53 protein-coding genes and 3 tRNA genes (2 of these 56 cut by a window edge) are annotated in these 55,940 nt (G+C 59.9%); 16 read left to right on the top strand and 40 right to left on the bottom strand.

What is annotated here, in order from left to right:
• From LB453_RS04650 to pmbA, 8 genes are all read right to left on the bottom strand, one after another.
• Positions 1–1,093 carry the 5' portion of an amidohydrolase/deacetylase family metallohydrolase gene (locus tag LB453_RS04650; protein WP_103794519.1) on the bottom strand. The gene continues 41 nt to the left of window position 1, outside the view, so the window shows 1,093 of its 1,134 coding nt (coding positions 1–1,093); its start codon is at positions 1,091–1,093; its stop codon lies off the left edge, out of view.
• Between the two features lie 45 nt (positions 1,094–1,138).
• On the bottom strand, positions 1,139–1,780 hold the full coding sequence (locus LB453_RS04645) for a DUF4310 family protein (RefSeq protein ID WP_103794518.1): 642 nt from the start codon (positions 1,778–1,780) through the stop codon (positions 1,139–1,141).
• A 10-nt stretch (positions 1,781–1,790) separates the two neighbouring features.
• Positions 1,791–2,567: a DUF4311 domain-containing protein gene (locus LB453_RS04640; RefSeq protein ID WP_033754938.1), complete on the bottom strand. Its 777-nt coding sequence runs from the start codon at positions 2,565–2,567 to the stop codon at positions 1,791–1,793.
• A 28-nt stretch (positions 2,568–2,595) separates the two neighbouring features.
• Positions 2,596–2,895: a DUF4312 family protein gene (locus LB453_RS04635; RefSeq protein ID WP_103794856.1), complete on the bottom strand. Its 300-nt coding sequence runs from the start codon at positions 2,893–2,895 to the stop codon at positions 2,596–2,598.
• Positions 2,895–3,254 carry an SFCGS family glycine-rich protein gene (locus LB453_RS04630; protein WP_103794517.1) on the bottom strand — a complete coding sequence of 120 codons (360 nt, stop codon included), beginning with the start codon at positions 3,252–3,254 and terminating at the stop codon, positions 2,895–2,897. Before LB453_RS04630 ends, LB453_RS04635 begins: the two co-directional genes overlap by 1 nt.
• 21 nt (positions 3,255–3,275) lie before the next feature.
• The gene (locus LB453_RS04625; RefSeq protein ID WP_224481604.1) at positions 3,276–3,608 is read right to left on the bottom strand and encodes a glycine dehydrogenase; all 333 of its coding nucleotides are present in this window, start codon (positions 3,606–3,608) and stop codon (positions 3,276–3,278) included.
• Between the two features lie 293 nt (positions 3,609–3,901).
• Positions 3,902–4,288, bottom strand: a complete 387-nt coding sequence (cybC, locus tag LB453_RS04620; protein ID WP_103794515.1) for a cytochrome b562 — start codon at positions 4,286–4,288, stop codon at positions 3,902–3,904.
• Positions 4,289–4,357: 69 nt separating this feature from the next.
• The gene (pmbA, locus tag LB453_RS04615) at positions 4,358–5,698 is read right to left on the bottom strand and encodes a metalloprotease PmbA (RefSeq protein ID WP_103794514.1); all 1,341 of its coding nucleotides are present in this window, start codon (positions 5,696–5,698) and stop codon (positions 4,358–4,360) included.
• Between the two features lie 117 nt (positions 5,699–5,815).
• Between pmbA and yjgA the strand changes: the two genes are divergently transcribed.
• Entirely contained in the window at positions 5,816–6,358 is a 543-nt protein-coding gene (gene yjgA / locus LB453_RS04610; RefSeq protein WP_103794513.1) for a ribosome biogenesis factor YjgA, read from the top strand.
• A gap of 66 nt (positions 6,359–6,424) precedes the next feature.
• Here the strand turns inward: yjgA and mpl are convergent, their stop codons facing one another.
• The gene (mpl, locus tag LB453_RS04605; protein WP_103794855.1) at positions 6,425–7,777 is read right to left on the bottom strand and encodes a UDP-N-acetylmuramate:L-alanyl-gamma-D-glutamyl-meso-diaminopimelate ligase; all 1,353 of its coding nucleotides are present in this window, start codon (positions 7,775–7,777) and stop codon (positions 6,425–6,427) included.
• Between the two features lie 168 nt (positions 7,778–7,945).
• On the opposite strand from mpl, the gene fbp reads away from it, so the two are divergent.
• On the top strand, positions 7,946–8,950 hold the full coding sequence (gene fbp / locus LB453_RS04600; RefSeq protein WP_103794512.1) for a class 1 fructose-bisphosphatase: 1,005 nt from the start codon (positions 7,946–7,948) through the stop codon (positions 8,948–8,950).
• A 55-nt stretch (positions 8,951–9,005) separates the two neighbouring features.
• Here fbp and LB453_RS04595 read toward each other — a convergent pair whose 3' ends face one another.
• Positions 9,006–10,565 (bottom strand): methyl-accepting chemotaxis protein, encoded by a 1,560-nt coding sequence (locus LB453_RS04595; protein ID WP_103794854.1) that lies wholly within the window; start codon positions 10,563–10,565, stop codon positions 9,006–9,008.
• 155 nt (positions 10,566–10,720) lie between these two features.
• Here LB453_RS04595 and LB453_RS04590 point away from each other — a divergent pair, with 155 nt between their 5' ends.
• From LB453_RS04590 to ppa, 3 genes are all read left to right on the top strand, one after another.
• On the top strand, positions 10,721–11,134 hold the full coding sequence (locus tag LB453_RS04590; RefSeq protein WP_103794511.1) for a lysozyme inhibitor LprI family protein: 414 nt from the start codon (positions 10,721–10,723) through the stop codon (positions 11,132–11,134).
• Between the two features lie 60 nt (positions 11,135–11,194).
• Complete coding sequence (locus LB453_RS04585; RefSeq protein WP_103794510.1) at positions 11,195–11,644, top strand: DUF441 domain-containing protein; 450 nt, start codon at positions 11,195–11,197, stop codon at positions 11,642–11,644.
• 100 nt (positions 11,645–11,744) lie between these two features.
• Positions 11,745–12,275 (top strand): inorganic diphosphatase, encoded by a 531-nt coding sequence (gene ppa, locus LB453_RS04580; protein WP_103794509.1) that lies wholly within the window; start codon positions 11,745–11,747, stop codon positions 12,273–12,275.
• Positions 12,276–12,391: 116 nt separating this feature from the next.
• Here ppa and LB453_RS04575 read toward each other — a convergent pair whose 3' ends face one another.
• Genes LB453_RS04575 through LB453_RS04565 form a run of 3 tightly spaced genes read right to left on the bottom strand, consistent with a single transcriptional unit; the run spans position 12,392 to position 18,233 of the window.
• Positions 12,392–12,748: a gamma-glutamylcyclotransferase gene (locus tag LB453_RS04575; protein WP_033754905.1), complete on the bottom strand. Its 357-nt coding sequence runs from the start codon at positions 12,746–12,748 to the stop codon at positions 12,392–12,394.
• A gap of 2 nt (positions 12,749–12,750) precedes the next feature.
• Positions 12,751–16,521, bottom strand: a complete 3,771-nt coding sequence (locus LB453_RS04570; RefSeq protein WP_103794508.1) for a translocation/assembly module TamB domain-containing protein — start codon at positions 16,519–16,521, stop codon at positions 12,751–12,753.
• Positions 16,518–18,233 carry an autotransporter assembly complex protein TamA gene (locus LB453_RS04565; protein ID WP_199187299.1) on the bottom strand — a complete coding sequence of 572 codons (1,716 nt, stop codon included), beginning with the start codon at positions 18,231–18,233 and terminating at the stop codon, positions 16,518–16,520. The genes LB453_RS04570 and LB453_RS04565 overlap by 4 nt, the downstream gene beginning before the upstream one ends.
• Before the next feature lie 470 nt (positions 18,234–18,703).
• Here LB453_RS04565 and LB453_RS04560 point away from each other — a divergent pair, with 470 nt between their 5' ends.
• On the top strand, positions 18,704–20,032 hold the full coding sequence (locus LB453_RS04560; RefSeq protein ID WP_103794506.1) for a hemolysin family protein: 1,329 nt from the start codon (positions 18,704–18,706) through the stop codon (positions 20,030–20,032).
• Positions 20,033–20,064: 32 nt separating this feature from the next.
• On the opposite strand, the gene LB453_RS04555 is transcribed toward LB453_RS04560, so the two are convergent.
• Entirely contained in the window at positions 20,065–20,271 is a 207-nt protein-coding gene (locus LB453_RS04555) for a DUF1107 domain-containing protein (RefSeq protein WP_033754894.1), read from the bottom strand.
• Positions 20,272–20,586: 315 nt separating this feature from the next.
• Between LB453_RS04555 and LB453_RS04550 the strand changes: the two genes are divergently transcribed.
• Positions 20,587–21,141, top strand: coding sequence for a YtfJ family protein (locus LB453_RS04550; RefSeq protein WP_103794505.1), 555 nt, complete (start codon positions 20,587–20,589; stop codon positions 21,139–21,141).
• Between the two features lie 33 nt (positions 21,142–21,174).
• Here LB453_RS04550 and cysQ read toward each other — a convergent pair whose 3' ends face one another.
• Complete coding sequence (gene cysQ / locus LB453_RS04545; RefSeq protein ID WP_103794504.1) at positions 21,175–21,915, bottom strand: 3'(2'),5'-bisphosphate nucleotidase CysQ; 741 nt, start codon at positions 21,913–21,915, stop codon at positions 21,175–21,177.
• A gap of 272 nt (positions 21,916–22,187) precedes the next feature.
• Between cysQ and LB453_RS04540 the strand changes: the two genes are divergently transcribed.
• Positions 22,188–24,131 carry a bifunctional 2',3'-cyclic-nucleotide 2'-phosphodiesterase/3'-nucleotidase gene (locus LB453_RS04540; protein WP_103794503.1) on the top strand — a complete coding sequence of 648 codons (1,944 nt, stop codon included), beginning with the start codon at positions 22,188–22,190 and terminating at the stop codon, positions 24,129–24,131.
• A gap of 57 nt (positions 24,132–24,188) precedes the next feature.
• Here the strand turns inward: LB453_RS04540 and fklB are convergent, their stop codons facing one another.
• The gene (gene fklB, locus LB453_RS04535) at positions 24,189–24,809 is read right to left on the bottom strand and encodes an FKBP-type peptidyl-prolyl cis-trans isomerase (protein WP_103794502.1); all 621 of its coding nucleotides are present in this window, start codon (positions 24,807–24,809) and stop codon (positions 24,189–24,191) included.
• 343 nt (positions 24,810–25,152) lie between these two features.
• Between fklB and LB453_RS04530 the strand changes: the two genes are divergently transcribed.
• Complete coding sequence (locus LB453_RS04530) at positions 25,153–25,698, top strand: OapA family protein (RefSeq protein WP_103794501.1); 546 nt, start codon at positions 25,153–25,155, stop codon at positions 25,696–25,698.
• A gap of 94 nt (positions 25,699–25,792) precedes the next feature.
• On the opposite strand, the gene rplI is transcribed toward LB453_RS04530, so the two are convergent.
• Genes rplI through rpsF form a run of 4 tightly spaced genes read right to left on the bottom strand, consistent with a single transcriptional unit; the run spans position 25,793 to position 27,233 of the window.
• Positions 25,793–26,242 (bottom strand): 50S ribosomal protein L9, encoded by a 450-nt coding sequence (gene rplI, locus LB453_RS04525; RefSeq protein WP_033754882.1) that lies wholly within the window; start codon positions 26,240–26,242, stop codon positions 25,793–25,795.
• A gap of 39 nt (positions 26,243–26,281) precedes the next feature.
• A complete protein-coding gene (gene rpsR, locus LB453_RS04520) occupies positions 26,282–26,509 on the bottom strand; it encodes a 30S ribosomal protein S18 (RefSeq protein ID WP_000135199.1) in 228 nt (75 codons plus the stop codon).
• A gap of 4 nt (positions 26,510–26,513) precedes the next feature.
• Positions 26,514–26,831 carry a primosomal replication protein N gene (gene priB, locus LB453_RS04515; RefSeq protein ID WP_033754872.1) on the bottom strand — a complete coding sequence of 106 codons (318 nt, stop codon included), beginning with the start codon at positions 26,829–26,831 and terminating at the stop codon, positions 26,514–26,516.
• Between the two features lie 6 nt (positions 26,832–26,837).
• Positions 26,838–27,233 (bottom strand): 30S ribosomal protein S6, encoded by a 396-nt coding sequence (gene rpsF, locus LB453_RS04510; RefSeq protein ID WP_033792326.1) that lies wholly within the window; start codon positions 27,231–27,233, stop codon positions 26,838–26,840.
• Positions 27,234–27,606: 373 nt separating this feature from the next.
• Here rpsF and LB453_RS04505 point away from each other — a divergent pair, with 373 nt between their 5' ends.
• Positions 27,607–27,813, top strand: a complete 207-nt coding sequence (locus tag LB453_RS04505) for a hypothetical protein (protein WP_103794853.1) — start codon at positions 27,607–27,609, stop codon at positions 27,811–27,813.
• A gap of 46 nt (positions 27,814–27,859) precedes the next feature.
• Here the strand turns inward: LB453_RS04505 and yjfP are convergent, their stop codons facing one another.
• A complete protein-coding gene (gene yjfP / locus LB453_RS04500) occupies positions 27,860–28,609 on the bottom strand; it encodes an esterase (RefSeq protein ID WP_224481603.1) in 750 nt (249 codons plus the stop codon).
• Between the two features lie 155 nt (positions 28,610–28,764).
• On the opposite strand from yjfP, the gene LB453_RS04495 reads away from it, so the two are divergent.
• Complete coding sequence (locus LB453_RS04495) at positions 28,765–30,696, top strand: methyl-accepting chemotaxis protein (RefSeq protein WP_103794499.1); 1,932 nt, start codon at positions 28,765–28,767, stop codon at positions 30,694–30,696.
• Between the two features lie 56 nt (positions 30,697–30,752).
• Complete coding sequence (gene bsmA / locus LB453_RS04490) at positions 30,753–31,079, top strand: biofilm peroxide resistance protein BsmA (protein WP_103794498.1); 327 nt, start codon at positions 30,753–30,755, stop codon at positions 31,077–31,079.
• Here the strand turns inward: bsmA and LB453_RS04485 are convergent.
• The 15 genes from LB453_RS04485 to nnr all read right to left on the bottom strand — a co-directional run bounded on the left by LB453_RS04485 (position 31,053) and on the right by nnr (position 49,321).
• Entirely contained in the window at positions 31,053–32,681 is a 1,629-nt protein-coding gene (locus LB453_RS04485; protein WP_103794497.1) for an isovaleryl-CoA dehydrogenase, read from the bottom strand. The genes bsmA and LB453_RS04485 overlap by 27 nt on opposite strands.
• 85 nt (positions 32,682–32,766) lie before the next feature.
• Positions 32,767–33,501: a 23S rRNA (guanosine(2251)-2'-O)-methyltransferase RlmB gene (gene rlmB / locus LB453_RS04480; RefSeq protein ID WP_103794496.1), complete on the bottom strand. Its 735-nt coding sequence runs from the start codon at positions 33,499–33,501 to the stop codon at positions 32,767–32,769.
• Positions 33,502–33,584: 83 nt separating this feature from the next.
• Complete coding sequence (gene rnr / locus LB453_RS04475; protein ID WP_103794495.1) at positions 33,585–36,014, bottom strand: ribonuclease R; 2,430 nt, start codon at positions 36,012–36,014, stop codon at positions 33,585–33,587.
• A gap of 16 nt (positions 36,015–36,030) precedes the next feature.
• Entirely contained in the window at positions 36,031–36,474 is a 444-nt protein-coding gene (nsrR, locus tag LB453_RS04470; protein ID WP_103794494.1) for a nitric oxide-sensing transcriptional repressor NsrR, read from the bottom strand.
• 217 nt (positions 36,475–36,691) lie between these two features.
• Positions 36,692–37,990, bottom strand: a complete 1,299-nt coding sequence (locus LB453_RS04465) for an adenylosuccinate synthase (RefSeq protein WP_033755291.1) — start codon at positions 37,988–37,990, stop codon at positions 36,692–36,694.
• Positions 37,991–38,155: 165 nt separating this feature from the next.
• Complete coding sequence (locus LB453_RS04460; protein WP_103794493.1) at positions 38,156–38,356, bottom strand: DUF2065 domain-containing protein; 201 nt, start codon at positions 38,354–38,356, stop codon at positions 38,156–38,158.
• Positions 38,357–38,413: 57 nt separating this feature from the next.
• The gene (gene hflC / locus LB453_RS04455; protein ID WP_103794492.1) at positions 38,414–39,418 is read right to left on the bottom strand and encodes a protease modulator HflC; all 1,005 of its coding nucleotides are present in this window, start codon (positions 39,416–39,418) and stop codon (positions 38,414–38,416) included.
• 3 nt (positions 39,419–39,421) lie between these two features.
• Complete coding sequence (gene hflK, locus LB453_RS04450; protein ID WP_103794491.1) at positions 39,422–40,657, bottom strand: FtsH protease activity modulator HflK; 1,236 nt, start codon at positions 40,655–40,657, stop codon at positions 39,422–39,424.
• 390 nt (positions 40,658–41,047) lie between these two features.
• A complete protein-coding gene (gene hflX, locus LB453_RS04445; RefSeq protein ID WP_103794490.1) occupies positions 41,048–42,328 on the bottom strand; it encodes a ribosome rescue GTPase HflX in 1,281 nt (426 codons plus the stop codon).
• 81 nt (positions 42,329–42,409) lie between these two features.
• A complete protein-coding gene (hfq, locus tag LB453_RS04440) occupies positions 42,410–42,721 on the bottom strand; it encodes an RNA chaperone Hfq (RefSeq protein WP_033754840.1) in 312 nt (103 codons plus the stop codon).
• Positions 42,722–42,823: 102 nt separating this feature from the next.
• Positions 42,824–43,774, bottom strand: a complete 951-nt coding sequence (gene miaA, locus LB453_RS04435) for a tRNA (adenosine(37)-N6)-dimethylallyltransferase MiaA (RefSeq protein WP_103794489.1) — start codon at positions 43,772–43,774, stop codon at positions 42,824–42,826.
• A complete protein-coding gene (gene mutL, locus LB453_RS04430) occupies positions 43,767–45,632 on the bottom strand; it encodes a DNA mismatch repair endonuclease MutL (protein WP_103794488.1) in 1,866 nt (621 codons plus the stop codon). Before mutL ends, miaA begins: the two co-directional genes overlap by 8 nt.
• 48 nt (positions 45,633–45,680) lie before the next feature.
• Positions 45,681–47,339 (bottom strand): N-acetylmuramoyl-L-alanine amidase AmiB, encoded by a 1,659-nt coding sequence (gene amiB / locus LB453_RS04425; protein WP_224481602.1) that lies wholly within the window; start codon positions 47,337–47,339, stop codon positions 45,681–45,683.
• Entirely contained in the window at positions 47,336–47,800 is a 465-nt protein-coding gene (gene tsaE, locus LB453_RS04420; protein ID WP_103794486.1) for a tRNA (adenosine(37)-N6)-threonylcarbamoyltransferase complex ATPase subunit type 1 TsaE, read from the bottom strand. Before tsaE ends, amiB begins: the two co-directional genes overlap by 4 nt.
• Positions 47,801–47,806: 6 nt before the next feature.
• The gene (gene nnr / locus LB453_RS04415) at positions 47,807–49,321 is read right to left on the bottom strand and encodes a bifunctional ADP-dependent NAD(P)H-hydrate dehydratase/NAD(P)H-hydrate epimerase (RefSeq protein WP_103794485.1); all 1,515 of its coding nucleotides are present in this window, start codon (positions 49,319–49,321) and stop codon (positions 47,807–47,809) included.
• Between nnr and queG the strand changes: the two genes are divergently transcribed.
• Positions 49,320–50,459, top strand: coding sequence for a tRNA epoxyqueuosine(34) reductase QueG (queG, locus tag LB453_RS04410; RefSeq protein WP_103794484.1), 1,140 nt, complete (start codon positions 49,320–49,322; stop codon positions 50,457–50,459). The genes nnr and queG overlap by 2 nt on opposite strands.
• A gap of 351 nt (positions 50,460–50,810) precedes the next feature.
• Here queG and LB453_RS04405 read toward each other — a convergent pair.
• The 4 genes from LB453_RS04405 to orn form a co-directional block, all read right to left on the bottom strand.
• A tRNA-Gly gene (locus LB453_RS04405) sits at positions 50,811–50,886 on the bottom strand.
• 27 nt (positions 50,887–50,913) lie between these two features.
• Positions 50,914–50,989 (bottom strand) — tRNA-Gly (locus LB453_RS04400).
• Positions 50,990–51,016: 27 nt separating this feature from the next.
• Positions 51,017–51,092 (bottom strand) — tRNA-Gly (locus LB453_RS04395).
• A 154-nt stretch (positions 51,093–51,246) separates the two neighbouring features.
• The gene (orn, locus tag LB453_RS04390) at positions 51,247–51,795 is read right to left on the bottom strand and encodes an oligoribonuclease (protein WP_033754827.1); all 549 of its coding nucleotides are present in this window, start codon (positions 51,793–51,795) and stop codon (positions 51,247–51,249) included.
• Positions 51,796–51,897: 102 nt separating this feature from the next.
• On the opposite strand from orn, the gene rsgA reads away from it, so the two are divergent.
• From rsgA to mscM, 3 genes are all read left to right on the top strand, one after another.
• A complete protein-coding gene (rsgA, locus tag LB453_RS04385; protein WP_103794483.1) occupies positions 51,898–52,941 on the top strand; it encodes a small ribosomal subunit biogenesis GTPase RsgA in 1,044 nt (347 codons plus the stop codon).
• Positions 52,942–53,078: 137 nt separating this feature from the next.
• Entirely contained in the window at positions 53,079–53,975 is an 897-nt protein-coding gene (asd, locus tag LB453_RS04380) for an archaetidylserine decarboxylase (RefSeq protein WP_103794482.1), read from the top strand.
• 20 nt (positions 53,976–53,995) lie between these two features.
• Positions 53,996–55,940: the 5' portion of a miniconductance mechanosensitive channel MscM gene (mscM, locus tag LB453_RS04375; RefSeq protein ID WP_103794481.1), read on the top strand. 1,385 nt of this gene lie beyond the right edge of the window; only the first 1,945 of its 3,330 coding nucleotides appear in the window; its start codon is at positions 53,996–53,998; its stop codon lies beyond the right edge, outside the window.

The following is a 55,940-nucleotide window of genomic DNA, read 5'->3' as shown; positions in this document are numbered from 1 at the left end:
ACCACTCGCCCGCCACCACGGCGGCCAGCGGCGTAAGATGTTTCTCTCCGACAACCTGCTCGCCTTCCGAATCAACGAACAGGCGCGGCGCGTCGGTCACGCTGAAAAGGGTGAGATCGGCGTCGAAACCGACCGCCAGACGCCCCTTGCGCGCCAGGCGCAGCCCGTCCGCCGCCTTCCAGGTGACGCAGTCGATCACCTGCTGCAGCGTCATGCCAACGCTAAAAAATTTCGACATGACGTGCGCCAGGCTATGCACTGGGCCATTGAGACGGTTGCGGCAGTAGATATCCGAGCTGATGGTGTCGGGCAGAATGCCCTGCGCGATGGCGACGCGCGCCACCTCGAAGCTGAAGCTGGCGCTGCCGTGGCCGACATCCATCTTTACGCCGCGCGCGATGGCGTTCTGTACCGAGGCTTTGAGTTGGCCCTGCGGCGTCAGCACGCGGTTGGGCTTGCCGTTAAAACAGTGGGTGATGATATCGCCCGCGCTGAGGCGATCGGCGATCTCCGCCAGATCCGGCGGGTTATTGCCGATATGCACCATCAGCGGCAGATCCCCCGCCTGTTTCTGGATCGCTTTGGCTTTGATCAGCGGCTGAATGCCGTTTTCACCGACCACGCTGCTGCTCATACGCGCCTTCAGGCCGACGATAAAGTCGGGCAGCCGCTCAACGGCCTGCTGCACCGCGTCGCCGTCGATCTGCTGCATATCCGCCAGCTCGTTCTGCGTCACAATGCCGGTGCGTGCGATGTTAATCAGCGCGTAAACCTGGGTGCTGGCAGCGCGGGTAATGGCATAAAAATCATCGATATGGTCAGCGCCGGTGCTGCCCGCGTCGATCACCGTAGTCACGCCGGAGGCGACGCCGATCGCGTCCGGCTCATCGTGGTAGATGGGCGATTTGGGGTAGCAGTGGACGTGAGAATCGATCCAGCCCGCGCTGACGTAGCAGCGTCCGGCCAGATCGCGTTCGCTTTTCGCTTCGCCCTGCAGGCTGTCGCCGATGGCGGCGATTTTGCCCTCCTGCAGCGCAATATCCACCTGCCGCTCATCCGTCAGCCGCGCGCGGCGAAGAATCAGATCGAACATAGCAACTCCTTAACGCGGCGGCCCGCTGGCGAGCCGCCGCCAGCTTCAGATAGCGACCGGAAAAATCGCGCCGAGGATCATGGCGCCGAGGATAGCGCCGCCGGTGATCGGCTTGTTCCAGAGATAGAACAGCAGCGCGCCGAGCAGCGATCCCAGGCCAATTGGGATCGAGGCCGCCATCGCGGAAAGAATGATCAGCGGCCCTAAAAAGCGGCCGGAGGCGTTGCCCGCGCCCATCATTACGTCCGCACCGTAGGTCGAGTCGCTCTGGTTAATGGTGAACTTACGCGCCAGGATGATGACGTAGCCAATCGCCAGGCCAATCACCAGACCGGTCACCAGCGAGGCGGCGAAGTTAGCCACCGGAAAGACGATGCCCGCGCCCAGCAGCAGCGCCGGCACGCCGAGGCCGACGCCGGTCTGGATGGCGCCGCCGATGTCGAGGATGCCCACCAGCGAGCCTTCGATAATGCGCGCAAAAAGAAAGCTCGCGCCGAAGGCCGCCACGGCGCCATAGACGCCGGTTTCCATGCCGGCGCGCAGCATCGATACAAACGCCACTTCGTTAAACGCCCCGATGCCGTAGAGGTAATACATATGCGTACCGGCGAATACGCCCGACGAGAGCAGGCCAACAAAGATCGGGAAAGACCAGTCGGCGTACCAGAAGCCTTTATTTTCAGTCATATCGTTACCCTTACTTGCCGCTCAGAGAGTTGTGGATCGCGTCGAGCCAACCGGGAATGCCTAACTGGAAGGACTGCAGCAGTTTCATATCGAAGCCGCGGAAGAAGCCGCTCAGCACGAACAGCAGCACGATCGCCACCATCATCACTTTGGTCACCTTGTTCCAGCCGCTCTCCTCGACGCCTTTGCCGATCAGGATGCCGAGCACCAGGCCTGGCACGGCGTTGCCCATAATCAGCTGCGCCAGACCGCCGAAAATCGTTGCCCAGAAGCCCGATTTTTTCCCGGCGTCGATGGCCGCCAGCCAGAAAATCACCGGCATCACGGTGTTAACCAGCAGGTTGGCCGCCGGCACCAGCACTTTTACCGCCGTCACCTGCAGCGCGGCCGGTACCGCCGAGGCGGTGGAGTTGAGAAAGGCGACGACGATCATGCCGATAATGCCGCAGGCGATGGCCATCTTTTTCGGGTCGTGCAGGGTTTCGGCCAGATTACGGTTTTTCACCATCAGCGCGGCCGCGCCCCAGTTAGGAATGATGCGGTGGTCGACATCCTGAGTGAAGGAGCCTGCCGCGACGGATGATGCCCAGGCATTGAAGAAAAAGCCGAGACCAAAGGAGAAGTGCGAGGCGGGATCGCCCTCGCAGGAGTTAAGCTCGCCCAGCGTACGGAACGCGCCCATCCCCTGCGACGTCGGCGCGTGGAACATGCGCGCCGCACCGGCGCCAACGCCCACACCTACCAGCCCCCCAATGATCAACGACTTAAACAAAATGATTAAAAACATGTTTTTTTACCTTTGTTGTCGTCTGTTTTTACGGTGCCGCCGTGAAGGTCACCTTCCCGGTATCAATCACGGTGACGCTGACGGATATCTCCAGCTCGACGCTGTAGTTCCGCCGCTGGCGCGCCAGAAAGAAGAACAGGAACTTCTCCGTTTTGACGCTCTCCTGCGCGCGCAGCACCCGAACATCCAGGGGTTCGATGCGCAGCAGAATCTTTTGCGTCGCGCGCAGAACCTGGCTCTGCACGCGACTCAGGGCATCGGCAAACGCTTTCTCTTTACTGTCGCCTTTGCCCTGCACCGTCACCTGAGTAACGTATTGTTCTTTCATCATTCGCTGCCGTGCTTCTTGTTCCAGGCCTGCACCAGCCGCTCGCCCAGCTCCTCTTTGTCCATAAAGCCGAAGCCGAGCACGCTGGCGCCTTCGTTAATGGCGGTGACGCCTTCGTCAACGGATCGCATGCCGTGGCGCGCCTTGTAGCCATATTTGTTCTGCGCAGTGATGGCACCAGCGCCGCCGCTGCCGCAAAAGGAGATGCCAAAGTCGGCGTTCTCCGCCTTCATGACGTCACCCAGCTTCATATCCGCCGCGACGCCCGGCACCACCACGGCGCGACCGCCCGCCTTTTCCACGCCCGCCGCCACTTTCTGTCCCTTACCTAAACGATCGCCAATCACTACGGTTACCATGATGATTTCCTCTTTATACAGTCAGTTAGATCGAGCCACTTCGATATGGACGGAGAGAAGCCAGGCCTCTTCGCGCGGCAGGTTGCCGAACAGATCGACCACCTGCTGCGCCAGCTGCATGGTCTCCGGCGAAATATCTTCAAACAGCTCCGCTTCCACCTCGGGAAGGGGTTCGCCGGTTAACGAGCGCAGCGCCATGGCGCGTACGTGCGACGCCAGCATCTGCTGCTGCACCGCGTTGGGTGCGATATCGTGTTGGGCGTAGATCGCCGCGATTTGCGCCATCACCTTGTCGGTCAGGGCCTGAATCTCTTCCGGCGTTGCCTGCCGAACCGAAGCTCCGTTACTGCTCACCTTGCTACTCCTGTTCACGAAAATTCGCGTTACGAATAAATTACGGCGTCGCGCGCCGGAAGTGCAGACGCACTTTTTCCGCATGGAAGTGGAAATCGCAGGGCAGGCTGTGCGCCAGATCGCAGGATGCACAGATTGTGTGACAGCGACCGCTTTATGCACGGACTTAAAAGCAAATTGCCGGTAGCAAAAGAGAAATGTGCGTACCGAGGCGCGCGGCGCGGCGGGAAAGCGGCTGGAGATAAGAAAAGCTGATGACGCGGCTGAGCCGGTCGCGCGGACCGGCTTGAGGATCAGCGGAATTTTTTATGATTGGCGTTGCGGATATCCGCCAGCTTTTTCGCTTCGGCTCTGGCGCCGTCCAGATTGTTGGCCTGCGCCAGCTTGTCGACCACGTCGATCTGCGCAATCAGCGAGTTCAGCCCGGCGTGGTAATCCTTGATCGGCGCGCTGTCGGCCGGCTGACCTTCAAGCTTCTCCGGCGTCGATTTTTTCGCGTCCTGCGCCGCCTGACGCATGTCGCCCAGCGCTTTATGCATCTCCTGCGCGTCATCGGTTTTCATCACGGTATTTAGCCCGTCTTTTAGCGTATCCATATCATTTTCTAAATCCGCCGCGTACAGGCTGGCGCTTCCAGACAACAAGGAGAGAGATAACATTGCAATCACACGCTTACGCATCGGTATATCCTTTTTATTGTGGGTAAAAAAAAAGCAGCCAGAGCGGCTGCTTTCAGGAAGCGGGTTTTATTATTGGCCGGCGATTTTCATCTCCGGCAGCAGCACCGAACCACATTGTATGTTGCTGCGGGTTTCAATGTCGTTACCGACCGTGACGATATTGCGCCACATATCCTTGAGATTTCCTGCAATAGTGATCTCGCTCACAGGATACTGAATTTCGCCGTTCTCCACCCAGTAGCCGGCCGCACCGCGCGAGTAGTCGCCGGTAATGGCGCTGACGCCTTGTCCCATCAGTTCGGTAACCACCAGGCCGCGTCCCATCTGCTTCAGCAGATCCTCAAAGCTGCTGCCCTGTCCGGCGATGCGCCAGTTATGGATGCCGCCGGCGTGGCCGGTGCTTTTCAGGCCCAGCTTGCGCGCCGAGTAGCTGGTCATCAGCCAGGTTTGCAGCACACCATCCTTCACGATATCGCGCGCCTGGGTACGGACGCCTTCGCTGTCGAACGGCGTTGACGCCAGGCCCTTCAGCAGATGCGGCTGCTCCTGAATGGTGAGCCATTCCGGCAGGATCGGCTGGCCGAGCGCGTCAAGCAGGAAGGTCGATTTACGGTAGACGCTGCCGCCGCTGATGGCGCCGACCAGATGGCCAAACAGGCCGGTGGCAACTTCCGGCGCGAAAATCACCGGCGCTTTCATCGTAGAGAGCTTGCGCGGTGCCAGACGCGACAGCACGCGACGGGCGCACTCGCCGCCAACCCAGTCGGGGCTTTGCAGATCCTCAAAGGCGCGGCCGATGGTATAGGCGTAGTCGCGCTCCATATTGCCGTCCTGCTCGGCGATAACGGAGCTGGAGAGGGAATGACGGCTGGAGCAGTAGCTCTGCAGCATGCCGTGGCTGTTGCCGAAAACTTTAATGCCGACGTGGCTGTTGAAGCTGCCGCCTTCGGTATTGGTAATGCGCGGATCCGCTTTTAGCGCCGCCTGCTCCGCCTGCGCGGCGAGTTCAATGGCGCGATCGGCGTCGATCTCCCACGGATGGTAGAGATCGAGATCCGGGGCGTCGAACGCCAGCAGATCGGCATCCGCCGGGCCAGCATAAGGATCCGTCGAGGTGTAGCGCGCGATATCGATCGCCGCCTGCACGGTACGCCCGATCGCCTCTGGGCTGAGGTCGGTAGAGGAGGCGCTGCCCTTGCGGTTCTGATGATAAACGGTGATGCCGAGCGCGCCGTCGCTGTTGAACTCGACGTTCTCCACTTCGCCGTAACGGGTGCTGACGCCGATTCCGGTGGTTTTGGTCACTGCCACTTCCGCGCCGTCGGTGCTGGCCTTCGCCAGATCGAGCGCCTGCGCCACTGCCTGTTCCAACACTTTTCGCTGTTCTGCAACCTGAGTAGATACGTTCATCGGCCTGCCGTCTAATCTTATGTATGAAAGTTTTGAGTCTATCAGAGTCAGAGAACAATTTCGCAGTCACCCGATAAACTGATAGGATTAGCCTCTTTTTTTAGGGGAGCCCAGAAAATGACCAAACAGCCCGATGAGTGGCTCGACGATGTGCCGGATAATCAGGAAGAAGAAGACGAAGAGATTATCTGGGTCAGTAAAAGCGAAATTAAACGCGACGCTGAAGAGCTGAAACGCCTGGGTGCCGAACTGGTCGATCTGGGCAAGAACGCCCTGGAGAAGATCCCGCTGGATGAGGAGCTGCTGGCCGCTATTGAGCTGGCGCAGCGCATCAAGAAAGAGGGCCGCCGCCGCCAGCTGCAGCTGATCGGTAAAATGCTGCGCTCGCGCGATGTCGATCCGATCCGTCAGGCGCTGGACAAGCTGAAAAACCGCCACAACCAGCAGGTTGCGCTGTTCCACAAGCTGGAAGCGCTGCGCGATCGCCTGGTCGAGCAGGGTGACGACGCGATGAATGAAGTTATCGCGCTCTATCCGCACGCCGATCGCCAGCAGCTGCGCAGCATGATCCGCAACGCGCAGAAAGAGAAAGCGGGCAACAAGCCGCCTAAATCCTCACGTCAGATTTTCCAGTACCTGCGCGAGCTGGCGGAGAGCTAAGCCACGCCGGGGCGGGCATCCCTGCCCGCCCGCAGTGCCAGCGCCCCGCAAAGGGCGCTCAGCAGACTACGCCAGTCGATCCAGCAGCTTCTGATGAATGCCGCCAAATCCGCCGTTGCTCATAACGAGAATCGAGTCGCCCGGCTGCGCGGCTTTTGCCACCATCTCTACCAGCGTATCGATATCAGCGCTCCAGTGCGCCGGCGGCATGCAGGCTTCGGCCACGTCAGAGACCTGCCAGGGAATATGGTGCGGCTGGAACAGGAACACCTCGTCCGCGCGCGCCAGCGACGGCGCCAGGTCGTTTTTGCTTACGCCCATCTTCATGGTATTGGAGCGCGGCTCCAGCACCGCCAGAATACGCGCCCGACCGCCGACCTTGCTGCGCAGCGCGGATAGGGTGGCCAGAATCGCCGTGGGGTGATGGGCGAAATCGTCATAGACCTTGATGCCGTTTACGTCGCCGCGCAGTTCCAGACGGCGGCGCGCGTTGATAAAGCTGTCCAGCGCCTGCGCTGCGTCTTCGGGTTTGACGCCAACGTGCCGCGCGGCGGCGATCGCCATCAGGCCATTATGCATGTTGTGCTCGCCCACCAGCGACCAGTTCACTTCCCCTACTCTTTCGCCGTCGAGCAGCACTTCCCAGCGCGAGGCGTCCGGCACCAGCTTCTTCGCCTGCCAGCGGCCGTTTTCGCCGACGCTCTCCTGCTCGCTCCAGCAGCCCATCGTCATCACCTGGCGGATGTTGTGATCGTGCTCCGGCAGCAGAATTTTGCCCTGGCCCGGCACGATGCGTACCAGATGGTGGAACTGCTTCTGGATGGCGCGCAAATCATCGAAGATGTCCGCATGATCGAACTCAAGGTTATTGAGGATCAGCGTGCGCGGGCAGTAGTGAACGAATTTAGAACGCTTGTCGAAGAAGGCGCAGTCGTACTCATCCGCCTCGATAACGAAGAATGGGCTTTTTCCTAATTTTGCCGAGACGTCGAAGTTGCCGGGCACCCCGCCAATGATAAAGCCTGGCTCCAGTCCGCACGACTCCAGTATCCAGGCTACCATACCAGAAGTGGTTGTTTTACCGTGGGTTCCTGCAACCGCCACGACCCAGCGGTCGCGCAGCACGAAGTCATGCAGCCACTGCGGCCCGGAAAGGTAGGGAATATTGCGCTCCAGCACCGCTTCCACGCAGGGATTGCCGCGCGTCATGGCGTTGCCGATGATAACGAGGTCCGGCGCGGGATCGAGCTGCGAGGCGTCGTAACCCTCTGTTAATTCAATGCCTTGCTGCTCAAGCAGCGTGCTCATCGGCGGGTAAACGTTGGCGTCCGAACCGGTCACCTGATGGCCAAGGGAACGTGCCAGCATCGCCAGACCGCCCATAAACGTGCCGCAAATCCCAAGGATATGAATACGCATAACGAGATCCATTACTCAAAAGTTCGGCGCACAGTGTAACCCCGCCAGCAGACTTAAGAAACGGATTAGGACTATGGTTTTTGAAGTTCATTCGGCTAAACTGCGTACGCAAACGTTGGCGGTTTGCCAGGCAGGCTGCCACTCCATCGAAGATTCAGGGAATGTGTTATGAAAACGTTAGGCGAATTTATCGTCGAGAAACAGCACGACTTTCCTCACGCAACAGGTGAACTGACGGCGCTAATTTCCGCTATTAAGCTGGGCGCGAAAATCATCCATCGCGACATCAACAAAGCCGGCCTGGTAGATATTCTCGGCGCAAGCGGCGTTGAAAACGTTCAGGGCGAACAGCAGATGAAGCTCGATCTCTTCGCCAACGAGAAGCTGAAAGCAGCGCTGAAAGCGCGCGGCATCGTGGCGGGGATCGCCTCGGAAGAAGAGGATGAGTTTGTAATCTTCGAAGGAGTAGAGCACGGAAAATACGTGGTGTTGATGGATCCGCTCGACGGCTCTTCCAATATCGACGTTAACGTCTCTGTCGGCACCATCTTCTCTATCTACCATCGCGTTAGCGCCCCTGGCACGCCGGTCACCGAAGCTGACTTTATGCAGCCGGGCCACAAGCAGGTCGCGGCGGGCTACGTGGTGTATGGCTCCTCAACCATGATGGTCTACACCACCGGCTGCGGCGTCCACGCCTTTACCTACGATCCGTCGCTCGGCGTCTTCTGCCTGAGCCACGAGCGTATGACCTATCCGCCGACGGGCTACACCTACTCGATCAACGAAGGCAACTATATTCGTTTCCCGCAGGGCGTGAAGAAATACCTGAAGTTCTGTCAGGAAGAGGATCAGGCCACGCATCGTCCTTACACCTCGCGCTATATCGGCTCGCTGGTGGCGGACTTCCACCGCAATCTGCTGAAGGGCGGCATCTACCTCTATCCGAGCACCGCCAGCCACCCCAACGGCAAGCTGCGCCTGCTCTATGAGTGCAACCCGATGGCGTTCCTCGCTGAACAGGCGGGCGGCAAGGCGAGCGACGGCGCGAAGCGTATTCTCGATATCCAGCCGGAAACCCTGCATCAACGCTGCCCGTTCTTCTGCGGCAATAACGCAATGGTTGACGACGTCGAGCGCTTCCTGCGCGAATACCCGGACGCGGCGCAGTAAACGCGAACGCCGCTGAGTGACGTAGACAAGGGCGCGACTATCGCGCCCTTTTCTTTTACGCCGTTTCCAGCCGGAACTGCGACACCGTGGATTGCAGATGCTGCGACTGCGCCTCCAGCGACTGCGTCGCCGCCATGGCCTGCTCGACCAGCGCCGCGTTCTGCTGCGCCGCCTCGTCCATCTGCGTGACCGCCTGATTCACCTGCTCAATGCCGCGGCTCTGCTCGTCAGAGGCCATTGAAATCTCCTTCATCAGCGTCGTGACGCGCATCACCTCGCTGGAGATCTCATCCATGGTCTCGCCCGCCCGCGTCGCCATATCGCTGCCCTCTTTCACGCGCGTCTGCGACTCCGAGATCAGCCCGCGGATCTCTTTCGCCGCGTTGGCGCTGCGCTGCGCCAGCGTGCGCACCTCGTTCGCCACCACGGCAAAGCCGCGTCCCTGCTCGCCCGCACGCGCCGCCTCTACCGAGGCGTTGAGCGCAAGAATATTGGTCTGGAACGCGATGCTGTCGATCACGCCGAGAATATCGCCGATGCGGTTGGCGCTGGCGGTAATCTCCTGCATTTTCTCCATCACGTAGCTGACCACCTCTGCGCCGCGATCGGCGGTGTCGGAGACGCTGCTCGCCAGCTTATTCGCCTGCTGCGCGTTGGCGGCGTTGAGGCGCACCGTGGCGGTCAGCTGCTCCATGCTGGCAGCGGTCTGCTCCAGCGACGCCGCCGACTCTTCGGTGCGCTGGGAAAGATGCACATTGCCCGCCGCCAGCTCGCGGCTGCCGACGTCGATCTGCTGGCTGGCGTCGAGCACCTGACTCACCTGAGCGCGCAGCGCCTGCTGCATCTCCCCGAGCGCGCGGTTCAGGCGGCCCAGCTCGTTGTTGCCCGCAGGCGGCAGATGCTGCGACAGATCGCCCGATGCCACCTGCTCCAGGTGCGTAATGGCGCGGTTAAGCGGCAGCAGCAGCAGACGACGCATCAGCACCCAGGCCAGCACAAACAGCAGCAGCGTTAACATCACCGCCGCGCCAATCAGCGCCTTCATCAGCGTTTCGTTCCAGGCCGCCTCGGCCAGCTGCCGCTCGGTAACCTCACCGGCGAAGCTGCTGAATGCCGTTACCGCATTGCTGTAGTTAAGGGCCAGGGTTGCCAGATTGCCCTCCAGCACGCCGTAATACTCATCGGTGTACTGTTTTTCCAGCGCATCCATCATGGGCTTGATCCCCTGCGCCAGATAGGCGTTCCAGGTCGTCACGATGTCATCAGCCAGCTTTTTGCCGTGCGCCGTAACGGTGCCCGCAGCAATAAACGCCTTCATATTGCGCTGCGAATCCTGTACGTCCGCTTGCGCCTGTTTGGCTGCCGCTGCCCCCTCTTCCAGCAGACCAATCTCTATTTTGCGTACCGCCAGCGCCGCCGTTGCGCGTGCGCGCATCAGGTCGCCATTGCTTTGATAAAGGGCATTAAGTTCAATGCCCTGAATGCGGTTGATAACATCCAGCGAGCGATTACCTTTATTAATGGCAATGATGCCCATCACGCTGACCGCCAGCAGCAGCAGCGTCATAAAGGCGAGTAAAGCTAATAATCCCGTGCGTAGAGAAAGCTTATTCATGATGTTGTTTTCCATTTGCTTAAAGAAAGGCAGAAAATCCGGCAGCCCTAAAACGTACAAGTTATCGGCAGTTGCGCAGGGGAACTTTACCGACGTTGATGGTCATTTCCCTGATGATCACCCACGCTTAATCTTTCTTAATCAGGATTTACAGGATGAAAAAAGGTATTGTCGCCGCCGGTCTGCTGTTCAGCACCTCCGCGCTGGCGCAGCAGAACCCGATCGATCATGCGCTGGCACAGTGTCTCGACGGCGCCTCCACCACCGTCGCGATGGTGTCGTGCTACGGTCGCGCCAGCCAGGCCTGGGATAGCGAGATGAACAGGCAATATAGCCAGTTAATGACGACCCTTAGCGGCGAGCCTAAAAATAAGGTGCGCAGCGCGCAGCGTCAGTGGCTGGCCTATCGCGACAGCTGGCAGGCAGCGAGCGTGGCTTTTTTCAGCCGCACGCAGGGAACCCTGGCGCAGATCTCAATTGCCGCGCAGGGCGTCGATCTGGTGCGTAATCAGGCGCGAATGTTGCAGTCGTTAAATAAAGGCAGTTGCGCCAGCGATACGGAATGTTGATAAATAGGGGCTTCCGCGCTGGCGCTCTCCAGCGTTTTCACTCTTTTTCAGGGAGAACCCATGGCTGCGTACGCCTCTACCCTTATTCTTATCGGCCTCGCGGTCCTCAGCTATTTTGTTCACAACAGCGCGGTGACCATTTCGATTCTGATTCTGCTGGCGATCAAGCTCACCCCGCTGGCGCAGTTCTTTCCCTACGTAGAGAAGCAGGGCATCCAGCTCGGCATTATTATCCTGACGGTGGCGGTGATGGCGCCGCTCGCCAGCGGTTCGCTTCCCGCCTCGGCGCTGCTGAAATCTTTCGCTAACTGGCAGTCAATCGTGGCGATTCTGGTGGGCGTTTTCGTCGCCTGGCTGGGCGGTCGCGGCGTTAACTTTATGAGCGCGCAGCCGTCGGTGATTGGCGGCTTACTTATCGGCACGGTGCTGGGCGTCGCCTTCTTTCGCGGCGTGCCGGTCGGACCACTGATTGCTGCGGGGATCGTCTCGCTGTTTGTCTCCGCGAAATAGGACGAGGAGCATTCCGAAAGGTCAAAATTGGGGGCATACTTTCCCAGGCAGTTGGCTATAATAGCCGACACTCAACATGTGACTATTGAAGGAATGCCCGATGAGTTTGAACCAGGTGCCTGCCGGTAAAGAACTGCCAGAAGATATCTACGTTGTCATTGAGATCCCGGCCAACGCCGATCCGATCAAATATGAAGTCGACAAAGAGTCCGGCACCCTGTTCGTAGACCGCTTCATGTCTACGGCGATGTTCTATCCGTGCAACTATGGTTATATCAACCACACCCTGTCACTGGACGGCGATCCGGTTGACGTGCTGGTTCCGACCCCGTATCCGCTGCAGCCGGGCTCCGTGATCCGCTGCCGCCCGGTTGGCGTGCTGAAAATGACCGACGAGTCTGGCGAAGATGCCAAACTGGTTGCCGTGCCGCACACCAAGCTGACCAAAGAGTACGATCACATCAAAGATGTGAACGACCTGCCGGAACTGCTGCGCGCGCAGATCACCCACTTCTTCGAGCAGTACAAAGCGCTGGAAAAAGGCAAATGGGTGAAGGTAGAAGGCTGGGACAACGCTGAAGCGGCGAAAGCTGAAATCATCTCCTCTTTCGAGCGCGCCCAGAAGAAATAATCTGACGCCGCCCGATAAAAAACACCGTCCTCTGGACGGTGTTTTTGTTTATGCGCCGGGTGGTGCGTCGGGCGAGACAGGCAAAAAAAACACCGTCCACTGGACGGTGTTTTCATTTATGCGTCTGACGGAGGGTCGTCGCGCCGTAGCCAGTCGCCGCTGGCGATGCGCTCACGTCCCTTAACCGGGCGCTGATAGACGTAAAGCCATGCGCTGCCGTAAGGCGTTTGCATCAGCTGGCGTTTGTATTCGCCAGCCTTTGTGCGCAATGCATCCAGCTCGCCCAGCGTCGTGGCATCGATGCGGTAAACTTCACAATAGACGGTTCCTTCGCCCGGGATCACGCCCGGATAATGGCCGAGACTGTAGAGCTCGTAGCCCTCAATCTGCATATCCCCCAGCCATTGCGCATTCGTCATCCAGTGACTGTTTCCCTGTTTGCGCCGTAAACTGCCGTAGACAATTATTCGCATTGCTAAAACTCAAACTGATAGAGCAAATCAAGAGCCTGATCCACACCGGATACGGCTTCCAAATAGAGTTTGGGCATCAGGCGATAACGCAAGGTTAAGGTCGCCAGTGAATCAAAAATGCCAACGCCATATTTTACTTGTAGACCCGGCAGCACATAGCCGCTGACCTGCACCTGCTGGCTGTCGCCAACCCCGGTGGTGTCAAGGGCAAGATTGCTGACGCCGAACGTCTCGCCGATTTTACCCACAACCTGCCCACTTTGTGCAACCCCCAGACCAATTAAGGCTGAAGTTAATGCGTTGCCGTCGCCGTCCGAGTTTAGCCCCTGACCGCGCAGCAGATAGGAGAGCGCTTCCTGCTGCGACATCGCCGGATCGGAGAAGACCTCAACCTTCGGCTCATCCGCCAGTCCGGTAACGCGCAGGCCAGCCGTCACGTCATCTTCTGTCGCTTCGGGGTTACGAATCGCCTCCAGGTTAATATAGGGCTGGTCCGGCGGGCCGGCGAACTGCAATTCGCCCTTGCGCACGATCAGATCCTGACCGTAAGCGTGGAAGCGGCCGGAGGGGATATTGATCTGGCCGTTAAGGCCCAGCCCCGTTTTGTCCTGCACCACTTTCAGGTCGCCGTTCAGCTTCGCCTTGAGACCAAAGGCCGAGAGGCGCACATCGTTGCCGACGTGGATCACCAGATTGCTGTTAATCGGGATAGCGGCGGTTTTCGGCTGAATCGGCTGCAGGTTTTTATCCAGCAGCACCTCGTCCGAGGAGACGCCGGTAGCGCTCTCCGGCACCTCCTGCACGGTGATGCGCGCCCAGGGAATATCCACGCTGCCATCCAGGTTGAAGGCCGCTGGCGTCGCCTCGAACACTAAATCGGGCGAGACGTCCATGCGCACCATCGGCGGCACGGTAACGCGCACGCGGCTGCCCTGCGCGGCAATGCGGGCGCGCCAGTTGTCGAGCTGGCTCCAGTCTGCGTTGCCGTTGAGGTTGATATTGCCTTGCGCGGTCTGTACCAGGCCGTTAAGCGTCGAGCTCATGCCGTTGAACACCATGTTCAGGTTCGCCGCGGTAAGGTCGACCGGCATAAAGTTGCCGTCGACGTCGACGCCCTGCAAACCAAGCTGGCCGAAGATCTGCGGCTGCTTCACGCTGCCGCCGAGGCGCAGCGCGCTGTTAAGGTTGCCCTTGATCTTCTCGCCCTGCATCAGCGCCGGATTGAGCATCGCCAGCGAGATATTGCGGATATTGACGTTGCCGCCCAGCGTGCGGCGGTTCTGCGGGTCGCCGATCTGCACGTTGCCGTCGAGCTGGCCATTGTTGGCGATGCGGATCAGCCAGTCGAGATCGGCGCGGCCGTTACGCAGCGCCGCGTTGAGGTTAAGCGCGCTGAAGTCGACAGGCAGCGTATTGCCCTGCACATCCTGCCGGACCTTCACGCCGTTGCCCTTCAGGGAGAGCGTGCCGGTCGGCAGCGCGCCGTCCGCCGTCCAGTTGACGCGCGCGTCGCCGCTAAAGACGCCCGCCAGCTGGGTTTCATCCGGCAGGAACGGCTTGATCATCGCCAGATCGAAACGGTTAAGCTGCACATGGGCGTGGCCGCTCGGGCCAGCCTCAATCGGCTCAGGCACGCAGAGCCGGGCGTTGGGGTTCTGCCAGCAGTGTGCGCCAATGGTGGCGGTCTGCTTCGCGTTGAGGTAGTCGATCGCCATTGCGCGCGTCAGCCGCCATTCACCGACCGGCGTATCGAAGCGCGTATTGTTGAGCGTGCCCTGCCAGCGCTGCTGCTGGCGATCGAAGCTGCCGTTAAGCGCCAGCTGACCGGAAACCGGATCGCCCTGCAGGTTCAGCTTCAGCTGATGCGCTTTTTCATTGCCGTCGGCGTTGAGCGTCAGCAGGCTGATGTTCAGCGCGTCCTGCTTCAGCTGCTCGACGCGCAGCTGCAGCTTGCCGGACACCTGATCGCTGGAGCGCACGTCGCCGTCCAGCGTCACGCGCCTGATCTGCAGCTGCTGCCAGCGCAGGCCGGTGGCGTTGAGATCCGCCAGCAGCTGCGGTGCCTGCAGCGTGCCGCGCGCCTTGATGGTGCCTTTAGCGACGCCGCCCAGCCCCGGCAGGGCGTTGTCGAGATGGGGGGCGTCGATGGTGGCGTCAAGATTGAGCGCGTCGCCCAGCGAGCCTTTTACATCCAGGTTGTTGCGGCCCAGCACAATTTTTACGCCGGGAATATCCCACTGGTTATAGCTGTTGCCCTTCAGCGACCCTTCGGCACTGACCGCGTTCTGTTTGACGTTGCCCTTCAGCTGCAGCTGCGGCACGCTCATCTGCCAGCTGCCGCCGTAGAGGCTGCCGCGCGTGGCGATTTTACCGTCCAGCTTCGCCGGCCAGTCGGGATACTGGCGCGCCGTGTTGATGCCGTCCAGCGTCAGCTCGCTGCGCCAGCTGATCGCTTTGCTCCAGTCCACCAGCGCGGTGAGATCGATATTGCCCTGCAGCGCGCCGATGCGCAGCTTGTCGAGGTTAAACTGCTCGACGTTGCCTTTGCCGTCCAGCGCCACGGTGGCGGGCGGCACGCTGTCGCCCTTCACCGCCGTGCGCAGCGACATCGCGTAGTCGGTGGCTTTGCCTTTGAGCTGGTAGTCAATATTGTCCGCCTGGTACTGCACCGCGCCGGTCAGCGGCCAGCGCAGCTGCGGGCTGGTCAGGCGCAGCGACAGCGGCAGCCCCGCAACCGCCAGCTGGGTGGCGGCGTCGAGCTGGGCGCGTACCGGGCCGGAGAGATTCAGCCCCAGCTTCAGCTCATCACGCATGGCGCCACTCAGATCCAGCTTGATCTTCTCGCCCTTCAGCGGATCGACGTTTGCCGTGCCGTTAAGGGTAACATTGACCGGCCAGTTGTCCGCCAGCGTCGCTTCGCCGCTGCCGTTGAGCTGGCCGAGGTTTGAATCAACGTCCAGCGTCTGCAGCTGCAGCCGCCGGTCGGCGGTTTTTGCCTTCAGCAGCAGGCGGTTCACCGCAATATCGGTATCGCCGGTAAGGCGCAGCTGTTCGCCGAGGATCTCCTGCACCTCAATATCGAGCGGCAGGCGGAAGTCGGGCAGCTCAGGCAGCAGCGGTTTGGCGAACATCGCCTGCAGGGTTTCGCCCAGCGGCTTCTCATCCGGCTGCGGCTGCTGCACTTTCGGCTGCACCACCTCTTCGTTAGCGACCTGCGCCGCTTTCGGCAGCGCCACCAGCAGGCTCTGGATATGGGTTGGATTGAGCGTCAGCGCGCGATCCTGCCACTGCAGGCCGGTGGTGAAGTCGAGCAGGGAGATAGCGGTGTCGTCAATTTTTACGTTGATATTATGCAGGCCGAGATGGCGCAGCGTAATCGGATAAGGCGTGCTGAGATCGCCGCCGCCGCTCTCCTCTTCCGGCGGCGCCTCCTGCGCTGGCGCCATCTTTTTGCTATCGACTACCACGCTGACATCTTTCAGCGCGATATCGTTAACGCACACCGAGGAGTGCAGCAGGCAGTTGAGATCCACCGCCAGATGAAAGCTGCCGGCATCGACGTTGACGCCGGGCATCTCATAGCGCAGCCCGCTGATGGTCAGGTTACGCCAGCCGCCCTCCACCTGCTTGATCGATAAGCCCGGCACCCAGCGCGCCGCGCCGTTCAGCACCAGATGTAAACCCGGCGTGGTGCCGATTAAAAACGCCACGCCGCCCAGCAGCACGACCAGAAAAATAACAATGCCGATCAGGACCTTTTTCCACAGCTTCATAGTTCAGGCCCCAGTCCAATATAGAATTGCAAACCATGCTCCTCGCTGTCGCCGATTGGCCGGGCGATATCCAGTTTGATCGGCCCGACCGGCGACGCCCAGCGCACGCCGAAGCCCGCGCCGGTTTTGAAATTGCTCTGTTTGATGTCGTTGACCGCCTCGCCCGAGTCGATAAAGGCCGCGCCCCACCATTTCCCGGTAACGTTGTACTGATATTCCAGCGAGCCGGTGGCGAGTTTTGAGGCGCCGGTCAGCTTGCCGTCTTCGTCGCGCGGAGAAATATCTTTATATTTGTAGCCGCGAATGCTGCGATCGCCGCCGGCGAAGAAGCGCAGATCCGGCGGCACTTTTTCAAAATTGTTGGTTTCAATCCAGCCGAGGTTGCCGCGCGCAACAAAGCGGTGCTTATCCGCCAGCGTGCGGATCCAGACGTTCTGCGCCTGCAGAATCAGGAAGTCGACGTCCGAACCCCAGGTGGTGTCGGAGACGTCCACAGAGTAGCGCTGCGAATCGCCCCAGGTCGGCATCAGGCCGCCGCGCGAGCGGGTGCGGTTCAGGCTGACGCCGGGATAGAGCAGCATGGTGGTGTTGGTCACGCTGCCCTGGGTAAAGTGATCGAGGCTCCACTTCAGGTTGACCGCTTTCTGCCAGCCGGTGCTGTTTTCCCAGTAGCGCGACAGGCCGAGCGTGGTGGTGTCGGCTTTGGTGTCGTTCAGATCGGTGCGCTTCAGGCCGCCGGAAAAGATGTAATACTGCTCCAGCGGGCTTTTCAGCAGCGGCACTTTGTAGCTCAGGTCGAGCTGCTGCTCCGGCGCGGAGAGATAGGCGCTGGCCGCCATGCTGTGGCCGCTGTCGTTAACCCAGGGCTTTTTCCACGTCGCCTTCAGGCGCGGCCCAACGTCGGTGGAGTAGCCGACCCCGGTTTCGATGGTGTTTTCGGTGCGCGGCGTGACGGCGGCGTTAAGCGGCAGCACTTTGGTTTTCCGCCCCTGCGCGAATTCCGGCGCGACCACCACGGAGTTAAACCAGCCGGTGGCCGAAAGACGCCGGTTCAGCTCGGCAAGCTCGCGCGAGCTGTAGTAGTCGCCTTTTTTAAAGGGAACGAGGTTTTCCAGATACTCTTCGCGGATCTGCGATCCAGAAAAGCTGACGTCGCCGAAGCGGTAGCGCTGGCCACTGTCGTAGTCGATATCCCAGAAGGCCTCGCGCCGCTCGACGGAGACGCCGAGCTGGCTCTTTTTAAAGTCGCCGTCAAAATAGCCGTTGCGCAGCGCCAGGTTCGAGAAGCCGCTTTTAAATTTTTCATACTCGCCGTGATTGAGCTGCCGCCCTTTTTTCGGCGTGCCCTCTTTCACCCAGGCCTGATAGTCGGGATCGCGCAGCGCGTCACCTTCAAGCACGATGGTGCTGCCCGCGATTTTAACCGGCTCGCCGGGTTTAACGTGGGCGATAAGCACCGGCCGTCCGCCCTGGGGCGGCGCGGGACGCGCTTCAAAATCGATATCGGGCTCGTAGTAGCCGAGCGCTTTAAGGCCCTGCTCGATAGCCTCTGAAACGCGCGCGCGAAAGCGACCATCGTTCGACACCTCATCGGCGCTGATGGTCGAGAGGCGAGCACGCACGTTCTTGTTGAGATCCCCGGTTAAGCCTTGTACTTCAAGGCGCACTTTCGCTGCCTCAGCGACCGGCGCGGCGGCCAGCAGGCAGGTCATAAAACAGACATGAATTCGTGGCACGCGTACTCCTGTTAATCATGCCGACCCCAATTCCGCGGGGCGTGATATATCCCTGGATAAGAAAATCGCAGCGGTGCAGTCATCATCATAGCCGCATAAAGCGGCCTGCGGCGGCGAAAAAAACGGTAACTAAGCCAAATAGCGCCCTATTGTCAGCAAATGGCCGGATTGATACAACCGCTGTGCAGCAAATGCGCACGCCACTCGGATAAATCTGAAGCAACGGCGTTGCGGTGAACTCTGGCGGCGTTGAGGGCGCTGCTGCTATAATCAGCGGCGCAGGCCTCGCCTGCTCTATTTCTGCCCCGGCGCTGCTTCGCAGCGTCGATAAGGCGCAGACATTTTTGGCACGGACAGCCCAGACTACGAGGTGAGTACAATCGGTACGCCCTTTACGTGCGCTGCCCAGGCCAAAAATGACAAGTGGATAACCCTTTGGAAACCCTATGTTAGATAGCTTGCTTGTCATATTGTTGCTGATCGTGATCAGCGCCTTTTTCTCTCTCTCGGAAATCTCGCTGGCGGCCGCCCGCAAGATCAAACTCAAACTGCTGGCCGATGAAGGCAATATCAACGCGCAGCGCGTGCTGAAGATGCAGGAGACACCCGGCACCTTCTTTACCGTGGTGCAGATCGGCCTGAACGCGGTCGCTATCCTCGGCGGTATCGTCGGCGACGCCGCCTTCTCCCCCGCCTTCAGCAGCCTTTTCAGCCGCTTTATGGAGCCGGCGCTTGCCGACCAGCTCAGCTTTATCTGCTCCTTTATCATCGTCACCAGCTTCTTTATTCTGTTCGCCGATCTGACGCCGAAGCGCGTCGGCATGATCGCGCCGGAAGTGGTGGCGCTGCGCATTATCAACCCCATGCGCTTCTGCCTGCTGGTGTTTAGCCCGCTGGTCTGGCTGTTCAACGGCCTGGCGAACGTCTTTTTCCGCGTCTTTAAGCTGCCGATGGTGCGTAAGGACGATATCACCTCCGACGATATCTACGCGGTGGTTGAGGCGGGCGCGCTGGCGGGCGTACTGCGTAAGCAGGAGCACGAGCTGATCGAAAACGTTTTTGAGCTGGAGTCGCGCACCGTGCCCTCATCAATGACCTCCCGTGAAAACGTGGTCTGGTTCGATCTGCGCGAAGACGAAACCACGCTGAAAACCAAAATCGCCCAGCATCCGCACTCCAAGTTTCTGGTGTGCGACGGCGATATCGACCATATCGTCGGCTATGTCGATTCCAAAGAGCTACTGCTGCGCGTGCTGGGCAATCAAAGCATGGCGCTCAACAGCGGCGTGCAGATCCGCTCGGCGCTGATCGTACCGGATACGCTGACGCTCTCTGAAGCGCTGGAAAGCTTTAAAACCGCAGGCGAAGACTTCGCGGTGATCATGAACGAATACGCGCTGGTGGTAGGCATTATCACCCTTAACGACGTTATGACCACGCTAATGGGCGATTTGGTGGGCCAGGGGCTGGAAGAGCAGATCGTGGCGCGCGACGAGAACTCCTGGCTGGTCGAGGGCGGCACGCCGATCGACGATGTGATGCGCGTGCTGCATATCGACGAGTTTCCCCAGTCGGGCAACTACGAAACCATCGGCGGCTTTATGATGTATATGCTGCGCAAGATCCCCAAGCGTACCGATTTCGTTAAGTTCGCCGGATTTAAGTTCGAAGTGGTGGATATCGACAGTTATCGTATCGATCAGCTGCTGGTGACGCGGATTGACGATCGTCCGCCGGTGCTGAATGTGGCGAAGGCCACGGAAGCTGAAGAGTAGAAAATCAGAGGGCGCCATCGGCGCCCTTTTTGTCAGTTGAACTCCGCCTGAAGGCGCAGAACCTGACGGTTAATTTCGGACATCACGCTCAGATGCTGTATGTCCTTAACGCGCGGGATCAACACTTTTCCTTTGTCGAACTCGAACGCGCCAACGTCCTTGATATACATCCTTCCTTTGAACAGCGTTTTTACGTATTTCGCTATTTGCAGTGGATTATAGCGCTGGAAGATCTTCATGCTGCTTAACTCCTGTACATTTATAAATACGCTTCGCCGTTGCCAAGTTCGGTACGAGCCCATGAAGCGCAAAGTGCTGGTAAACTATAGAACACACCACCGTGGTAATGTTCCGAAAACTGAACTTTTTTACTGAATTGACACATCATTACAGAATAGTCTGTTATGTCGCTCTACCAACACAGTATAAATCCAAACTTGTTAAGAAATTGTGGCATGAATAGCAAACCTGACACCTTAACAAGACAGGCGCATCATCCCTGCTTACTATTGCAGAAAAATGACCAACTGGTCCGATCACTAAGGAGACTGACAATGCGACTCGCCTGTGCCCTGTTTGCGCTGATTCTTTTGCCCGGCGCGGTTTTTGCCCATAGCCTGAAACAAGACCAGCGCGTCCCTGCGGTTGGCGTTAACGACAAAGGTGAACTGCTCTATCAGCAGGATGATTTCCACTATCAGCGCTGGAACAGCGCGCAGCTCGCCGGCAAGGTGCGCGTGATCCAGCACATCGCCGGGCGCTCATCTGCCAAAGAGATGAATGCCGCCGTGATTGAGGCGATCAAAGCCGCCGCCTTCCCACAGGATCGCTATCAGACCACCACCATCGTTAACACCGACGACGCCATTCCCGGCACCGGGATGTTTGTGCGCAGCAGTATCGAGAGCAATAAAAAGCAGTATCCCTGGTCGCAGTTTATCGTCGACAGCAAAGGCAACGTAAAGCACGCCTGGCAGCTGGCGGACGCCGGGTCGGTGATTGTGGTGCTGGATAAGAGCGGCCGCGTGCGCTTCGTTAAAGATGGCGCGCTGACGCAGGAGGAAGTTATGCAGGTGATTAGCCTGGTGCGAACGCTGCTTAAATCCTGAGGGAAAGCGGGAGGCGACTGCCCCCCGCAGCGATCAGAACAGTGAGACGCGAAAGCCAGGATTGAGGAAAGACTCACGCGGCGCGTAGTCCAGGGTCTTGCCTTTCCAGTCGTGGACGTGTGCGCCGGCCGCCACGGCGACGGCGTGCCCTGCGCCGGTATCCCAGATGTTAGTCGGCCCAAAGCGCGGATAGAGCTGCGCTTTGCCCTCCGCCACCAGGCAGAACTTCAGCGAAGAGCCGATAGCAACGGTCTGATGTTCGCCCAGCTGCTTGAGGTACTCTTTCAGCTCCTCGTCGGCGTGCGAACGGCTTACCACCACCAGCGGCGGCCGCGCCTCCTGCACGTGGATTGCCCGCTTGTTGCCGCCCTCTTCTTTCCAGGCTTTGCCCTCCGCGGCGGAGTAAAGCACCCCGAGCGCTGGCGCGTACACTACGCCCAGCACCGGCTTGCCCTGATCGATGAGCGCGATATTGACGGTAAACTCACCGTTGCGCTTGATAAACTCTTTGGTGCCGTCGAGCGGATCGACCAGCCAGTAGCGCTGCCACTGCTGGCGCTCGCTCCAGGAAGGCGGATCCTCTTCCGACAGTATCGGCACCTCCGGCGTCAGCTGCTTAAGCCCCTGCAGAATAATATCGTGCGCGGCAATATCCGCAGCGGTCACCGGGGAGTCGTCGGATTTGCGGGAAACGTCTACCGGCGTCTCCTTTTCATAAATCAGCATGATCGCGTTGCCCGCTGCGCGCGCCAGCTGGCAAATTTGCTCTAACATTTTTTACCTCCTTTTCGGTGGCAGCCGCACGACGTTATCGTGCGCTACATCGGTTAAATTTTAGCAGCTACTGCGCTTCCGCCCGGGCCTCCGGGCGTTAAACTCTCAATAGTTTAACAATATCAATACCATAGATTGCGAGCCGCCGCTATGCCGCGCTGTCTTCCCCCTTTTCATCGCGCAAAATGTTAAACCCATCACGTAATCCTCTGACACATCATCATTCTTTTACATTAATTTGAGAGCCTTAACTTTTTGCAGCAGGAACAGGCATGTTTAAACCCACTATGACCCTTCTGGCGCTGAGTCTCTCAACGGCTCTTCACGCCGCCACCGTCGATCTTCGTCTGCTGGAAACCACCGATCTGCACAGCAACATGATGGATTTCGACTACTACAAAGATACGCCGACCGAGAAGTTCGGGCTGGTGCGCACCGCGTCGCTGATCCATGCCGCGCGTCAGGAGGTAAAAAACAGCGTGCTGGTGGATAACGGCGATATTATCCAGGGCAGCCCGCTGGGCGACTATATGGCGGCGAAGGGGCTGCAGCAGGGAGAGATCCATCCGGTCTACAAAGCGATGAATACGCTGGACTACAGCGTTGGCAACCTCGGCAACCATGAATTCAACTACGGGCTGCCCTACCTGCGCAAAGCGCTGGCCGGCGCGCGTTTCCCCTACGTAAACGCCAATATTATCGATCTCCAGACCAACAGGCCGATGTTTACGCCCTGGCTGATCAAGCCGGTTGAGGTGACGGATCGCGACGGCAAAACGCAGCGGCTGAAGATCGGTTTTATCGGCTTCGCGCCGCCGCAAATTATGGTGTGGGATAAAGCCAACCTGCAGGGCAAAGTGCGCGTCGAAGATATTACCGAAACCGCACGACGCTATGTGCCGCAGATGCGCGCCCAGGGCGCAGATCTGGTGGTCGCCATCCCCCACTCCGGCCTCAGCAGCGAGCCCTATCATGCGATGGCGGAAAACTCGGTTTACTACCTGAGCCAGGTGGCGGGCATTGATGCCATTCTTTTTGGCCACGCGCACGCCGTCTTCCCCAGCAAGGAGTTCGCCGCAGTCAAAGGGGCCGATATCGCCAAAGGAACGCTGAACGGCGTCGCGGCGGTGATGCCCGGCATGTGGGGCGATCATCTCGGCGTGGTCGATCTGGTGCTGACCAATGAAGCTGGCCGCTGGCAGGTCAGCGATCGCAAGGCAGAAGCGCGACCGATCTACGATGCAGCGCAGAAAAAGTCGCTGGCGGCGGAAGATCCGGCGCTGGTGAAGGTGCTGGCGGAGGATCACCGCGCCACGCGCGAGTTTGTAGCGAAGCCGATCGGCAGGTCGGCGGACGTAATGTACAGCTATCTTTCGCTGGTGCAGGACGATCCAACGGTGCAGATCGTCAATAATGCCCAGCGCGCCTACGTAGAGCATTTTATTCAGGGCGATCCCGATCTGGGTCATTTGCCGGTGCTCTCCGCCGCCGCGCCCTTTAAAGCGGGCGGGCGTAAAAACGATCCCGCCAGCTATACCGAGGTAGAGAAAGGCGACCTCACCTTCCGCAACGCCGCCGATCTCTATCTCTACCCCAATACGCTGGTGGTAATGAAGGTCAGCGGCGCCCAGGTGAAAGAGTGGCTGGAGTGCTCCGCGGGCCAGTTTAATCAGATCGATCCGCAGCGCCGCGACGTCCAGTCACTGATCAACTGGGATTTCCGCACCTACAATTTCGACGTGATCGACGGCGTTAACTATCAGATCGACGTTACCCAGCCGGCCCGCTACGACGGCGAATGCCAGCTGCTCCACCCAGAGGCGTCGCGCATTAAAAACCTCACCTGGCAGGGCAAGCCGGTCGATCCGCATGCCACTTTTCTGGTGGCCACCAATAACTACCGCGCCTACGGCGGTAAGTTCGCCGGCACCGGCGACAGTTTTATCGCCTTCGCCTCGCCCGATGAGAACCGCGCGGTGGTCGCGGCCTATATCAGCGCCGAGACGAAAAAACGGGGCGAAGTGCATCCGCAGGCGGACAACAACTGGCAGCTGGCGCCGATAGAGAGCAGCGTGCCGCTCGATATTCGCTTTGAGACCGCGCCGGGCGAGAAGGCGACCGCCTTTATTCGCAGCCATGCGCGCTATCCGATGCAGCCGCAGGGCAGCGATGAGATCGGCTTTGCGCTGTGGAAAGTCGATTTACAGCAGAAGTAGAGGCGTAAAAAAGCCAGCCCGAGGGCTGGCTTTCAGGTGCTGAAAGGGGGCGTGGATTTAGAGGATTTCCAGCAGCTCAACTTCAAAAATCAGGGTGCTGAACGGCGGAATCGATGCGCCTGCGCCGCGCTCGCCGTAGGCGAGGTTGTGCGGAATGGTCAGTTCCCACTTCGAACCGACCGGCATCAGGGTCAGCGCTTCGATCCAGCCCGCGATGACGCCGGTTACCGGGAATTCTGCCGGTTCGCCGCGCGCAACCGAGCTGTCAAACACCGTGCCGTCGATCAGCTTGCCGGTATAGTGCACACGCACGCGATCCTGACGTGACGGGATCGGACCGTCGCCCTGCTTGATAACGCTGAACTGCAGGCCTGACTCGGTGCTGTTGACGCCTTCGCGCTGTGCGTTCTCCGCCAGGAACGTCTGGCCTTCGGCTGCCATCGCCTCTACGCGCTGGCGGCGCACGCCTTCAGCGCGCTCATGCACTTCACGCAGCGCGCGGTGCACGACGTCAACCGGCACGGCCGGCGAATTCCCTTCCAGCGCGTCGCGCAGGCCCGCGAGCAGCGCTTCCGGCTGAAGTCCCTGCAGACCGGACTCGAGCAGCTGCTGGCCAACCTGTAAACCAATTCCGTAACTTGCTTGTGATTCGACGCTGTCGAATGAAGGGGTCGTCATCTTGATACCTGTCTCTTTCGCTAATTTGAACCGGCAGCATAGCAGCGCGGGCCGCTGGCGTAAAATCCCACGCCGCGCAGGTGACTTTTGGTGGTGAAACAGAAACAATACGCAGGTCATATTTCTTAAGGCTGACAGGCACGTCGCGCCCGTATTGCCCATACTATAACTCTGGACGAGGACAACCTCGCCAGCGTACTGAAAGAAGAGAAGATACATGGGTCAAATCGCCCCACAACGCCGCAGGACGCGCGCGCCACGCACTTTGCGCACATTGCGCCAACGTTTCGCCTGGCGGCCTGTTAAACCGTCGCGCGCCGCTGGCGATGAGGAGGATTCACGAATGGCTTCAGAGGCGCCTTCCCGCTTGCCCGCCTGGCTCAGCACAGTCTGGCACTATACGGATAATATTGGCTGGATGTCCCCGCTGCCGCCCGCACACCGGCGCGGCATTGTTATCGCCCTGCTGGTGATGCTGCTGGCCTTTTTGTGGCCGTCCAGCACGCCACAGTATCCTGTCGAGCGTCCGCAAACGGCGAGCGGCGAAAAAGAGGTGCCGATGCAGGCGGAGATCTACGACCAGAAAGCGCCGCAGCAAAATGCCCAGCCGCCGAAAGCGGACTCTCAGGGCGAATGGCGCAGCTACACCATTGCCTCAGGTCAGACGCTGGCGCAGCTGTTTCGCGATAATAATCTGCCGGTGGGCGACGTGTTCGCCATGGCGCGCGTAGAGGGCAGCGATCAGCCGCTGAGCGCGTTGCAGAGCGGGCAGCAGGTGAAGATTCGACAGAATGCGCAGGGCGTGGTGACGGGACTGACCGTGGACGGCGCCAGCGGGCCGGTGCTTTTTACGCGTCAGCCAGACGGCAGCTTTATCCGCGCGCAGTAGCCCTGCGGCAGCGCTGTTCAGGCGCTCATTACGCATCAGGGACAAAAACAAAAAAGCCGGCACAGGGCCGGCTTTTTCGCATTACCGAGTAAAATTACTCAGCAACTACATTCACAACCAGTTTAGCGAAAACTTCGCTGTGAACCTGGAAGTCAACTTCATGCTCACCGGTGGTGCGCAGAACGCCGTTCGGCAGGCGAACTTCGCTCTTCGCCACTTCAACGCCAGCTGCAGTTACAGCGTCAGCGATGTCGCGGGTACCGATAGAACCGAACAGTTTACCTTCGTCGCCTGATTTAGAGGCGATGGTCACTGAACCCAGTGCATTGATTTTCTCAGCGCGTGCGTTGGCAGCAGCCAGAACGTCAGCCAGTTTGGCTTCCAGTTCAGCGCGGCGAGCTTCGAAATATTCAACGTTTTTCTTGGTAGCAGGAACAGCTTTGCCCTGCGGTACCAGGAAGTTGCGCGCGTAGCCCGCTTTAACGTTAACCTGGTCACCCAGGCTGCCCAGGTTTGCTACTTTATCAAGCAGAATAACTTGCATTACCTTATCCTCTTAAAGTCGTTAATGGACAGTTGCCGATTACTGATGACGATCAGTGTACGGCAGCAGAGACAGGTAACGCGCGCGCTTGATAGCACGAGCCAGCTGACGCTGGTATTTTGCGCGAGTACCGGTGATACGGCTCGGTACGATCTTACCGCTTTCAGTGATGTAGTTTTTCAGCGTAGCGATATCTTTGTAGTCGATCTCTTGAACGCCTTCCGCGGTGAAACGGCAGAACTTGCGACGACGGAAATAACGTGCCATTTGGCTAGTCTCCAGAATCTATCAATTCAATCTGCTCGGCATGCAGCACCATTTTACTCTGTCCATTTCGCGCCTGATGGCAGCTAATGAAGCCTTCGAGAATGAGCGGCGTGCCGACCGTTATATGTTGAGTAATCTCCTGATGAAGCGTGCCGCTGATAATAACGGGCATTCTGCACCAGGCTTGCCGGTGGAAACCGGCTTCTTCCTGCACTGAGCGGTGCTCAAGCACAAACTGACAGTGAGGAATTCCTGACGGGCTCACTTTTCGAACCGGCGTCTTGCACACGGTGCCAGACAGGCGCAGTCGATTGGCCGTCACGAATGATTACTCTTCAGAATCCCCAGCATCTGACTCGTCAGAGGTTTCGTTAGCGAAATCTTCGCGGCGCTCACGACGCTCGTCTTTCGCTTTAACCATCGGAGATGCTTCGGTTACCGCGTGCTTAACGCGCATAACCATGCTGCGGATAACGGCGTCGTTGAAGCGGAAGTTCGTTTCCAGCTCGTCGATCACTTCCTGCGGCGCTTCTACGTTCATCAGAACATAGTGAGCTTTGTGCAGTTTGTTGATCGGGTAAGCCAGCTGACGGCGGCCCCAGTCTTCCAGACGGTGGATCGTGCCTTCTGCACCAGTGATAGCACCAGTGTAACGCTCGATCATACCTGGAACCTGTTCGCTCTGGTCAGGATGGACCATAAATACGATTTCGTAATGACGCATCGAAATTGCTCCTTACGGATTATTCAGCCTCCTGTCAGGGTCAGCTGCGGCCCACGGAAGCAAGGAACGTTATAGGTCGTGAAACATTCGCTGAATGTAACGCGCCCCTGAATGCAGCTGAAAAATTGACGCGTAATCATACTGACGCAGGGCACTAAACTCAAGCGCACATTTCATTAAATCGCAATTAAACAGGCTTTGCGTGCTAAGGCATAAGATTCAGCGGGTTGCGCAGGCCTTTATCAATTTTCCTGATAAAGGCGTTCAACGCTGCCGTCTGGCATTGGCGGCGGCGCGCGCTAAAATTAACCATGACGCCGCTTTTTTCATCAGCTGCGTCGCAGAGTGTGTTCCCATCAGTGAGGAGTCGAGCATGAAAACGTTCGTCATCGCCACTTTACTGGGTCTCTTCCTGTCTCCACCCGCCCTTGCCAGCCAGACTGACTGTGCGCAGCAGATGAGAAGTAACAGCAGCAAAGCGGCCGCAGGCTATGTCTACGTCAACCGACTGGACGCGCCGGGCAATACGCACGCCAGCGCGACCGCCAGCGCGGCGGAGCGATTATCGAATCAGTTGTGATCTCTGCAGGGCAACGGGCTGACGCATCGCCGCCAGCCCGGCTGCGTCATAGATTCTGCTTAAAGAAATCGACCAGCGCGCGCAGCGCGAAAGGGGTGATTTTGTGGCCGATGCCCGGTTCTGAAAAAAAGGTCATCTTATCGGCCTGGCCGCTCTCCCGCAGCGCTGCTACCAGCCGCGCGGTTTCCGCGAAAGGCACCACTTCGTCCGCTTCGCCGTGCCACAGCAGCAGCGGCCGGTTCGCCAGCGTCTCCAGCTTTTCACTGGGATCGTAAGCCGCCAGCGGCGCCATAAGCCGATCGAACTGCGCCCACTCTTCAGGCGAGCTGAGGCTTACCGGCGGAAAGAGCGAGCGGCTGAGCCGCATAAAATAGCCCGATCCCATCAGGCAGGCGACGCTGCGGATCTGCGGATAGCGTGCCATCGCCCCCAGCGCGGTCATACCGCCCAGCGATGCGCCCGCCACGGCGAAGCGCTCGCCGTCAACCAGCCCGGCGGCGCGCAGCGCGTTCTCCAGCTGTGGCAGCTCGTCGATATTGCGCTGCAGAATCTGCCAGAAACGGGAAAGCCGCACCGCATCGTTGCCGTTGTCGCGCGCGCCGTGCAGATCGGCGTCAGGCATTACGGCGCGAAATCCCGCCTGCGCCAGCGCCACGGCCAGATAAGCGTACACCTCTTTAGAAGAGGTAAAATCGTGGTAGAGCAGTACCGTCGGCAGCGCTGCCTCGCGCTGGCTCGCAGGCGCAGCGTGCAGCACCTGAATGCCCGCCAGCCGTTCCGTATTCAGTTCAATCATCTTCGCTCCGCTCTGGATATCGATTCCGCTGAGTTTACGTCTCCCACGCCTGATCTGCGAACCACTTCACACATCTTCCGTTTTATTTAAGGCGTAAACCTTTTGCCGCCGATGCCGTTAATCGAATCTCCATTAAACCGATCTAAAGGTAATTTATGAAGCGTCTCTCTCTCAGCCGCATGAGTCTTGGAGTCAAGCTGTCTGTACTGACGTCTCTCAGCGTCGCGCTGCTGCTGTTTGTTCTGACACTGACCCAAAGCCACACTGCGGCCCGTCAGCTGGAAAGCCTCGCTACGGATGATATGCACAACCAGGTGCAGGGCATCAGCGAAATGGCCGCCATGTTCAACGCCACCCTCACTGAAGAGGTCAATAACTACACCCAGCTGTTCGCCAGCTTTTTGCCGCAGCGCTTTAGCCGCGACGAGAGTTCGCGCATTCAGGTCGGGGAGTTTTCCACGCCAACCCTGCGCGCCGGGCTGAAAACCCTGAACCTCGATCAGATCGCGGTGGACGACTTTTTAGCGCGCACCACCGCTGTCTCGACCATCTTTGTGCGCGACGGGGACGACTACTACCGCATCTCAACCTCGCTGAAAAAAGAGGACGGCAGCCGCGCCATCGGGACTCGCCTTGACCGCAGCAGCGCAGCGTGGAAAAGCGTGAGCCGCGGCGAAATCTATCGCGGGCTGGCAACGCTGTTCGGCCACCGCTATATCACCCAGTATCAGCCGGTCAAAGATGAAAGCGGCGCGGTGATCGGCATCCTGTTTGTTGGCGTGCAGATCGATAAGCAGTATGCGCTGATGCGCGAGAAGGTGCTGGCGCGCAGGCTGGGGGACAGCGGCCATTTCTACGTGCTGAACGGCGCGCCGGGCGCCGCGCAGGGACAATATCTGTTTGCCGCGCAGCATGAAGGCAAACTGCCGGGCTGGGACGCCAGCGTGCAGCAGGCGCTGCTGAGTCAGCCGCAGGGCGTGCAGGAAGCAGAGCTTGACGGCGAAAGCAAGATGCTGGCGTGGCAGCAGCTGCCGGGCTGGAACTGGATTGTGGTGGGCGAAGTGAGCCGCGACACGCTGCTGGCGCCGATTAATCACAGCCGTAATCTGTTTATGCTGATCGGCCTGGCGCTGGTGCTGATTTTTGCGCTGGGCTTTGTGTTTTACAGCCGCCGCGCCATCACCCGTCCGCTGCAGCAGGTGATCCATCTGGCTGAAGAGTATGCGGCGGGCAACCTGCGCGTGCATCTGGATACGCGCCGCCATGACGAAGTCGGCCAGCTGATTGCCGCTATTAACGGCATCGGCGACGGGCTGGAGAAGATTGTTGGTCAGGTGCGCGTCGCCGCGCAGGAGATCAGCGACGGCACTGACACCATCGCCGCCAGCAGCCTGAATATCAGCGAGCAGATTGGCCGCCAGGCGAGCAGCGTCGAGGAGACGTCAGCGAGCATGGAGCAGTTCGGCGCTACGGTCGAGCATACCGCCGACAACCTGCGCCAGGCGATGACGCTGGTGGCGGAAGCGAGCGGCCTGGTCACGCACGGCAGCCAGACGGTGAGCCGTTCGGTCAATACCATGTCGGCGATTCAGGTCTCATCCCAGAGCATTGCCGATATCACCCACGTAATCGAATCGATCGCTTTCCAGACCAATATTCTGGCGCTTAACGCGGCGGTAGAAGCGGCGCGCGCCGGTGAGCACGGCCGCGGCTTCGCGGTGGTTGCGGCGGAAGTGCGCGCGCTGGCGCAGCGCAGCGCGCAGGCAGCAAAAGAGATCGACGGCCTGATCGCCACCTCGATCCGCAACGTCTCGGAAGGCCACCAGCTGTCGCAGCAGACGCATGACGCCATGAGCCATATCGTGTCGCATATTGAGCAGGTGCAGGCGCTGATGAGCGAAATCAACGTTGCGGCGCAGCAGCAGGCGGCGGGGATCGGTCAGGTAAATCAGGCGATGAACCAGATTAGCCAGGCGACCCATGAGAACAGCGAGCTGATAGCGCAGGCGGATGCGTCGGCGCAGAATCTGAGCCACAAAGGTCATCATCTCACGCAGCTGGTCAGCGTATTTCATCTGAAATCCTGACCCGCTTTTGGGCGGGTGGCTTACACTTAATCCACCTTCCCTCTGGAGTAAACCTTATGCGTTACGCTTACTTACTGACAATGGCACTGCTGGTGAGCGGCTGTTCGGCGCTGAAAACCACGCCGCAGCCGCCGCCTGCGCCTACCCATCAGGCGCAGGAGATCACGCGCGCGCAGAGCGCTGGTTTGCCGAGGCTCGGCAGCGTCAGCACGCAGGTTCGCGGCTCGCCGGATGACGCCCAGCGCGCGCTGGCAGCGGAAGCCAATCAGCGCGGCGCGGTTTACTATCAGGTCATCATGGTGGATGAAACGGTGACGCCGGGTTACTGGTACGCTACGGCGATCCTTTACGGCGCGTCACCCGCCGCTGGCGCGCAGCAGTAAGCGCTCCGCCACCTGGCTTTCGATCGGACGTACGCCGCGCGCGTCGAGCCACTGCCGGCACCAGGCGTCCGCCAGCGGCGGCTCGGCATACTTTAGCAGCTGCGCGCCGGTCGCCAGCAAAAACAGGCGCTGGGCCATTTCCCGCGCCTGACTCTCCTGCAGTCGGTTCAGGCGCAGCTTTAGCTGCCGCCAGCCGGCGTCAAACAGGCGATTCACGCCCCTGACCGCCTCAAACTCCTGATTCAGCATCTCAGCTACGCCGGGCTGTTTGCGCAGCACGCGCAGCACGTCGAGAGCCATGACATTGCCCGAGCCTTCCCAGATGCTGTTAACCGGCATATCGCGATAGAGACGCGGCAGCTCGCTCTCTTCGCAGTAGCCAATGCCCCCCAGCACCTCCATCGCCTCGGCGACAAACGGCATGCCCGCCTTGCAGACGGCGTACTTCGCCGCCGGGGTGAACAGCCGCGCAAATGCGCCCTCCAGCGGCTGCGCCGGCTGCGACCAGGCGCGCGCCAGCCGCATCAGCAGCGCCGTTTGCCCCTCAAGCTGCAGCGCCTGCGTCGCCAGAACCTGACGCATCAGCGGCTGATCCACCAGATCTTTGCCCATCACCTGGCGCTGGTGCGCATGGTAGAGCGCGACGGAGAAGGCACGCCGCATCTGGCCGTGGCTGCCGAGCGCGCAGTCGAAGCGGGTCATGCCGCCCATTTTAAGGATCAGCCGCACGCCGTCGCCCTCCTCCCCCACCAGCCAGCCGGTAGCGTCCTGAAACTCCGCTTCGCTGCTGGCGTTGGCGCGGTTGCCCAGCTTATCTTTGAGTCGCTCAAGGCGAATAGCGTTGCGCGTGCCGTCCGGCAGCAGGCGCGGCAGGAAAAAGCAGCTTAAGCCGTTGCCGCTTTGGGCGAGGATCAGATGCGCATCGCTCTGCGGCACGGAGAAGAACCACTTATGGCCGGTGATGCGCCAGAGCGAGCCGGGCGCGCGGTCCGCCAGCGGCTCCGCGCGCGTGGTGTTGGTGGTGACGTCGCTGCCACCCTGCTTTTCCGTCATGCCCATGCCGATCAGCAGGCCGCGCTTCTGCTCGCCAGGCAGCGCGTGGGTATCGTAGCGATCGCTGAGCAGCGGGTCGCGCCAGCCGCTGAAGGCGTCCGGCAGCCAGCGCTGCAGCAGCGGGATGGCGGCGTGCGTCATGGTCGCCGGGCAGAGCGTGCCGGCCTCGACCTGAGCGTGGAGAATAAAGCGCGCGGCGCGCGCCACCATGGCGCGATCCAGCACGTCGGGCTGCCAGCTAAGATTATGCAGGCGGCTGGCGCAGACGCCCTGCATCAGCAGGTGCCACGCGGGATGAAAACGCACCTCGTCGATGCGTACGCCGCGCGCGTCGTAGCGCAGCAGCTCCGGCGGCGCGGCGTTGGCCAGCCGTCCCAGCTCCAGCGACTCGGCACCGCCAAGCTGGGCGCCCACCGACGCCAGCCACTCGCGATCCCATTCGGCGCCTTCCCGCACCAGCGCTTCGCGCAGCGGCGTGTCGGAGAGAAAGAGATTGCTGTTGCTCAGGGGCTGCGGCTGATTGAAAACGGTGTGGGTTGTCCAGGTCATAACCACTCCTCGCGATGCGTCTCCCGTTAAGTATGGGAGAGCAACGCGCAGTTATGCCTGGCACTGAGAGGTTTTGCGGCGGCGATCACGCCCCGCGCTGGCGTACCGCTTCAAACAGGCAGACGCCGGTGGCAACAGAGACGTTAAGCGATGAAACGCTGCCCGCCATCGGGATGCTGATCAGCTCGTCGCAGTGCTCGCGGGTCAGGCGGCGCATGCCTTCACCTTCCGCGCCCATCACCAGCGCCATCGGCCCGGTCATGTTGCTCTGGTAGAGGGTATGATCCGCTTCGCCAGCGGTGCCGACCACCCAAATGTTGTACTCCTGCAGCAGACGCAGCGTGCGCGCCAGGTTGGTGACGCGGATCAGCGGCACGTTTTCCGCCGCGCCGCTGGCGACTTTTTTCGCCGTAGCGTTAAGGGAGGCGGAGCGGTCTTTCGGCACGATCACCGCGTGTACGCCTGCGGCGTCGGCGCTGCGCAGGCAGGCGCCAAGGTTATGCGGATCGGTGACGCCGTCCAGCACCAGCAGCAGCGGCTTCTCCAGGCTGGCCAGCAGATCCGGCAGATCGCCTTCCTGGTACTGGCGGCCGGGCCGGATGCGCGCCACGATACCCTGATGCACGCCGCCCTCAACCTGGCCGTCCAGCCACTGGCGGTTCGCCAGCTGGATAACGATACCCTGAGCTTCCAGCGCCGCCACCAACGGCTGCAGGCGACGATCGTCGCGGCCCTTGAGGATAAAGACTTCCTGGAAGCGCTGGGGATCGCGCTCCAGCAGCGCCTGCACGGCATGGATACCAAAAATTATTTCGCTCATCGATCTGCTCAGTTAGGAATTGAATGGACTTCAGCGGACGCTTTTTGCATGGCAAAAAGCGTCCGTTAACGCATCAGGCGGAATCAGGCCTGCTTTTTCGCGGCGCGCTTCGCCCTGGTGGCGGCGGCGATTTTACGGGTTTTTTCCGACGGGGTTTTGCTTTTTTTCTCTTTCTTCGCCTTGCCAGAGGCGGGCTTCGCGTCGCGGAACGCTTCGTTCGGCTCAAAGTTGCCTTTTTTTCCCATCTGACGGCGACGCTTCGGCGGCGCTTTGCCTTCACGCTTCGCTTTGTCGCGCGCGGTTTTGCCTTCGCCGCGCGGCTGGCGCTGACTGGAGATCAGCGCGAAGTCGATCTTGCGCTCATCCAGATGCACCGCCTCGACCCGCACTTCGACCGCATCGCCCAGACGATAGGTGCGTCCGCCCGACTCGCCGATCAGGCGCTGTCCCACCGCATCGAAACGGTAGTAGTCGTTGTCCAGCGTGGAGACGTGTACCAGGCCGTCAATAAAGAGGTCGTCCAGGCGCACAAAGAAGCCGAAGCCGGTTACGCTGGAGATCACGCCGCTAAAAGTATTGCCGACCTGATCCTGCATAAAGTCGCACTTCAGCCAGTCGGCGACGTCGCGCGTCGCCTCGTCGGCGCGGCGCTCCGTCATTGAGCAGTGCTGGCCGAGCTGCAGCATCTGCTGCATCTCGTAGTGATAGCCGCCGGTCGGCGTGGTGTTGCCTTTCACCTCACCTTCCGCCTGCGCCAGCAGATATTTAATGGCGCGGTGCAGCAGCAGATCGGGATAGCGGCGGATCGGCGAGGTAAAGTGCGCGTAAGACTGCAGCGCCAGGCCAAAGTGTCCGCGGTTTTCCGGATCGTAGACCGCCTGCTTCATGGAGCGCAGCAGCATGGTTTGCAGCATTTCCGCGTCTGGACGATCGGCGATCTGCGTCAGCAGCTCGGCGTAGTCGATCGGTTCCGGCTTAGTGCCACCCGGCAGCGAGAGGCCCAGCTCGTTAAGCACGGTACGGAAGCTGGTGATGCTGTCGTCGCTGGGGCGATCGTGATCGCGGAACAGCGCCGGCTCCTGATGCTTCTCGACGAAGCGCGCCGACGCGATGTTGGCGAGGATCATGCACTCTTCGATCAGCTTGTGCGCGTCGTTGCGCACGGTGCGCTCTACCCGCTCAATACGGCGTTCCGCGTTGAAGATAAACTTCGCTTCTTCGGTCTCAAACGAGATGCCGCCCCGCGCTTCGCGCGCCTGTTCCAGCACCTTGTACATGTTATGCAGCTCTTCCAGCGGCTTCAGCAGCGGCGCGTACTGTTCGCGCAGCTCCGGGTTGCCCTGCAGGATATTCCACACTTTGTTGTAGGTCAGGCGCGCATGGGAGTTCATCACCGCTTCATAGTGTTTGAAGCCGGTCAGCTTGCCGGTGGCAGAGATGGTCATCTCGCACACCATGCAGAGACGATCGACCTGCGGGTTCAGCGAGCAGAGCCCGTTGGAGAGCACTTCCGGCAGCATCGGTACGACCTGCGACGGGAAATAGACCGAGGTGCCGCGCTGCAGCGCTTCGTCGTCCAGCGGCGTGCCGGGACGCACGTAGTAGCTGACGTCGGCGATGGCGACCCACAGGCGCCAGCCGCCGCCGCGTTTTTTCTCGCAGTAAACCGCATCGTCGAAGTCGCGCGCATCTTCGCCGTCGATAGTGACCAGCGGCAGCTTACGCAGATCGATGCGCCCTTTTTTCGCCGCTTCAGGCACCTCTTCGCTGAGCTTGCTTACCTGTTTTTCAACTTCAGGCGGCCAGCTGTGCGGGATTTCGTGGGTGCGCAGGGCCATATCGACCGCCAGGCCGGTGCCCATGTTGTCGCCGAGGATCTCTGCGACTTTACCAATGGCTTTGGTGCGGCGCGTCGGGCGCTGCATCAGCTCTACCACCACCACCGAGCCCATTCGCGCCTGCTGGGTCTCTTCCGGCGGGATCAGAATGTCGAAGCTCAGACGGCTGTCGTCGGGCACCACGAAACCGGCGCCCGCATCGGTAAAGTAACGGCCGACGATTTGGTTGTTGCGCGGCTCCAGCACGCGCACTACGCGCGCTTCACGGCGGCCTTTACGATCGGCCCCCAGCGGCTGCGCCAGGATAACGTCGCCGTGCATGCACATTTTCATCTGCTCAGCGGAGAGATAGAGGTCATCTTTCTGGCCTTCTACGCGCAGGAAGCCGTAGCCGTCGCGGTGGCCGATAACCTTGCCGCGCAGCAGATCGAGACGTTCCGGCAGCGCATAGCACTGGCGGCGGGTAAAGACCAGCTGACCGTCGCGCTCCATGGCGCGCAGACGACGACGCAGCGCTTCAAGGTGCTCTTCGTCGGTGAGATTCAGTTCCTGCGCCAGCTCGTCGCGGCTGGCTGGTTTTTCGCGTTTTTCGAGGTGAGCCAGAATAAATTCACGGCTCGGAATAGGGTTTTCATATTTTTCAGCTTCTCTTTGCTGAAAAGGATCGTTTGACATAGCGGTTCCTCCGATGTCATTTCAGATTCATTGCCACCGGCGGTTCGGACAATAAAATTTGGTATAAGGGTTCGTTTCCTGCGACTAAGTCTGCCAGCGTATAGCTGTCCAGTTCCCGCAGGAACAGCTGTACCGCATCGTTTAGCGCTTTTTTTAAGCGGCAGGCTGGCTTGATAGCGCAGGTGGCGCAGTCTACGAGCTGTAGCGGCTCCATTTTGCGTACCACATCGCCGATAACAATATTACGCGGATCCATACCAAGACGGATGCCGCCATTTTTGCCGCGCGTTGCGGCGATAAAGCCTGCCCGGCTGAGTTGATTGATAATCTTAACCATATGGTTGCGTGACACGCCGTAGGTCTCGGTGACTTCAGTAATATTCGTCATTCTGCCTTCCGGCAAACTGGCCATATAAATCAAGGCCCGCAGACCATAATCGGTAAAACTTGTCAGCTGCACAATTACCTCGGTAGATCACCCATGGCGTATTTATTTCGTTCGCGTTGCGGTTGATTTTAATAGTAAACCGGCTTGCGGTTACTGTAGATGATAAACCAGAGTCGAATCCAGAGTGTGTTTTTTTCAACCGAACGGTGATGCAGCAAAGCGAAGGGGATAATGAGCGGCTTGCTAAGCGGGGAAACAGAGGCCGGAGCAGCGCCGGCCTCTTGCAGGATTAAGCGTCGAACGGATCGCGCAGAATCATGGTTTCGCTACGGTCCGGGCCGGTAGAGATAATATCAACCGGTACGCCCGTTACTTCTTCCACGCGCTTGATATAGTCGCGCGCGGCCTGCGGCAGACCTTCCAGCGTTTTCACGCCAAAGGTGGTTTCGCTCCAGCCCGGCAGGGTTTCATAGATCGGCTCAATGCCTTCCCAGTTCTCTGCCGCCAGCGGCGTGGTGGTCACTTCGCGACCGTCCGGCAGGCGATAGCCCACGCAGATTTTCACCTCTTTCAGGCCGTCCAGCACGTCCAGCTTGGTCATGCAGAAACCTGACAGCGAGTTGATCTGTACCGCGCGGCGTACGGCGACCGCATCCAGCCAGCCGGTGCGACGACGACGACCCGTGGTCGCGCCGAACTCGTTGCCTTTCGCGCACAGGAACTCGCCGATGTCGTCGAACAGTTCGGTCGGGAACGGACCGGCGCCAACGCGGGTCGAGTAGGCCTTCACGATACCCAGCACGTAGTCAACGCAGCGCGGGCCAATGCCTGAGCCAGTTGCCACGCCGCCAGCGGTGGTGTTAGAGGAGGTCACATAGGGATAGGTGCCGTGGTCAATATCGAGCAGCGTGCCCTGCGCGCCTTCGAACATGATCAGATCGCCGCGCTTCTGCGCCGTGTCCAGCAGATCGGAGACGTCAACCACCATGCTGGTCAGCACGTCGGCTACTGCCAGTACGTCGCTCAGCACTTTGTCGTAGTCGACCGCGTCTTCTTTGTAGTAGTTCACCAGCTGGAAGTTGTAGTAATCAACAATCTCTTTCAGCTTAACGGCGAAGGTCTCTTTGTTGAAGAGGTCGCCGACGCGCAGACCGCGGCGCGCCACTTTATCTTCATAGGCCGGGCCGATGCCGCGACCGGTGGTGCCGATGGCTTTGGCGCCGCGCGCTTTTTCACGCGCCAGATCCATCGCAACATGGTATTGCAGGATCAGCGGGCAGGCTTCAGAAATCAGCAGACGTTCGCGTACCGGTACGCCTCGCTCTTCCAGACCTTTCATCTCTTTCATCAGAGCTTCAGGCGACAGCACCACGCCGTTACCGATAATGCTGGTGACGTTTTCGCGCAGGATGCCAGATGGAATTAAATGGAGGACGGTTTTTTCACCGTTGATGACAAGCGTATGGCCGGCATTGTGGCCACCCTGGTAGCGCACCACGTAATTAGCGCGTTCAGTCAGCAGGTCTACAATTTTACCTTTGCCTTCGTCACCCCATTGGGTGCCCAGTACGACGACGTTCTTACCCATTTTCAAAATCACCGATTGCTTAAAAATGGATTCTACCATCTGATCTTGCGGCTTTCAGCACTTTTAGCATACGTTTGCGCGCATTTTTTGCCTGGGTTTTGCGCACTACAACATCCTGGGGAAACGATGCGCGGAAGGCACAATTTAGCCCTGTTGCACGCGCAATCAGGCGCCGCCGTGCGCGCCGACCATGTAGTAAATCACCACGCCCGCCACCACCAGGCCGCCGCCGAAACGGTGCAGCAGACGATCTGGCAGCTGCGCCATGCTCAGGATCATACGGCGCCAGATGCGCGGCAGAAACATCGGCCCCAGGCCTTCGAGCACCAGTACCAGCGCCAGCGCCATCCATATGGTTGTATTCATTTACCATTCCCAAAAAAAAGGCCGACATCATTGTCGGCCCGTAGGTTATAGCAGTTCTTATCGCGTCGCGTTAGAGGGCGCTTTCATATATCGGAAGAAATCGCTGTCCGGGCTAAGCACCATCACATCCTGGCTGTCGCTGAAGCTATTTTCATAGGCGCGCAGGCTGCGAATAAAGGCGTAGAAGTCCGGATCCTGGCTGAAGGCGTCAGCAAAAAGCTTCGCTGCTTCTGCATCGCCGTCGCCGCGCGTAATCAGCGCGGTACGCTGCGCTTCCGCCAGGGTGCGCGTGACCTGATAGTCCGCCTGCGCACGCAGTTTTTCCGCCTCTTCCTGACCCTGAGAACGCTGGCTGCGCGCAACCGCTTCACGCTCGGCACGCATGCGGTTGTAAATGGCGTCAGAGACCTCGGTCGGCAGATTGATCTGCTTGATGCGCACGTCCACCACCTGAATGCCCAGCGCCGCCATGCTGTTCGGGTTAATCGCTGGCTCTTTACTGTTGGTTTCGCGCTCGACGCGCGCCGCCGCGCTGGCGATGGCGTCATCCGCCGCCGGCGTCTGCACGTCGTCATCGCTGCCGGCGCTGCCGGCGTTCAGCGCGTCGCGCACGTCGGTGGTCAGACGGCCGCGAGAGTCCGTCACGATGTCTTTCACGTCAAGACGGCCCATCTCGGAACGCAGACGGTCGCTGAACTTACGTTTCAGCAGCACTTCCGCCTGCGAAACGTCGCCGCCGCCCGTCGCCAGGTAGTAGCGGCTGAAGTCGCTGATACGCCATTTGATATAAGAGTCGACGATCAGGTCTTTCTTCTCTTTGGTGACGAAGCGATCCGCCTGGTTGTCCATGGTCTGAATACGCGCGTCCAGCGTTTTCACCGTCTCGATAAAGGGGACTTTCATATGCAGACCCGGCGCGAACACCTGGGGTTTGTTCTCGTCGTCGCGCAGTACTTTACCGAAGCGCAGCACGATGCCGCGCTCCCCTTCCTGCACCACGAACAGTGAAGCGTAGAGCGCCACCAGTACAATAATAATGACTACAATTATGGGCTTACGCATCGATTACTCTCTCCCTTCGCGCTGGGTATCGTTGCGCAGAGCATTGGCCCGACGCTGATCCATGATGCTGTCTGGATTGTAGGCTGACGTGTCGCTGCGGCTGGCGGTGCTGCCGGGCGAAGCGGGCAGCGTGCTCAGACTCGCGCCTTTCTGCCCGCTCTGCGCCGCGCCAGTTGCGCCGCGCATCAGCTGGTCGAGCGGCAGCACCATCAGGTTATTGCCGCGGTCGTTAACCAGCACTTTGCGGGTATGGCTCAGCACACGTTCCATGGTTTCGATATAGAGACGCTCTTTGGTGATATCCGGTGCCGCTTTGTACTCAGGCAGCAGCTTGGCGAAGCGTGCCACTTCACCCTGCGCTTCCAGCACGGTGCGTTCTTTATAAGCGCGCGCCTCTTCGAGGATGCGCTGCGCCTGACCATTGGCACGCGGCTGTACTTCGTTGGCGTAGGCTTCCGCCTCGCGCACGTACTGCTCGCGGTTTTCACGCGCGGCGATAGCGTCGTCAAACGCCGCCTTCACCTCTTCCGGCGGACGCGCCGCCTGGAAGTTAACGTCAAGCAGCGTGATGCCCATATTGTAAGGGCGAATGGTTTCGTCGATTTCGCGCTGCGTATCGCTACGCACCACGGTACGGCCTTCAGTCAGGATGCGATCCATCGTGGAGCGCCCGATCACGCCGCGCAGCGCGCTGTCGGTCGCTTGGCGCAGGCTGTCGTCCGCGCTGGTGACGGCGAACAGGTAGCGTTCAGGATCGGTCACGCGGTACTGCACGTTCATCTCAACGCGCACCACGTTCTCATCCGAGGTCAGCATCACGCCTGAAGCGGCAAGCTCGCGCACCGCTTCAACGTTTACCGCGCGCACCTGATCGATAAAGGTAGGTTTCCAGTTCAGGCCTGGCTCAACCAGATGACTGAACTTGCCGAAGCGCGTAACGACGCCGCGCTCCGCTTCTTTAATGGTGTAGAATCCACTGGCGGCCCAGATTACGACCGCCGCAACAGCGACGATCCCGACCAGTTTGCCACCGCTGCCGCCGCTGCGCTGGCCATTTTCACTCTGTTTGCCACCGCCCAGTCCGCCGAGCTTTTTGCTCAACTTACGGAAGATATCATCCAGATCCGGCGGTCCCTGTTCGCGACCGCCTTTGTTTCCCCCAGAGTTGCCGCCTTTATTATTGCTGCTTCCCCACGGGTCGCGGTCCTGTCCGTTATTACCGGGCTGATTCCACGCCATGTTCTACTCCATTTATTGTAAGTGCGCTGTTTACCCTGCAGCTTTCCGGCTGTAGCTGTGTTGGCCGCCTTCGCTCAACCCGGTCACTTACCGATGTAAGCTCCCGGCATTCACTCAGTTGCCGCCTTGCTACAGCCGGAAATCTTTGGGTAAACCCTGCTTTTCTCGGCTGTAGCTCTGTTGGCCGCCTTCGCTCAACCCGGTCACTTACCGATGTAAGCTCCCGGGCATTCACTCAGTTGCCGCCTTGCTACAGCGGGAAATGTTGGGTAAACCCTGCTTTTCGCGGCTGTAGCTGCGTTGGCCGCCTTCGTTCGCCTTAATCCCAGAAAAACGGCGGCCGCCTGCTACACCATACACGCTATTGCGTAAGGACGTTTGGGCAACGTGTCAAACTATGTAATCGAGCAGCGCCGGTTCCTGTTTGCACAGGCGTCGCCAGTCAACCATCGGCAGACGCACGCGTAGCCCGATGCCGCCGTCTTCTTCATTCCATTCATCTTCAATGGCCTGCAGCTGATAGAAGCGGCTGCGCAGGCGGCCCGCTTCCGGCGGCAGGCGCAGTTCGAACTGCGCGATTTCGCCGGCCAGACGCTCAGAGAGCGCCTGCCATAGCAGCGGCAGACCTTCGCCGCTCTGGGCTGAAAGCCAGACGCGAACGGGCAGATTTTCTTCGTTGCGATCGATGCGCGGCACGAAGCCGTCCAGCATATCGATTTTATTCATGACCAGCAGCGTAGGGATCTCGTCTGCTTCGATCTCCTCCAGTACCGCATCAACCGCTTCGATATTCTCACTGACGCGCACGTCGGCGGCGTCGATGACGTGCAGCAGCAGCGTCGCCTGACGCGTTTCCTGCAGCGTCGCTTTAAACGCGGCCACCAGATCGTGAGGCAGATGGCGAATAAAGCCAACGGTATCCGCCAGCACCACCTCGCCGACGTCCGCGACGTTCAGACGGCGCAGCGTGGGATCGAGCGTTGCAAACAGCTGGTCCGCCGCATAGACGTTAGCGGAGGTGACGGCGTTAAAGAGGGTAGATTTACCGGCGTTGGTATAGCCAACCAGCGACACGGTCGGCACGTCCGCTTTGGCGCGCGCCTGACGTCCCTGATCGCGCTGTTTTTCTACGCGTTCAAGGCGGGATAAAATTTGGCTGATTCGGTTACGCAGCAAACGACGGTCGGTTTCCAGCTGGGTTTCACCCGGGCCGCGTAAGCCGATACCGCCTTTCTGACGCTCAAGGTGCGTCCAGCCGCGTACCAGTCGGGTAGCAAGATGGCGCAGCTGGGCCAGTTCAACCTGCAGCTTACCTTCATGGGTTCGGGCGCGTTGGGCAAAGATATCCAGGATCAGACCGGTACGGTCAATGACCCGGCATTCGCACAGGCGCTCCAGATTACGTTCCTGCGCAGGGGTTAAGGCATGATCGAATAATACGACCGATGCTCCACTTGATTTTACCGCATCGGCAATTTCAGCTGCCTTTCCTTCACCGACAAAATATTTGGGATGTGGCGCTTTACGACTGCCAGTAATGACCTGCAGCGCGTCGACGCCCGCAGAAGAGACCAGGGTTTCGAATTCCTGGAGATCTTCCATCTCTTTGTCTTGGGAGAACCAGATGTGTACCAGTACGGCCTGCTCACCGGCTTCATAACGGTCAAACAAGCTATAACCTCGCTTAGAAAATAGAAGACCAGGAGGGAAAACAGTCTGTGTTCTCCCGCCCTGGCTTGTACGGGGAGCGCGTTATTCCGCGTTATCGCCGTCTTGTTGTGGCTGCGATGGCGCAGAAGCGTTGCTCCCGCCGTGGTGGTAGTTATTGCTGCCGCCACCCGTGTTGTTGCTGTGATGTGAAACCGGGCGCGATGGAACCACGGTAGAAATGGCATGCTTGTAAACCATCTGGCTTACCGTGTTCTTCAACAAAATCACGAATTGATCGAAAGACTCAATTTGTCCCTGCAGCTTGATACCGTTGACCAAATAAATCGAAACCGGAACACGTTCACGACGCAGTGCGTTCAAAAACGGGTCTTGTAAAGATTGCCCCTTAGCCATTCTATCTTTTCCTTATATGCTTGTTGTTTATTACTTGTAGAACCGAAGTTCTGAAAATACTGCGTAAAAATTTGCGCACGATAACCAGCCAATTGTACACAATCACCCATGCTTCGCACTAAGAACCTGAAGCACCTCGTCACGCGCCGATTCTGGGCTGTCGCTGTCAAGCCAGCGTACATTTTCCCAGCCGCGTAACCAGGTCATCTGGCGTTTAGCAAGCTGCCGGGTTGCGCAAATTCCCCGATAAACCATCTCGTCGTAATCGATCTCGCCAGCCAGGTACGACCACATCTGACGATAACCGACACAGCGAATGGAAGGCATATCCGTATGCAAATCACCTCGTGCAAACAGGGCGCGGGCCTCCGCTTCAAATCCTGACACCAGCATCTGCTGAAAGCGCAGTTCGATGCGCTGATGCAGCAGTTCACGGGTCGCGGGGGCGATGGCGAACTGATACACATCGTAGGGTAACGCTTCGCCGGATGTTTTAGTCAGTTCCGTTAAAGTTTTACCCGAAATAAAAAAAACTTCCAGTGCTCGCGAAAGTCTCTGCGGATCATTCGGATGAATACGACTTCCGGCCACCGGGTCGATGTCGCACAGCTGACGATGCAGCGCCTCCCACCCTTTTTCACGCGCCATTTGTTCAATGCGCTGACGCACCTCGGGATCGGCCGAGGGGAGCGGCGACAATCCTTCCAGTAACGCTTTGAAATAGAGCATGGTTCCACCGACCAGCAGCGGAATCCGGCCGTTCTGAACGATCTCCGCCATGGCCGCCAGCGCGTCGCGGCGGAAGTCGGCGGCGGAATAGGCCTCCGACGGATCGCGGATATCCAGCAGCCGATGCGGCGCCTGCGCCAGCTCCTCCGCCGAGGGCTTGGCCGTGCCGATATCCATCCCGCGATAGATTAAGGCAGAGTCGACGCTGATAAGTTCCACCGGCAGCTGCTTTCTTAGCGCTATTGCCAGCGCGGTTTTGCCCGAGGCGGTCGGCCCCATCAAAAAAATAGCCTTTGGTCGGCCAGCCGGGTTTTGTTCACTCATGCGTTAATGCGGCAAGCGCGCTCTCAATATCAAGGGCCTGAAGCAGGCCAGAAGGCGGCGATTTCAGCAGCTGCGGGCAGAGTCGTTCCAGCTCCGCCAGCAGCGTAATCGCCTGCGAGTGATTCCAGTGGAGCGCGTCGGTATCGCAACGTCGCGCCAGCCATTGAGCCAGCTGTGGGGCGTCGCTCTCCGGCTGCTGGGCGAGATAGCCTAACAGCTCTGGAATCAAGATTTGTAAATTTTGCGTGCGCAAGGGTAAAGGCACCGCGCGCAGCGTAACGTGGTCCCCTTCCGGCTGCAGATCGATGCCCATTGCATTCAGCAGGCTCTGCCGCTCTGCGGCGATCTGGCGCTCCGGCCGGGCAACTTTCATGCGCACCGGGATAAGCAGCGGCTGCGACTTCAGCCCCGTTTCCCCTGGCTGCAGCTGCGCATGGCGCACCCAGCGCGCCGCCACAGGCAGCGACAGCAGCAGCAGCCTCTGCTCCTGCTCCAGCAGCGCATAGCGCTCCCGCACCACCGTTAACACGCGGCCAAAGCTTTGCGCATGGGAGGAGAGCGGCGCCTCGGTCGGCTGCGCGCGCGGCGCGGCCGGTGGCGCGACCGGTTCAGCCGGCGCGCGCGGACCAGCCGCCGGCGTTTTCAGCAGCTGCTGATAGACCGCGCCTTCGCGCTTGCTGTAAAGGTTCTCTTTGTTCTGCCAGCCCGGCTGCGCGGCCGTTGCCGGACTCGCGCCCCCGCCTTCGCTGCGGCGCGGCGCGGCGGGCTGGGAAAAGTGGTTGCCGCCCGCCGCCTGGCGATTCTCCGGCTGCCAGCGCGGCGCCGGCTCTTCCGCCGCGATCGACGGCAGGGCCGGCGCGCTGCTCTCCTGCAGCACGCTCATCACGCCCTGAAAGATAAAGTCGTGCACCAGCCGTGACTGATGGAAACGCACCTCATGCTTGGCGGGATGCACGTTGACGTCTACCTGATGCGGATCGATCTCCAGGTAGAGCACATAGGCGGGCTGCTGGTCGGCCTGCAGCTGGGCCTGAAACGCCTGGCGTATCGCATGGTTGATCAGTTTGTCGCGCATCATGCGGCCGTTGACGTAGCAATACTGAATATCGGTCAGCTGGCGCGATCCGGCCGGATCGGCGACCCAGCCGCGCAGCAGCAGATCGTCATGTCGCCAGTCGATGCGCAGCGCATGCTGCATAAAGGTCGTGCCGCAAATCGCGCCCAGCCGCCGTTCGCGCTGCGCCTCATCATTGACCGCGCGATACTGGCGCATCAGCTTGCCGTTGTGGCTGAGCGAAATAGAGACGTCAAAACGCGCCAGCGCAATGCGGCGGATCACCTCGTCGATATGGCCAAACTCGGTTTTCTCGGTGCGCATAAATTTGCGGCGGGCGGGCGTGTTGTAGAAGAGGTCGAGCACCTCCAGCGTGGTGCCACACGGATGCGCCGCAGGCTTCACCGTGACCGCCATATCGCGGCCTTCGGCATACGCCTGCCAGGCTTCGTTCTGCGTCTGGGTGCGCGAGGTTAAGGTCAGGCGCGACACCGAGCTGATACTGGCCAGCGCTTCACCGCGAAAGCCCAGGCTCATAATCGCTTCCAGATCGTCGAGCGAGGCAATTTTACTGGTGGCGTGGCGCGCCAGCGCCATTGCCAGCTCCTCTTTGCTGATGCCGCAGCCGTTATCGCGGATGCGGATCAGCTTCGCGCCGCCGTTTTCAATATCGATGTCGATGCGCGTCGCACCGGCGTCGAGGCTGTTTTCCACCAGCTCTTTTACCACCGACGCTGGACGCTCGACGACTTCGCCCGCCGCAATCTGGTTAGCCAGCTGCGGCGGTAAAATTTGAATGGGCATGGTGATTATCCTTGTAGAGCCTGGCCCGGCGCCTGGCCGGGCTGACCGTCAGGAGGCGGGGATTTTCAGGGTTTGCCCCAACATCACATTTGAGGACTTCATATTGTTCGCCTGGATGATCGCCTGCGGGCTGACGCCGTAATGGGCGGCGATAGCCGTCAGCGAGTCGCCCCGCACCACTTTATGCCGCGTCGGGCCGCGCGCGGCCACCGTATTGCTGGCCGGCACCTTCAGGCGCTGTCCGACCCAGATCACATCGCGCTTCAGTCGGTTCATCTCGCGCAGCGTTGCCATGCTGACACCATATTTCGCGGCGATGCCGGAGAGCGTTTCACCGCGGGTTACCGTATGACGCTGCACTGCGCCGGTATACTGCGTGGTGCCGGTCGCCGGATTACTGGCGACGCTCACCGTCGGCGATGAGCCGATCGGCCGGTTTTCCTCCTTTGGGAGCGATTGTAGCGGGTGCGCCAGGAAATAATTGCGCAGGCCTTTGTAGATAGCCATCGCAATTTTATCCTGGTAAGCGCTACTGCCGAGCAGTCGCTCCTCCGAGGCATTACTGATGAAGCCGGTCTCCACCAACAGCGAGGGAATATCCGGCGAACGCAGCACGCCGAGGCTGGCGTGCTCCGGCAAACGCTTATGCAGCGGCGAAACGCCGCGCAGCTGCTGCAGCACTTTCAACGCCACGTCGTAGCCGACGCGCTGCGAGTGACCGAACTGCAGATCCAGCACCGCCTGGCTCAGATAGGGATCGGCCTGGCTGTTCGCCAGCAGATCCCCTGCGCCGCCCAGCAGTTCAGACTGTTTCTCGCGCTGCTCCAGCCAGTTCGCCATTTCGCTGTTGGCGCGGCGGTTCGACAGCACCCATACCGAGGCGCCGGTGGCGCTGTGGCTCGGTGCCGAGTCGGCATGAATGGAAACCAGCAGGTTGGCGTTCTCTTTACGCGCCACTTCGGAACGGCCCATCACCGAGATAAAGTAGTCGCCGTCGCGCGTCAGCACGCCTTTAAACATCGGATCGTTGTTCAGCAGCACCTTCAGCTTGCGCGCGATGGCGATAGTGACGTTCTTTTCATGCAGTCCACGCTGGCCGGTAGCGCCGGGATCCTGGCCGCCGTGTCCGGCGTCGATGGCCACAATCACCGTGTCATTGCTGGTGGGCACCGCATTGCCTGGGCGCGTTGTGGTGTTGGTATTGCTGACCGCCGTCACCTGATTCGCGTTGAACGGATTCACGGCGCTCCGGCTCGGGGCTGTCCGTGCCGGCGTCGATGTGGACGCCGTTGAAACCGGCGCGGCGCGGCTCACCGGCTGTTTGCCCTGAATAGTGAACACTACGTTGTAGCTGCTGCCGTTGCGCTGCGTCACCGCGCGGGTTTTGCCCGCCTGCGTCAGCTCGAACACCAGCCGAATGCTCTGCTTATCCTTTGGCGTGCTGGTGCGAATGCGCCTGACGATATTTTCACCGCTGAAGTTCAGCGGCAGCCCCTGAATCACGCCGCTCTGACGAATATCGAGCACCACGCGCTCCGGGTTGTGCAGCGGAAAGAAGCCGTACACCGGCTGCCCGGCGAAGCTCAACGTCACCGTCGCCCTGCTGTCGCCGTTTTCGACTTTGATATCGGAGAGGCTGGCCGCCAGCGCGGGCGCCGTCGCCAGGCAGAGTACCAGCAGCAGCGCGCTTTTTATCCGTGCGATCATCCCTGCGCCACCTGCTCTGTCAGCGTGTCGCCCAGCGCGGAGTGCGCCTCAAGGCGCGCCTCGCGTGCGGCCCCGACGTAGCTCAGCGTCAGCGCCAGATCGGGCGGCGGCAACACGCCCGCGCCCTGCTGCGGCCACTCCACCAGACAGATAGCTTCGCCGGTGAAATAGTCGCGGATCCCCATAAACTCCAGCTCTTCCGGATCGGCCAGGCGATAGAGATCGAAGTGATAGAGCGCGCGCGCGCCGAGCTGGTAAGGCTCCACCAGCGTATAGGTCGGGCTTTTAACGTTGCCCTGATGGCCAAGCGCCTGTAAAAATCCACGGCTGAAGGTCGTCTTACCCGCGCCCAGATCGCCATAGAGATAGATTACCGCCGCGCCGGTACAGGCGCGGGCCAGCTTAGCGCCCAGATCGAGGGTCGCCGCCTCATCGGGCAAGGAAATAACACAGGTCTTCATGCTTTATTATTGGGTCATCTCTGGATTAACAAACTGCCAAAGCAGCTCGAATAAATCTGTTGCCAACATGCCGCGCGTACCGCGCCGCGCCGCTACTGCGTCCGCTGCCGCCCCGTGCGCCACGCAGCCTGCGCAGGCCGCGTCGAACAGCGCCAGCTGCTGCCCCATCATTGAGGCGATAATACCACTTAATACGTCACCCATACCGCCGGAGGCCATGCCAGCGTTGCCGACGTCGGCGAACGCCATTTCGCCCTGCTCGCTGGCGATAAGGGTACCGGCACCTTTCAACACCACCACCCCGCCGTAGCGCGCCGCGAGTTGCTGCGCGGCGAGCAGGCGATCGCTCTCGACTTCGCTGGTCTTAATCCCCAGCAGCCGCGCCGCTTCGCCCGGGTGCGGCGTAATGATGCGATTCTGACGTTTCTCCGCATTGATTGCCAGCAGGTTAAGCGCATCAGCGTCCCAAAGCATCGGCTTTTCACTGGTAGTAACCGCTTTCAGCGCATTCTGTCCCCATTCGCGCTGGCCCAGACCCGGACCAATGGCGATAACGTCCGCCCACGCCAGCCCGCTTTGCAGACTCGCCTCCGTCAGCTCGTCCACCATGATTTCCGGGCGCGCCGTCAGTACTGGCGCAATATTATCGCGATGCGTCAGGACGCGCACCATCCCCGACCCGGCACGCAGCGCCGCTTCCGCCGTCATGCGAATTGCGCCTGCGGTGCCGGTGTCGCCGCCGACCACCAGCAGGCGACCGTGATTACCTTTGTGCGAGGTCGGCCTGCGCGGCTTCAGCCAGTGTGAAAGGAAGCTGGCGTCGAAGCGCGCCATCGGGGCGTTTTCACCGGCGAGAAAGGGGCTCAGGCCAAGGTCGGCGTAGCGCAGCTCGCCGATAAGATCGCGCGCTTTGCCGGTGATCTGGCCGGGCTTCAGCGCAATAAAGCTCAGCGTCTGCGTCGCGGCGATCGCCTCACCCGGTGCGCAGCCGGTCGCCGCCGACAGCCCTGACGGCATATCGAGCGCCAGCACCGGCGCGGCATGCGCGTTCGCCTGTTTGATCAGCCTGAGACAGGGCCCGGCGGGCGCGCGATTGATGCCGGTGCCCAGCAGCGCGTCGATGATAAGATCGACCTGCTCCGGCCAGGCGGCGTCAGCGGCATGGATCTCGCCGCCCGCTTCCAGCCAGGCCTCGCGCGCGCGCTGTGCCTCTTCAGGCAGAGGTTTATCGCTGTCGCACGCCAGCAGCGTGACCCTGTAGCCCGCCGCCTGCGCCAGCCGCGCTGTGACATAGCCATCGCCGCCGTTATTGCCCTGCCCGCAGAGGATCACCCAGCTGCGCGCCTGCGGCCACTGCGCACGCGCCAGCTCGAACGCCGCCTGCCCGGCGCGCTGCATCAGCTCGTAAAGCGTAATGCCCAGCGCGTCGGCACCGTCGCGCTCCAGCTGGCGCAGAGCCTGCGCAGGCCAGACGGAATATGGTAAACTGCGGCTGTTCGCCTTCGATTCCTGGTTACTCATGTCATACCCTCTCGATCTTCATCAGCTTGCTCAACAGATTAAACAGTGGGGCAAGGATCTCGGCTTTCAGCAGGTCGGCATCACCGACACCGATCTCAGCGCGGAAGAGCCGCGTCTGCAGGCGTGGCTGGACAAGCAGTATCACGGCGAAATGGAGTGGATGGCGCGCCACGGCATGATGCGTGCGCGTCCGCATGAACTGCTGCCCGGCACGCTGCGCGTAATCAGCGTACGCATGAACTATCTTCCGGCCAAAGCCGCCTTCGCCAGCACGCTGAAAAACCCGCAACTTGGCTATGTCAGCCGCTACGCTCTGGGGCGTGATTACCACAAAGTATTGCGCAATCGCCTGAAAAAGCTCGGAGAAATGATCCAGGAAAAGTGCGGCGAGCTTAATTTTCGCCCGTTTGTCGACTCCGCGCCGCTGCTGGAGCGACCGCTGGCGGCTAAGGCGGGCCTCGGCTGGACCGGCAAACATTCGCTGATCCTTAACCGCGAGGCGGGCTCCTGGTTTTTCCTCGGCGAGCTGCTGATCGATCTGCCGCTGCCGATTGACGCCCCGCAGGAGGAGCAGTGCGGCCGCTGCGTCGCCTGTATGACCATATGCCCGACCAACGCCATCGTGGAACCCTACGTGGTGGATGCGCGCCGCTGCATCTCCTACCTCACTATCGAGCTTGAGGGTGCCATTCCGGAAGCGCTGCGCCCGCTGATGGGCAACCGCATTTACGGCTGCGACGACTGCCAGCTGATCTGCCCGTGGAATCGCTACGGCCAGCTCAGCGACGAAACGGACTTCTCGCCGCGCGCCGCGCTGCATGCGCCGGAGCTAATGACGCTGTTCCAGTGGGACGAGAAAACCTTTTTACGCGTGACGGAAGGCTCAGCGATACGCCGCATCGGCCATCTGCGCTGGCTGCGTAATATTGCCGTGGCGCTGGGCAACGCCCCCTGGCGCGCCGAAATTGCGGACGTGCTGCAGCAGCGGCTGGGCGAAAATCCGCTGCTTGATGAACATATCGAGTGGGCCCTGCTTCAGCAGCAGGAAAAACGGCAGGCGCTGGTGATTGACGTGCAGCCCGCGCAGCAAAAACGGCTGGTGCGCGCGATTGAGAAGGGTTTGCCGCGTGACGCATGATAAGTAATCAGCGATGTTGGTCAGCGACTTTTCCACAAGCTGTGCATAAAAATAAAAAGGCGTTGTCATTCAACTGACACAGAGCGCGTCAGAGAAGATTTTAACAAAATGAAATACCTTCATTTATCGATAATTCAATGAGTTAAATAGAAAATGTGTACAAATACGAATGTGGATAGCGTGCGAGGAGAGAGACAAAGTTGTGGATAACTCTGTTCAAAATAGTTTTACAGATCGCCTTAAGCAGCGGTAAAACACGGCTGACGCGCTGTGGATAACCTGATAAGCGCAGCGTCACGCGGCGATCGTCAACGGCTTAACTAAGCGTCTGATATTTGGTGATGTAAAATTTGGAGCGGGAAACGAGACTCGAACTCGCGACCCCGACCTTGGCAAGGTCGTGCTCTACCAACTGAGCTATTCCCGCACAGGAAAGGTACTGCTAAACAAATTTTGGAGCGGGAAACGAGACTCGAACTCGCGACCCCGACCTTGGCAAGGTCGTGCTCTACCAACTGAGCTATTCCCGCTTAGGAAAGGTACTGCTAATCAAATTTTGGAGCGGGAAACGAGACTCGAACTCGCGACCCCGACCTTGGCAAGGTCGTGCTCTACCAACTGAGCTATTCCCGCGCCTTGTACCGTTGTATAAATTCTTCATCGGTACGGGGTGCGCATTATACGAGAAATTACTGCTGCTGCAAGAGTCTAAAAGCAAAATTTTGCGCTTTCGATTCGTTTGCCGATTAAAGCAGCAACCTGCTGTTTTCCTGCGCACCTTTCAGGACTAGAGCTGCAAAAAGTGCTCGCGATAGTATGCCAGCTCGGCGACCGATTCGCGAATATCATCCAGCGCCTGATGCGTGCCCGCTTTTTTAAAGCCTGGCAGAATCTCCGGCTTCCAGCGACGCGCCAGCTCTTTTAAGGTGCTTACGTCGAGATAGCGATAGTGGAAGTAGGCTTCCAGTTCCGGCATGTATTTGAAAAGAAAGCGGCGATCCTGACCAATGCTGTTGCCGCAAATCGGCGAGCTGTTGGCGGGCACCCACTGTTTTAAAAATTCAATCGTCGCCAGTTCAGCGCGGCGATCGTCAAACTCGCTGGCTTTCACGCGCTCTACCAGCCCGCTCGCGGTATGGGTGCGTACGTTCCACTCATCCATCAGCGCCAGCTGGGCGTCGGACTGATGCACCGCCATTACCGGCCCTTCCGCCAGAATATTGAGGTTCGCGTCGGTCACCAGCGTAGCAATCTCGATAATGCGGTCGCGCTCCGGATCCAGACCGGTCATCTCAAGGTCGATCCAAATCAGATTATTTTCATTTCCTGTTGCCATGCTGTTTCCCGCCGTAGCCGTTATCGTCATCAATAGTGAATAAGGTGTATCATAGACGTTTTGCCCAGCCGGGCGAAGTCTGACGAAAGTCTGAGAGGATGCGTGAGCAAAAATAAACTGTCGAAAGGTCAACAACGTCGCGTCAGCGCTAACCATCAGCGTCGTCTGAACCAGCGCGATGCGCCGGAAGCGGACGATAATCTGTTTGGTGAAGCAGCGGAAGGCGTGGTGATCAGCCGTTTCGGCATGCACGCAGATGTCGAAGACCGCGCGGGCGAGGTGCATCGCTGCAACCTGCGCCGCACTATTCGTTCGCTGGTGACCGGCGATCGCGTCGTCTGGCGTCCGGCGCTGGGCGGCGGCAAAGGCATCGTCGAAGCGGTGCATGAGCGCAGCAGCGTGCTGACCCGCCCCGACTACTACGACGGGCTGAAGCCTATCGCCGCCAATATCGACCAGATCATTATCGTTTCGGCGATTTTGCCCGAGCTGTCGCTGAATATTATCGACCGCTATCTGGTGGCGAGCGAAACGCTGGGTATCGAACCGCTGCTGGTGCTGAACAAGACCGACCTGCTGGATGACAAGGCGCGCGCCTTCGTCGATGAGCAGATGGATATCTACCGCCGCATTGGCTATCGCGTGCTGATGGTTTCCAGCCATGCAAAAGCGGGCCTGGCGGATCTCGAAGCGGCCCTGACCGATCGCATCAGCATCTTCGCCGGACAGTCCGGCGTCGGTAAGTCGAGCCTGCTGAACGCCCTGCTCGGCCTTGACGCGGCGCTGGAAACCGCCATCGTCACCAACGACGTCTCTGACGTCTCCGGGCTGGGTCAGCACACCACCACCGCGTCGCGCCTGTACCACTTTCCCCACGGCGGCGACGTGATCGATTCCCCGGGCGTGCGCGAGTTCGGTTTATGGCATCTTGAGCCGGAACAAATTACCCGCGGATTTGTCGAATTCCGTGAATTTCTCGGCGGTTGTAAGTTCCGCGACTGTAAGCACGGCAGCGATCCCGGCTGCGCTATCCGCGCCGCCGTCGAGGCGGGTCAGATAGACATTTCGCGCTTTGACAACTATCACCGTATTCTGGAGAGCATGGCGCAGGTAAAAACGCGCAAGAATTTCTCTTCCAGCGAGTGACGCTCGCTGCTTACCGCGGCATTGACCCTGCATCGCCTCTGTTACGGAAGGGATCATGGGGAAATTCGCCATCTGACCGGGGCGCTGATATGATTCGCCCCCTTTTGATTGACGCGAAACAAAGCCAGGAGGCTAAGGTGTTTGATCGTGTAAAACTCGGCCTGAATCATGTACTGCCGAAAAAATGGTTAACGGAACTTGCGGGTTGGGGTGCCAGCCGTCGTGGTGGCTGGCTGACCAAACTGGTGATTGATATCTTCGTCTGGTTCTACAAGGTGGATATGTCGGAAGCGCGTAAGTCCGATACCGCCAGCTATCGCACCTTTAACGACTTTTTTGTCCGTCCGCTGAAAGATGACGCGCGTCCGGTCGATCCCGACGCGAACCTGATCGTGCTGCCTGCCGACGGCGCTATCAGCCAGCTGGGCCGCATCGAAGGCGACCAGATTTTCCAGGCGAAAGGCCATCACTATACGCTGGACGCGCTGCTGGCCGGTCAGGAAGAGATGGCGGCGCAGTTCCGCGACGGCCATTTCGTCACCACTTACCTTGCGCCGCGCGACTACCATCGCGTGCATATGCCGTGCAACGGCATCCTGCGCGAGATGATCTACGTGCCGGGCGATCTCTACTCGGTGAACCCGCTGACGGCGCGCAATATCCCCAATCTGTTCGCGCGCAACGAACGCGTTATCTGCTATTTCGATACCGATATCGGCCCCATGGTGCAGATCCTTGTGGGTGCCACTATTGTCGGCAGCATCGAAACCAGCTGGGCGGGCACCATTACCCCGCCGCGCGAAGGGGTGATCAAACGCTGGCACTATCCCGCTGCGGATAGCGAAGGCGCCGTTGTGCTGCTGAAAGGCCAGGAGATGGGCCGCTTTAAGCTGGGCTCCACCGTGATTAATCTGTTTGCGCCGGGACGCGTTAAGCTGGCGGAGAGCCTGGAAGCTGAAAGCAAGACTCGCCTCGGCCAGCCGCTGGCTCTTGTGCTGCCGCAGACCGACCCCGTCGACGTTATCGCCGACTAACCGCTGAGAGTGTTTTTGCTGTGCGATCGTTTCTCATCCTGCTGCTGAGCCTCTGGCTCAGCACCTCAGCGCTGGCGGCCACCGTGCCGGACGCCAGCCAACTTAAACAGGCGCTGGACGAGGCGAAAGCGGCAAAAAGCTCTCCCGCGCAGGCGGAGCAGGTGCAGTCCCTGGAGGCTGCCCTCAACTACCTTTCCGAACGCGATGCGTCGCTGGAGCGCGCAAAGCAGTATCAGCAGGTCATCGACGACTTCCCTCGCCTGGCGCGCGAACTGCGCCAGCAAATCACTTCGCTAGACGACGGCAGCAAAAGCGTGCGCGGCACCATGAGCAGCGCCCAGCTCGATCAGGAGATCCTGCAGGTCAGCAGCCAGCTGCTGGAAGAGGGGCGCCAGGCGCAGCAGGAGCAGGATCGCGCCCGCGAGATCAGCGACTCGCTGTCGCAGCTTCCCCAGCAGCAAACCGACGCGCGTCGCGCGATGACCGAGAGCGACCGCCGCCTGCAGAGCGGCTCTGCCGCCGCCTCGCCGCAGTCTCAGGCGCAGCTGTGGGCGCGCCAGGCGGAAAACGCGGTCAATAAAGCGCGCGTGGATGAGCTGGAACTGGCGCAGCTCTCTGCCAATAATCGTCAGGAGCTGGCGCGTATGCGCGCCGACCTGCATCAGCTTAAAGCGGCGCAGCTCGACAACTATCTGCAGGCGCTGCGCAATCAGCTTAACGAACAGCGTCAGCGCGAAGCGGAACTGGCGCTGGCGCGCACCGAACAGCTGGCGGAAAACAGCGGCGACCTGCCGCCTGTGATCAGCGATCAGTTTCGCGTTAACCGCGACCTCTCCGGCGCGCTGAACCAGCAGGCGCAGCGCATGGATCTGGTGGCGTCCCAGCAGCGACTGGCGACCAACCAGATTATCCAGGTGCGTCAGGCGCTGGGCACGCTGCGCGAACAGTCGCAGTGGCTCGGCGCTTCCAATCTGTTAGGCGAGGCGCTGCGCGCGCAGGTGGCGCGGCTGCCTGATATGCCTAAGTCGCAGCAGATTGACAACGAAATGGCGCAGCTGCGCGTGCAGCGCCTGCGCTATGAAGATTTGCTGCAGCAGCAGGAGGCGCTGCGCAAAGCGCATCAGGCTGACGGGCAGCCGTTCAGCGCCGAACAGCGCCGCATTCTGGATGCGCAGTTGAAAACCCAGCGCGAGCTGCTTAATTCGCTGATCTCCGGCTGCGATACGCTGATTCTGGAGATTACCAAGCTCAAGGTCGCCAATACCCAGCTGCAGGATGCGCTGACCGACGTCAAAGATGCTACCCACCGCTACCTGTTCTGGACCGCAGACATCAGCCCCATCGGCCTGAACTATCCGGTAGAAGTGGCGCGGGATCTGTCGCGCCTGCTGTCGCTCGACACGCTGGGCCAGCTGGGCAAAGCGCTGGCGATGATGGTCACCAGCCGTGAGACAGTGCTGCCCCTGATCGGCGCGGTGCTGCTGGTGGGCTTCAGCCTCAGAACGCGTCGCCATTTCAACGCCTTCCTGGCGCGCTCGGCGAGCAAAGTGGGCAAAGTGACTCAGGATCGCTTCCGTCTGACGGTGCGCACCGTGTTCTGGTCGATCCTGGTTGCGCTGCCGCTGCCGGTGCTCTGGGCCGCGCTCGGCTACGGGCTGCAGCACGCCTGGCCCTACCCTATCGCGGTGGCGTTCGGCGACGGCATTACGGCGACGCTGCCGCTGCTGTGGGCCTTTATGATCAGCGCCGCGTTCGCCCGTCCTAACGGTTTGTTTGTGGTGCATTTTCGCTGGCCGCAGACCCGCGTCGCGCGCGCGACCCGCTATTACTCGCTGACCATCGGCCTGATCGTGCCGCTGATTATGCTGCTGATCGCCTTCGCCAATATGGAAGATCGCCAGTTTTCCGCCTCGCTTGGCCGGCTCTGCTTTATCCTGATCTGCGGCGCCCTGTCGATCGTGACCG

The sequence above is a fragment of the Pantoea agglomerans genome (assembly GCF_020149765.1).
GTDB classification, from domain to species: domain Bacteria; phylum Pseudomonadota; class Gammaproteobacteria; order Enterobacterales; family Enterobacteriaceae; genus Pantoea; species Pantoea alvi.
This window is presented reverse-complemented; position numbering and strand designations above follow the sequence as displayed.

Coding starts and splice junctions, on each gene's coding strand:
- LB453_RS04645 (WP_103794518.1), bottom strand. CDS start 1,780: ATGACTGAAAATAAAGGCTTCTGGTACGCCGACTGGTCTTTCCCGATC.
- LB453_RS04640 (WP_033754938.1), bottom strand. CDS start 2,567: ATGTTTTTAATCATTTTGTTTAAGTCGTTGATCATTGGGGGGCTGGTA.
- LB453_RS04635 (WP_103794856.1), bottom strand. CDS start 2,895: ATGAAAGAACAATACGTTACTCAGGTGACGGTGCAGGGCAAAGGCGAC.
- LB453_RS04630 (WP_103794517.1), bottom strand. CDS start 3,254: ATGGTAACCGTAGTGATTGGCGATCGTTTAGGTAAGGGACAGAAAGTG.
- cybC (WP_103794515.1), bottom strand. CDS start 4,288: ATGCGTAAGCGTGTGATTGCAATGTTATCTCTCTCCTTGTTGTCTGGA.
- pmbA (WP_103794514.1), bottom strand. CDS start 5,698: ATGAACGTATCTACTCAGGTTGCAGAACAGCGAAAAGTGTTGGAACAG.
- yjgA (WP_103794513.1), top strand. CDS start 5,816: ATGACCAAACAGCCCGATGAGTGGCTCGACGATGTGCCGGATAATCAG.
- mpl (WP_103794855.1), bottom strand. CDS start 7,777: ATGCGTATTCATATCCTTGGGATTTGCGGCACGTTTATGGGCGGTCTG.
- fbp (WP_103794512.1), top strand. CDS start 7,946: ATGAAAACGTTAGGCGAATTTATCGTCGAGAAACAGCACGACTTTCCT.
- LB453_RS04595 (WP_103794854.1), bottom strand. CDS start 10,565: ATGAATAAGCTTTCTCTACGCACGGGATTATTAGCTTTACTCGCCTTT.
- LB453_RS04590 (WP_103794511.1), top strand. CDS start 10,721: ATGAAAAAAGGTATTGTCGCCGCCGGTCTGCTGTTCAGCACCTCCGCG.
- LB453_RS04585 (WP_103794510.1), top strand. CDS start 11,195: ATGGCTGCGTACGCCTCTACCCTTATTCTTATCGGCCTCGCGGTCCTC.
- ppa (WP_103794509.1), top strand. CDS start 11,745: ATGAGTTTGAACCAGGTGCCTGCCGGTAAAGAACTGCCAGAAGATATC.
- LB453_RS04575 (WP_033754905.1), bottom strand. CDS start 12,748: ATGCGAATAATTGTCTACGGCAGTTTACGGCGCAAACAGGGAAACAGT.
- LB453_RS04570 (WP_103794508.1), bottom strand. CDS start 16,521: ATGAAGCTGTGGAAAAAGGTCCTGATCGGCATTGTTATTTTTCTGGTC.
- LB453_RS04565 (WP_199187299.1), bottom strand. CDS start 18,233: ATGACCTGCCTGCTGGCCGCCGCGCCGGTCGCTGAGGCAGCGAAAGTG.
- LB453_RS04560 (WP_103794506.1), top strand. CDS start 18,704: ATGTTAGATAGCTTGCTTGTCATATTGTTGCTGATCGTGATCAGCGCC.
- LB453_RS04555 (WP_033754894.1), bottom strand. CDS start 20,271: ATGAAGATCTTCCAGCGCTATAATCCACTGCAAATAGCGAAATACGTA.
- LB453_RS04550 (WP_103794505.1), top strand. CDS start 20,587: ATGCGACTCGCCTGTGCCCTGTTTGCGCTGATTCTTTTGCCCGGCGCG.
- cysQ (WP_103794504.1), bottom strand. CDS start 21,915: ATGTTAGAGCAAATTTGCCAGCTGGCGCGCGCAGCGGGCAACGCGATC.
- LB453_RS04540 (WP_103794503.1), top strand. CDS start 22,188: ATGTTTAAACCCACTATGACCCTTCTGGCGCTGAGTCTCTCAACGGCT.
- fklB (WP_103794502.1), bottom strand. CDS start 24,809: ATGACGACCCCTTCATTCGACAGCGTCGAATCACAAGCAAGTTACGGA.
- LB453_RS04530 (WP_103794501.1), top strand. CDS start 25,153: ATGGCTTCAGAGGCGCCTTCCCGCTTGCCCGCCTGGCTCAGCACAGTC.
- rplI (WP_033754882.1), bottom strand. CDS start 26,242: ATGCAAGTTATTCTGCTTGATAAAGTAGCAAACCTGGGCAGCCTGGGT.
- rpsR (WP_000135199.1), bottom strand. CDS start 26,509: ATGGCACGTTATTTCCGTCGTCGCAAGTTCTGCCGTTTCACCGCGGAA.
- rpsF (WP_033792326.1), bottom strand. CDS start 27,233: ATGCGTCATTACGAAATCGTATTTATGGTCCATCCTGACCAGAGCGAA.
- LB453_RS04505 (WP_103794853.1), top strand. CDS start 27,607: ATGAAAACGTTCGTCATCGCCACTTTACTGGGTCTCTTCCTGTCTCCA.
- yjfP (WP_224481603.1), bottom strand. CDS start 28,609: ATGATTGAACTGAATACGGAACGGCTGGCGGGCATTCAGGTGCTGCAC.
- LB453_RS04495 (WP_103794499.1), top strand. CDS start 28,765: ATGAAGCGTCTCTCTCTCAGCCGCATGAGTCTTGGAGTCAAGCTGTCT.
- bsmA (WP_103794498.1), top strand. CDS start 30,753: ATGCGTTACGCTTACTTACTGACAATGGCACTGCTGGTGAGCGGCTGT.
- LB453_RS04485 (WP_103794497.1), bottom strand. CDS start 32,681: ATGACCTGGACAACCCACACCGTTTTCAATCAGCCGCAGCCCCTGAGC.
- rlmB (WP_103794496.1), bottom strand. CDS start 33,501: ATGAGCGAAATAATTTTTGGTATCCATGCCGTGCAGGCGCTGCTGGAG.
- rnr (WP_103794495.1), bottom strand. CDS start 36,014: ATGTCAAACGATCCTTTTCAGCAAAGAGAAGCTGAAAAATATGAAAAC.
- LB453_RS04465 (WP_033755291.1), bottom strand. CDS start 37,990: ATGGGTAAGAACGTCGTCGTACTGGGCACCCAATGGGGTGACGAAGGC.
- LB453_RS04460 (WP_103794493.1), bottom strand. CDS start 38,356: ATGAATACAACCATATGGATGGCGCTGGCGCTGGTACTGGTGCTCGAA.
- hflC (WP_103794492.1), bottom strand. CDS start 39,418: ATGCGTAAGCCCATAATTGTAGTCATTATTATTGTACTGGTGGCGCTC.
- hflK (WP_103794491.1), bottom strand. CDS start 40,657: ATGGCGTGGAATCAGCCCGGTAATAACGGACAGGACCGCGACCCGTGG.
- hfq (WP_033754840.1), bottom strand. CDS start 42,721: ATGGCTAAGGGGCAATCTTTACAAGACCCGTTTTTGAACGCACTGCGT.
- miaA (WP_103794489.1), bottom strand. CDS start 43,774: ATGAGTGAACAAAACCCGGCTGGCCGACCAAAGGCTATTTTTTTGATG.
- mutL (WP_103794488.1), bottom strand. CDS start 45,632: ATGCCCATTCAAATTTTACCGCCGCAGCTGGCTAACCAGATTGCGGCG.
- amiB (WP_224481602.1), bottom strand. CDS start 47,339: ATGATCGCACGGATAAAAAGCGCGCTGCTGCTGGTACTCTGCCTGGCG.
- tsaE (WP_103794486.1), bottom strand. CDS start 47,800: ATGAAGACCTGTGTTATTTCCTTGCCCGATGAGGCGGCGACCCTCGAT.
- queG (WP_103794484.1), top strand. CDS start 49,320: ATGTCATACCCTCTCGATCTTCATCAGCTTGCTCAACAGATTAAACAG.
- nnr (WP_103794485.1), bottom strand. CDS start 49,321: ATGAGTAACCAGGAATCGAAGGCGAACAGCCGCAGTTTACCATATTCC.
- orn (WP_033754827.1), bottom strand. CDS start 51,795: ATGGCAACAGGAAATGAAAATAATCTGATTTGGATCGACCTTGAGATG.